Genomic DNA, 57,671 nt, shown 5'->3' with positions numbered 1-57,671 from the left:
CAAGAAACAGCAGCTACCGCAGTATTACTTGTCAATTACAAATCGATAGGAGCATTAAGAATTCTTAAAGCCATTCACAAGGCGAGTCCTAATGCACACAGCATCCTATCCGAAGCACATCTTTTACAAGGGATTAAATCATCCCGAATACCCACCATTTATAGTGTAGAAGATACAAATGATATGTACTACCTAGTTGAGGAATTTATTGAAGGAATTTCCCTCCGGGAGTATCTGTTACAAACTAAGTTATCTAAAGAAGAGTTATATAGATTGGCCATAGAAGTATGCCATATCTTTGAAGCGTTGCATTCTGCAGAGCCAGAGCCTGTGCTTTACAGGGATTTAAAGCCAGAGCATCTAATTTTGCAGGGTGATAAACTACGCCTTATTGACTTTGGTATTGCTATAAAAAAGTCTCAGTCGGCTACGGCTATGCCCTTAGGCACAAAAAATTGGTCCGCACCTGAACAGTTAAAAGGCCAAAAGCTTGATGAGCGTTGTGATATATACAGCGTTGGAAAGATAATTGAGTTTTTGCAGATTAATAGTTATGCAAAAGATGATTTCAGGTTAAGAAAACTAGTAGATAAAGCTACTGCTGCAAGTCCATCTGATCGATACAACTCTGTCAATGAACTATTGTCACAGTTGCTTAAGCTACAGGGAGTTAGAGCTAATGAAAATACGGAATCAGGCATTCGCCATAGACAAATAGCCGTGATTGGTGCCGATTGTGGAGTCGGGACCACTCATATCGCTATCAATCTATGTCGCTATCTAAATAGCAAACATATAGATACATACTACAAAGATTTTGAAAAAAACACTGTTCATCATCTTTGGGAGCATTTTAAAGACAGCCACGTTAGGTCAGGTGTTTTATACCACAAAAACTTTAGAGGCATTTTAAATTATGGTGATGCCGTAGAAAGTTACGCACCTCCAACAGGTCTTTATGTCCTAGATTGTGGAACTAATGATAAATACATTTCAGATGCCCAAATTATATTTTATATAGTAAGTGCATCTCCTTGGAAAACTATAAATTATCCATACTGGATTAAGGATAAAACTGTTTATGTTATTTCTAATTTCTCTAACAAACTTTTTTCCTTAAAGCTAGCAAAGGATTTGCAAAAAAGAGTTTTCATGTATCCATCAAATAAATGGTCTTTGAATATTTCTAAAGAAGAAGAAAGATTTTTTTCTATGGTTTTGAAAAATGAAAAGGATTTTACTGTTTAAGCACTGGCTTAATAAGTCAACAAAAAATAAATTCGAAAAAAATAAAAAGATATCTGTTACAGCGGTTTCTCATAAGCTTGGTGTCACTCACTTGTGTCTTTGCTTAGCAAATTTTTTAAGCTCTGGGCTTAAAAAGCCTGTTCTTTATATTGAGCTTTCTGATGATAGCCAACTATTGGGATTTGTTGGAGAACATCAAGTGAAATATAAAGACATCACTTGCTACAAATACATGGATGTTGTTTACGCTTTGGGATGTAACACATCCACTGCAAGCTTTCTCGTTAACGAATGGGATGGATATGTGATAGTGGATTTCGACAAGCTTACTCCAGAAAACGCTTCTATTTACAACCAGTGTGACAAACAATTTTTGATAGGTTCTATTATGCCTTGGTGTAAACGAGACGTTTACAAATTTATAAATAATATGAAAGGAGTAATAGATATGAAAAGCATTAGGTTTTTAACCAAATCAAATGAAGTTAATGATAAAGCGTTATTAAATATAAAGAAATATGATTCAATTCAAGGCCTACCTATCATAAATAATCCTTTTCGTTTGAAAGAAGCTGACTTTGAAGCATTGTTTCGACTAATAGAGTAGCTGCGGGGAATGAGTTATGTATGTGTTACTCTAATTATGGACTCCAATATCGTCAAACTGAGTTCATTATGAAAAAGACAAATAAATACGGAATTAAAATTAAAATAAAAGAGAGTACAAAAATAGAGGGCGAAATATCGCCCTCTTATTTTATTCATCGTGATTTGAATACTGGCTTCTATCGCGGTTTGCGAATCTTGTGTATTCTGGGAGCCATGTAAGCTCAATAGTTCCGATAGGACCGTTACGTTGTTTAGCAACGATGATTTCTGAAACGTTTTTCAATTCTGTATCGTGGTTATAGTAATCATCACGGTAAATGAACATAACCACGTCGGCATCCTGCTCGATGGCTCCGGATTCACGCAAATCTGACATCATAGGTCTGTGATCAGGACGCTGCTCAACCGCACGGGAAAGCTGTGATAGTGCTATAACTGGAACATTTAGTTCACGGGCAAGTCCCTTAAGTGATCGTGAAATTTCCGAAATTTCCTGCTGTCTACTTTCTGATTTTCCATTACCTGACATCAACTGTAAGTAGTCGATGATGATAATAGACAAACCAAATTCCATTTTGAATTTTCTACATTTGCTTCGAAGCTCACCAATTGAAATACCAGGTGTATCATCAATAATAAGCTTTGAGTTACCGATTTTACCAGCACCTTCAATAAGGTTTTCCCAATCTGCCTCTTGAAGATTACCTGTTCTAAGCTTTTGTGCATCTACTCGTGACTCCAGAGCAAAAAGACGGTTAACTAATTGCTCCTTTGACATTTCCAGTGAGAATATAGCTGCACAAAGATGCTCATGAATAGTGATGTGCTGTGCCAAGTTAAGAACGAAGGCTGTTTTACCCATTGAAGGACGGGCTGCAATAAGGATAAGATCCGATGGCTGAAGTCCAGCTGTCTGTCTATCCAAATCAATAAATCCTGTTGGGATACCTGTAACTACACCCTTCTGCTTTGAAGCCTGCTCAATCTTTGCGATTGCATTCATAACAACCTGACGAATTGGAACATAATCTGTATTTCCTCTGTTCTGAACCAACGAGAATATATCTCTTTCAGTCTGGTTCAAAATAGTATCAACATCTTCTGTACCTTCAAAGCACATGTTTTCAATATTTTGATTTACTTTAATTACGTTTCTAAGTATAGCCTTATCTTTTACGATGTTAGCGTAGCTTTTTGCATTGACTGTGGTTGGTACTCCAAGTACAAGCTCCTGGATAAATTCCAGCGAAGCAAATTCTGGTGGAACTCCTTTTTCTTTAAGCTTGTTTTGAAGAGTAACCTCATCAACCGGCTCGCCAGCATTAAAAAGCTCTACGATTGCTTCAAAAAGCATTCCGTACTGCTGATGATAAAAATCGTCTTTAATGAGGATTTCTGAACATTCAACAATAACATCTCTATCAACAATCATTGAACCGATTACTGACTGCTCCGCCTCCAAAGAGTTGGGCATTTGTCTGCGAATTACATCTTCCATTATGTATTCTTTCCTTTATTTATTGTTCTGAAACATGCACACGAAGTGTTGCTGTAACCTTTGGATGAAGCTTTACCTTTACCTCGTATGTGCCAAGTGCTCTGATTGGATCATCAAGAACAATTTTCTTTTTGTCGATTTCCTTGCCGTACTGCTTCTTAGCAGCCTCAGCAATTTCTTTTGTTGAAACAGATCCGAAGGTTCTTCCGCCCTCACCTGTTTTAATCTTTGTTTCTACTTTCCACTCTGCAATTTCTTTTTCAAATGCAAGTGCTGCCTCATAATTTTCCTGAGCAACTTTTTCATCGTGTTTATTCTGAAGCTTAAGGTCGTTCAGAGCTGCGTTTGTTGCCTCTACTCCAAGCTTTTTCTTGAAGAGCATATTTCTTGCGTAGCCTTCGCTAACCTCTACAACCTCGCCTTTTTTACCAAGTGACTTAACGTCTGAAAGAAGTATTACTTTCATAGCCTAATTTCTCCTTCTTCTAGCATTTTATCTATTGTTGCTTCAAGGTCCTCACGAACCTCATCAAGTGTACGATTTTGAATCTGGGCTCCTGCAATATTTACATGTCCGCCACCACCCAATCGGGCCATAATACTTTGAACATCGATTTCATCGATTGAACGAGAACTTATGTAAATCTTGTCCATGTATTTTGTCAAAACAAATGATGCTTTGATACCTACGATATTAAGAAGCTCATTCGCAGCCTGGGCACCAACTACTGTTGGACTTTCAAGATTTCCATCTGGCTCGCATTCTGCAATGGCAAATGCATCGCGGTATACTGCTGCATTTCTAACAATTTCAGCACGTGCCTTGTATGTCTCCATGTTTTCACGAAGCATCTTTCTAACTCTAGTAACTTCTGCTCCATTTCTACGAAGGAAGGCAGCTGCCTCAAATGTACGAACACCAGTCTTTGTCATAAAGTTGTTTGTATCAATTAAGATACCTGCATAAATACAATCAGCCTCTGTTGGGTTGATATTGATTTTCTCTGCGAAATACTGAAGCACCTCGGCAATCATCTCACTTGCTGATGATGCATATGGCTCGATGTAAGAGAGAATTGGATTTTCAATAATCTCCTCCACCTGTCTGTGGTGATCGATTACAACGATATTTTTGTTTTTATATAGAAGTCCTGGACATTCTACATAGCTTGGTCTATTTGTGTCAACAACCATAATAAGGGTGTTGTCATTGCAAAGATTGAGTGCCTGCTCACTTGTGATGAACATGTCATCTGGGTACTCGCCCTTTTCTGTAAAGCTCTCTACTACTGGTCGCATTGAGCTTGTGATTGTATCAATAACGATATTTACAGGCTTGCCGATTTCTCTACCTGCGCAGAACACACCAACTGATGCGCCCAAACAGTCTGCATCAGAAAGATTGTGTCCCATAACAATGATTCTTTCTCTTGTTTCCATAAGCTCGCGAAGGGCCTGTGCCTTAACTCTGGCCTTTACACGAGTTGAACGCTCAACTTCCTTACCATGAGTACCATAATAAGAAACGTCCTGTCCGTTCTTAACAACTACCTGGCATCCGCCACGGGCAAGTGCAAGGTCGATTGCAACATGTGCGTACTGTGCCTTTTGGTTGTAGTTGTCGCTTCCAAGTCCGATACCAATACTAACTGTGATATCTTTATCATTTCCCATCTTTATTCCAGTGATATCTTCTACTATAGAGAATTTATCATCCTCGAAGTTCTTGAGATATTTGTGCTGGAACATGATGAGGTATTTATCTTTTTCAAGACGGCTGACGATTGCATCAGCCTCACCAAAGTATTTGTTAATCTTTCTATCAAGAAGTGCTAAAAGCATTGAACGCTTTGCATTCTCTACCTGGTCAAATACTTCATCATAATTATCTACATATAGAAGGGCCATTACCATTCCCTGGTCATTTATCTTGGCCTTTGTAGCTTGAATATCTGTCTCATCAAACAAGATGATTGCAACCAAACCATCTGTGGCCTCATCCATGTTGGCTACAAGATTGCTGCCCTGAAGTGGCTCGGTCATATCAAGTCGCTGAAGACATGCTAAATACTTTCTTTCATTATATTCAATATGAATATCGAAGTTGTCGTCCTTAGCATGATCGATTCCTTCACGTGTGATTTCTGAGAAGATGCTAGTGATTGATTTGTTGTATGTTTTGTTTTTATCTACAAGCTGGCAAAACTCCTCATTCATCCACATTATTCTTCCTGTGGAATCCAACAATACATATGGCAATCTAAAGTTCTTTAAAAGTTCCTTTTGAACTGTTCCATAATGAACTGCATATTCAATTATAGTGTTTTTAAAGGATTTAAGATTTGCTTTGTAGTATGCAAAACAAGCTAAACCATAAAGCAAGACAAAGGCCAACATTATACCTGCTGACTTTGGGTTTACAAAGCTTAGAATGATACAACCTATTAAAAAAATAATAAGCATGTACAGAGGGAATCTTAGATATCTTTTCAGACGATTCCTATACTTTAATGCTTCCATAATATTCTCCCAATCAGTTAATTCTCTACTATCATCAGATAGTTACCTCAATTCTACCTTTGGCATGTATTATATCATATCACATCCAGTTTTATATAATTTATTATCCAAGTATGGAATATATGCTCAATTCATATAAGGACATTTTGTATATATTTCACAGCCCGTTGTTAAAATAACGAAACGTTTTTGTATTTTTTGGTTATTCTAACATTGTTCACAGTTTCACCATTTTTTATAATTTTAGATAGTTAAGGGGGGAACCCTAAATTTTCAAAGAGAGGATATTTTATTATGGCAGACATTTCATTAAAAAACATTAATAAGGTTTATCCAAATGGCTTCCAGGCTGTTAAGGATTTCAACCTTGAGATTAAGGATCAGGAATTCATCATTTTCGTAGGACCTTCTGGTTGTGGTAAGTCTACAACACTTCGTATGATTGCAGGTCTTGAAGAGATTTCTTCAGGTGAGCTTCTCATCGACGGAAAGCTTATGAACGACGTAGAGCCAAAGGACAGAGATATCGCAATGGTATTCCAGAACTACGCTCTTTATCCACATATGACAGTTTACGATAACATGGCATTTGGTCTTAAGCTTCGTAAAGTACCAAAGGACGAAATCGATAAGAAGGTACGTGAGGCTGCTAAGATCCTTGACCTTGAGAAGCTTCTTGACAGAAAGCCAAAGGCTCTTTCAGGTGGTCAGAGACAGCGTGTTGCTATGGGTCGTGCAATCGTTCGTAACCCTAAGGTATTCCTTATGGATGAGCCTCTTTCAAACCTTGATGCAAAGCTTCGTGTTCAGATGAGAACAGAGATTTCTAAGCTTCATGATTCACTTGGAGCAACAATGATCTACGTTACACATGATCAGACAGAGGCTATGACACTTGGTACAAGAATCGTAGTTATGAAGGACGGTGTTGTTCAGCAGATCGATACACCAGCAAACCTTTACCAGAAGCCTTGCAACCTCTTCGTTGCTGGATTCATCGGTTCACCACAGATGAACTTCCTCAATGGTACACTTAATGCTGATTGCTCAGCTATCCAGGTTAACGGTGCTACAATCCAGATTCCACCAGCAAAGACAAAGGCTCTTTCAGAGAAGAACTACGGTGGTAAGGAAGTAATCCTTGGTATCCGTCCAGAGGATATTCACGATTCTCAGATTTACGTTGATACACAGTCTGCTTCAGTTATCGAAGCTAAGATTTCTGTATACGAGCTTCTTGGTGCAGAGGTTTACTTATACTTCGATTATGCTGGAACTCAGGTTACAGCTAGAGTTGACCCACGTACAACAGCAAGAGGTGGCGACACAGTTAAATTTGCTCTTGATATGGAGAAGGCTCACTTCTTCGATAAGGATACAGAGCTTACAATTGCAAACTAAATCGATAATTAATTGATAAGTCAAAGTTGTTGATTTAAAATGGAGGTATCTTTTTGAAAGGTACCTCTTTTTTTATGAATTTTGATGATAAAAAGGAAAAATTACTAGAACAATTATCAAAGGCTACTGGCATTAATTTTCAAATTACTGATTCAGAACTATCAGATGAGGAAACCGTCAACAAATTAAAAGAAATGGTTGTCCGCTTTAATGTGCTGGACTCAAAGAGCTCTTTCTATAGGGCCTACTTAACCAGAGAGCTTTCCTACTCTGATGCAGCCGCTTATATTCATCGCTTTCATATTGATGAAAACGCAATCCGTATGCTTTTTTATTTGGAAAGTCAGGTGGATTATCCGAAGGAAGCTGTGTCATTGCTAAAAAGCTTGCTCCCTGATTCCCAGGATGCTTTAGTTCAAATAGATTCAAAACACATTGCAATTATCGTTCATTTTGATTCCATTCCAACTGATGAAGATATCATTCAGTACTGCAATGAATTTTTGGATATGCTGGAGTCAGAGGCTTTCCTTAGCTTTAAGGTTTCATATGATTTGCCGATAAGCAAATTCACTGAGCTTCCTAACTCTTATAAAGATATTGTTTTGGCTATGCATATTGGAAATATATTTAGAAGTTCCGACCATGTATATTCATATAGCACTATGGGACTTGGTCGATTGCTTTACAATATTCCTGAAGAAGAAGTTGAAACATATCTAAACAATCACATAAATATCGACATTTTAGCGCAGCTTGACGTGGAAACTTTGAACCTTTTAGAGGCATTTTTTGATAACGATTTGTCACTTGCTGAGACTTCACGCAAAATGTTCATTCATCGAAATACTTTGATTTATCGTCTGGATAAATTCGCCGATCTAACAGGATATGACGTGAGAAAATTTTCGGATGCAATTACAGTGAAGCTATCATTGATGCTTTACAATTACATTCGCAGTAGATAAATAAGAATTATCATTTAAGTTAATACAGAACTTAAAAATAGCCAATTAGTAGGCTTGTAGCCGTAACTAATTGGCTTTTAGTTTTTTGATATGAAATTATACAAATGCTTTAATCTGCTTGTAGATACCCTCAGCATCTAATTCGTATTTAGCGAGAAGCTTAACAGCTGGGCCTGACTCTCCGAATGTATCCTTTACACCGATGCGAAGCATCTTTGTAGGGCACTTCTCTGAAAGAACTTCTGCAACAGCTCCACCAAGACCACCGATAATTGAATGCTCTTCTACTGTTACAACCTTGCCTGTCTTAGATGCACTCTTTACGATAAGATCAGCATCGATAGGCTTGATTGTGTGGATGTTGATAACCTCAGCATCAATTCCATCCTCTGCAAGCTTCTTTGCAGCTTCAAGTGATTCGTTAACCTCGAGACCTGTAGCAATGATTGTAAGATCCTTGCCCTCTTTAAGAACAACACCCTTACCAATTTCAAACTTGTAATCTGGTCTATCGTTGATTACAGGTACTGCAAGACGTCCAAAACGAAGGTAAACTGGACCATCCATCTTGTAAGCAGCCTCAACAGCAGCCTTTGCTTCAACATCATCAGAAGGATTGATGATTGTCATTCCTGGGATTGTACGCATAAGCGCGATATCCTCGTTACACTGATGTGTAGCGCCATCCTCACCTACTGAAATACCTGCGTGAGTTGCACCAATCTTTACATTAAGGTGTGGGTAACCAACTGAGTTACGTACCTGTTCGAAAGCACGTCCTGCTGCAAACATTGCAAATGATGAGCAGAATGGAACCTTTCCTGTGCTAGCAAGACCTGCTGCAATACCAACCATGTTTGACTCTGCAATACCACAGTCAATATGACGCTCAGGAAATGCCTTCTTAAAAATACCTGTCTTTGTAGCCGCTGCAAGGTCAGCATCAAGAACTACTAAATTGTCATATTTCTCACCTAAAGCAACGAGAGCGTTACCGTAGCTCTCACGAGTTGCGATTTTCTTAACATCTGCCATTACTCTTCACCTGCTTTCTTTAATTCTTCCATAGCGATAGCATACTCCTCGTCGTTAGGAGCTTTTCCGTGCCATCCTACCTGGTTCTCCATAAATGAAACGCCCTTGCCCTTTACAGTCTTCATAATGATAGCTGTAGGCTGTCCTTTTGTTTCTCTTGCTTCTTTGAAAGCAGCGCGAAGCTGATCAAAATCATTGCCATCTGCAACTTCTACTACATGGAAGTTAAATGCTCTGAATTTATCTGGGATTGGATATGGGCTGTTTACATCCTCGATACGTCCATCAATCTGAAGACCATTGTTGTCTACGATTACGCAAAGGTTATCGAGCTTCTTTGCTGCTGCGAACATTGCAGCTTCCCATACCTGTCCTTCCTGGATTTCACCATCTCCAAGAAGTGTATAAACTCTATAAGATTCATTAGAGAGTTTTGCTGAAAGAGCCATACCTGTTGCTACAGAAATTCCCTGGCCAAGTGAACCTGATGATGCATCAATACCTGGTGTATGCTGCACACATGGATGTCCCTGTAAGTGACTACCAATGCTACGAAGGCCCTTTAAATCCTCAACTGGGAAGAAGCCTCTCTGTGCAAGTGTGGCATAAAGACCTGGTGCTGTGTGTCCCTTTGAAAGCACGAATCTATCTCTGTCTGCCTTCTTTGGATTCTTTGGATCGATATTCATCTCCTCAAAGTAGAGGTATGTAAACACCTCTGTTGCTGAAAGAGATCCGCCTGGATGTCCAGCTTTTGCAGCGTGAACACCTTCAATGATTCCCTTGCGGACTTCAATAGCAGTTTTTACTAGCTCTTGATTTGTCATTTTTCTCCTCCTAAAATCATTGGGTAAAACCTATAATTATCTCATTTCATCCAAGGTAATCAACATAATGTTTTTGATTGCTGATGAAATGGTGATAGCATTTTCATGGAAGCCTGCATTAGAAAATACAAGATAAAATGCATCTCCCTGTCTATGAAGCTGTTTTGTCTTTTCAATTAACGACTTTAACTGCGCAACTTCTATTGGCTCATGGATGTAGTAGCACTGTGCGAAAATTGTAGCAGATTTGCCATCGCATTTACCAAGTGATACCAAATCAAAGCCATCTGTGGTTCCTGCTTCATCGTCATTAACCCACCAGTTTCCAATCTCTTCGATTGTAAATGGAAGAAGGTTATTATCGCTTCTGTCTCGCAAGTATTCTGCACATATTTTGATGAATACTTCCTTCATATAGTCATCAATGTCTGCTTTGATTGTGTTCCAAAGCTCATCCACCTGACCTGAAATATATAAATTGTAGTTTGCCACAATGTGCTTGTACCAGAATAATGTGCTGGTATTAACAATTGAATAACGTGTTTTCTTTCTATTTGTAATTTCTGTGATTGCGGTATCCTTTGTACAAACGCCAATAGACATAAGCGAATTTAAGTAAGGAACTACAACATCCTTTGGCTTTTCAACCTCTGCTGAAATCTGATTAACTCTGTTTAATCCCTTGGCAAGTGTAGCTAACATATAGTTGTAATATGATAGCTCGCGAAGCTCTGTAGCCATTACCACCTCTGGATTCAAACCGAGATTGCAATTCTTATCTAGAAATAGTTTACATGCAACTTCTTTTATTTTATCCTCGCCCTGTATAGGACTGATGCCATATATATCATATCCATCTATTCCTAAAAGTGCTGCTACACGTATCAAGTTGTATGGAATACCACCTGTTATACCGTATAAAAATGCAGCTTCCTTTGGGCTAGCATCAGCGAAAAACTCGCATGAGTCGTAGAATCCTAGTGGCTGAACCACCAAATCAAGTGTTATATCGTTTTTCCAAAGGGCCTTTTTGCCCTTTATGTATTTATCAACTAGCATAAACGCATCGGAACATAGAATTAGTTTTACTGGTAATTTCTTCCATTCTCCGACGATATATTCATGAAGTTTTTTATCAAAATCTGGATTTGATTTAACAATATGAGGGTATTGGTCAATGATGATAAGCTGCTTAGTTTTTGCAGCCCTCTTAGAAATTTCTTGGCAAAATGTCTCCCCATCAAGAACAGTTGACGAACCTATAGTTTTGCTAATTTGCTCAAACTGATGCTTCGCAGTAGTCTCGTAAGCCTCGAAAAAAATGGTTTCTTTGTCCTTTGCAAACTCTCTTAACAGAGCTGTCTTTCCAACCCCCAATTGGCCAGAAACAACTGCAACGGATGCTTCTTCTCCCTCATAAAATCCATTTAGTTTTTCAATTTCTGATTTGCGTCCTTTAAACATAACACCTCTCCTTTACACACTAACCAGCGTGCAAATCCATGGTATCACGTTTCAACTATGGATGCAATATTCTGAAAATAATAAGATTTAATTTTTATTATTCTAAACTATTTTAGATTATTCTTTAATAACCTTTCTTTACTTTAGCATTATCTCTTATTTTTATCAACTATGCATTCTCTTTTTTTACCATATAATGGCTAAAAAAAGACCTGACGGCTCTTCACCGTCAGGTCAAAAACATCTTTATTAATTAACTTTATATGCATATCCTTTTTCTTTAGCATTTGCATAGTTAATGTAACCTTTTTGTCTATAAGGATGCTCTTCCCAAAGCTTATCGGCTGTTGGCTTCCAATTAGCTGCATATTCCGCACACTTATCGCATAAATGCTCAACAGGTTCTTCCTGCTCAACGTCTGTTGAATGAGCGCCAGAACGCTTAACCATCTCTTTAAGTAATTCTGGATTTTCCAACATTGGACAAGGTCTTAGCATATTGTCATTAAATGGTTGTCCTTTTCTGTACTCCATAAATAATGGCTGCTTGAGGCACTCAATAAGAGTTTTTTCACGTATATTTGCACCAGAATAATGAATAAATACACATGGTTCTACATCACCCTTTGGATTGATATGGCAATAGTTTCTTCCTCCGGCAATGCATCCACCTACAAACTCTCCATCGTTCTGGAAGTCCATAACATAGATTTCCTTACCACCTTCACGGCCACGAACTTCACGAAGTCTATGATAAATGTACTCTCTTTGTTCTGGAGAAGGCATTAATTCTGGAGAAGCCTTCATTCCAACTGGCATAAGATGGAAATACCAAGCAAATCTTGATCCATGCTCAATCAACAAATCAAAGAATTCATCAGATGTTACTGAATCCATATTCTTTGATGTGTAGCAAACTGAATTACCGAAAATCAAACCATTTTCATGAAGTAAATCCATGGCATGAATAACCTTTGCAAATACACCTTCGCCACGTCGGAAGTCATTTGCATCTTCAAAGCCTTCAAGAGAGATTGAAAGTGAAAGATTTCCAACTCTCTTCATCTCATCACAGAATGCCTGATCTACAAGTGTACCATTAGTATAGCTATGGAATGCACAATCGTTATGTTTCTCGCAAAGCTTGATAATATCAGCCTTTCTAACAAGTGGTTCGCCACCAGTTAACATATAGAAGTAAATTCCAAGTTCCTTACCCTGTGTTACAATGCTATCTAACTCCTCAAAAGAAAGATTAAGCTTATGGCCGTACTCAGCTGCCCAACAACCAGTGCAACGAAGATTGCATGCACTTGTTGGATCCATGAGGATAAGCCATGGTATATTACAACCAAATTTTTCTCTATTCTCCCTAATCATCTTGGTACCCTTAAAGGCTGCCTGATAGCCAAGATTTAAAGCTGTCATTTTAGCAACATGTGGATCTGTTTCTGTTAATAATCTAGTCACATAATTCATCCACTTTGAGTCCTTTTGATTGATAAGATCTCTAGCACCTGCAAAAGCAGCTGTACGGAATCCTTTACTTGTTCCACCCATCATTTTCTCTGTCATATCAACAATCTTTAATAGGCTTTTCTGTGGATTCTTTTTTACATTCTTCAGAACTTCGTCTATTGCCGCACTAAATGCAGCTCTTTCAACATTATCTTTTACTCCCATCGTTGTTCCTCCGTTTCCATTAACCTAACTTTAGTATAGTTGCCAGCATTATTTATTCTATATACAAAATTTTTTCTTTGTTTCTGCATTTATACAATTTTTTCTTTATGTATAGCTATGCTATATAATCTTAATTCACAGTATTTTAGCAATATGTGCCACTATATGTGGTATCATGGTTCTATACTAAGTAATCGTTTTATTATTGCTTTAGTATAAAGGTAATCTTGCTTAGTAAATTTGGGGTAAATTGATTTATTGTATTGGGAGAATATATGCCAGGTTTTATTACTCATTTGACTTTCGGAGAACAATCTATATCTTTCATTCAGTCTGACGATACTAAGAATCTGCTTGAAAAACATCAGACATGTTTTGGATTGGGCCTTCAAGGACCTGATATCTTTTTCTATCACATCCCTGCATACATCTTTTATAAGAAAAATATTGGAAATGTAATGCATAGAGAACGGGTTATGCTGTTTTTTGATTATCTATTTGATGCAAGAAATAGCTTTGAAGATGCTCACGATAGACGTATTTGTGATGCTTATATAATGGGATTTATAGGACATTATTCTTTAGATGTAATTTGCCATCCTTATATCTATTTTAAAAGTGATCATTTTAATAATCTAAAGAAAAGCGGAAAATATGATTTCGGAAGACATGTATCCCTAGAAACAGATATTGATCATTTAGTACTAGAGCATTTTAAGCATGTACTTCCTAGTCAATTCGACTACGCAGCGGCTGTATCTCCATCTGACAATGAGAAACGTGTTATTTCAGAGTTACTTTATATCAGTATTAATCGAGCTTTCCCTGAATATCATATACGATTTGGAACTATTAAGAATGCTATAAAATCATTTATCAAATTGAACCGACTAATGAACGATCCTTCAGGGAAAAAGAAAAAACGCATTCAAAGAATAGAGCATCTATTCTTTAAATGCGATGTTATTTCATCAATGATTCCAAGTGATACTATTATAAAATACAACGACCCTTGCAATTCTTTTAATGCCAATTGGCACAATCCTTGGAATCCAACAATTAATAGAAACGAAAGTATTTTTGAATTATTCAATGAAGCTATGCCCGAATTCATAGAACGAATATGCCTTTATATGAAATCATGCGGTAATACTTCGTTCTTTGATTCAGATATAGATACTGTCACTGAAACTAATATGTATCTCCATTATAGAAACAAATTGTTAGAAAGTCTCAGTGACAATAGTTATTTATCAGGTCTACCACTTGATTAATTAAAGAAGTCCTTTACCTGATTGTATATTATTTTCATTAAACGTTGTCTAGCTTCTACAGCTGCCCATGCAATATGTGGTGTAATGATAAGCTTGTTGCTATCTTTAATATTGCGTAATGGGTTTTCTGGAGACATAGGTTCAATATCAAGTACGTCTAAGCCAGCTCCTGCGATTTGTCCACTTTCAAGGGCTTCTGCCAGATCTTTTTCCACAACAATTGGGCCTCTACCAACATTGATAAGAATGGCACTGTTTTTCATTTTTTCAAATGCCTTCTTGTCCATTAAATGTAATGTATTTTCATCCAATGGAGCGTGGATTGAAATAACATCTGATGTGGATAACAATGTATCAAAATCAACCTCTTTGTAGATATCACTATGATTCTTTCCACTAGTAGAATAATAAACTACATTTGCACCAAGACATGTAGCTATTTCAGCCACTCTTTTTCCTATGGCACCTAAGCCAATAATACCCCAGGTCTTATTAGCAATTTCATTAAAATGCATCTCAAAGTGTGTAAATAACTTATCATTTACATACTTTTCGCTTTTTACATAATCATCATAATAACTTAAATGCTCATATAAATAGAATAATAATGCCAATGTATGCTGAGCAACTGCTTCAGTTGAATATCCAGCTACATTTCTCCATTCAATATTTCTCTCAGCTAAATAGTCTTTATCTAGATTATTAGTTCCTGTAGCTGTAACACATACAAGCTTAAGATTATTAGCATTACCAATTGTTCTTTCATTGATTGGTACTTTGTTTATTATAACCACATCAGCATCTACTGTTCTTTCAGCAGCTTCTTCTGGAGTTGAATAATCATAAATAACAACTTCCCCAAATTCATTAAAACAAGTTAAATCTATATCTTCACCAATAGATTTTCTATCTAAAAATACTATTTTCATATTGCCTCCTTTAAATACAAAAAAACCTTCAAGCATTATATCTTGAAGGTTTGTAAAAAACAAGTGCCCAGAGTCGGAATCGAACCAACGACACGAGGATTTTCAGTCCTCTGCTCTACCAACTGAGCTATCTGGGCACGTAGTTGCGGGAGATGGATTTGAACCACCGACCTCCGGGTTATGAGCCCGGCGAGCTTCCAGACTGCTCCATCCCGCGATATTAAAAAAGATGGGCGGTGGTGGATTCGAACCACCGAAGCAATTTGCAGCAGATTTACAGTCTGTCCCCTTTGGCCACTCGGGAAACCGCCCATAGTAAAATATTTAATTAAGTGGGACCTACAGGGCTCGAACCTGTGACCCCCTGCTTGTAAGGCAGATGCTCTCCCAGCTGAGCTAAGATCCCACATTATTAAAACGACCCCAGAGGGACTTGAACCCTCGACCTCCGCCGTGACAGGGCGGCGCTCTAACCAACTGAGCCATGAGGCCATTTAAGGTTTATAACAACCTCAAAACTTCACACAGTAAAACTTAGTGTCCGAAAATTCGCTACACATCTTCCTTTTAGAATAAACCTTCGATCTATTAGTATTCATCAGCTGAATGCGTTACCGCACTTACACCTTGAACCTATCTACCTTATCGTCTATAAGGGATCTTATTTCCTTGAAGGAATGGGATATCTCATCTTGAGGGGGGCTTCACGCTTAGATGCCTTCAGCGTTTATCCCGTCCAGACTTGGCTACTCAGCTATGCCGTTGGTCGACAGCTGATACACCAGTGGTCCGTCCACCCCGGTCCTCTCGTACTAGGGGCAGCTCCTCTCAAATATCCTACGCCCGCGCCGGATAGGGACCGAACTGTCTCACGACGTTCTGAACCCAGCTCGCGTACCGCTTTAATGGGCGAACAGCCCAACCCTTGGGACCTGCTACAGCCCCAGGATGCGATGAGCCGACATCGAGGTGCCAAACCACTCCGTCGATGTGAACTCTTGGGAGTGATAAGCCTGTTATCCCCAGGGTAGCTTTTATCCGTTGAGCGATGGCAATCCCACTTTATACCACCGGATCACTAAGTCCTACTTTCGTACCTGCTCCACCCGTCGGTGTCGCAGTCAAGCTCCCTTCTGCCTTTGCACTCTTCAAATGGTTTCCGACCATTCTGAGGGAACCTTTGAGCGCCTCCGATACCCTTTCGGAGGCGACCGCCCCAGTCAAACTCCCCGCCTGGCATTGTCCCACCACCGGTTCACGGCGGCTGGTTAGAAATCCAATACTACAAGGGTGGTATCCCAACAGTGACTCATATGAAACTGGCGTCCCATAATCTTAGTCTCCCACCTATCCTGTACATGCAGTACCGAATCCCAGTACCAAACTGGAGTAAAGCTCCATGGGGTCTTTCCGTCCTGGCGCGGGTAACCAGCATCTTCACTGGTACTTCAATTTCACCGGATGCATTGTCGAGACAGTGCTCAAATCATTACGCCTTTCGTGCGGGTCGGAACTTACCCGACAAGGAATTTCGCTACCTTAGGACCGTTATAGTTACGGCCGCCGTTTACTGGGGCTTAAATTCAAAGCTTCGCTTGCGCTAACCTCTCCTCTTAACCTTCCAGCACCGGGCAGGCGTCAGCCCATATACATCACCTTACGGTTTCGCATAGACCTGTGTTTTTGCTAAACAGTTGCTTGAGCCTATTCTCTGCGGCCTACATAAGTAGGCACCCCTTCTCCCGAAGTTACGGGGTCATTTTGCCGAATTCCTTAACAATGCTTCTTCCGTCGGCCTTAGGATTCTCTCCTCATCCACCTGTGTCGGTTTACGGTACGGGTACAATAAATACAATAGCGGCTTTTCTCGGCACAGACTCTACTTACTTCTCTACTTTAATTTCGATACGCATCACGCTTTTGTGTTGATAGGCGGATTTGCCAACCTATCCACTCTTTCGCTTGCACCAGTCTTTCCATTCCTGGCTTAAGTTTTATCCATGCGTCCCCACAGTTCTGATTTATTGCAGTACAGGAATCTCAACCTGTTATCCATCGACTACGTCTTTCGACCTCGCCTTAGGCCCCGACTTACCCAGAGCAGATCAGCTTTACTCTGGAAACCTTAGATATTCGGCCTGAAGGATTCTCACCTTCATCTCGCTACTCATTCCGGCATTCTCTCTTCTTGTTCCTCCACTGCTCTTTACAGTACAGCTTCGTCGTACGCAAGAATGCTCCTCTACCAATTAACTGAAGTTAATTCCTAAGCTTCGGTGTTGTGTTTTAGCCCCGGACATTTTCGGCGCAGGACCTCTCGACTAGTGAGCTGTTACGCACTCTTTGAATGTATGGCTGCTTCTGAGCCAACATCCTAGTTGTCTATGAAATCCCACATCCTTTACCACTTAACACACACTTTGGGACCTTAGCTGTAGGTCTGGGCTGTTTCCCTTTTGACTATCCAACTTATCTCGTATAGTCTGACTCCCGTACATCGGCTATCTGGCATTCGGAGTTTGATATCTCTTGGTAAGCTTTGACGCCCCCTTAAGAATTCAGTGCTCTACCTCCAGTAGTCTAATACGAGGCTAGCCCTAAAGCTATTTCGAGGAGAACCAGCTATCTCCGGGTTCGATTGGAATTTCTCCGCTATCCACACCTCATGCCCACCCTTTTCAACGGATGTGGCTTCGGCCCTCCATTTCCTTTTACGGAAACTTCAGCCTGGACATGGATAGGTCACCCGGTTTCGGGTCTACAACCACTGACTAATCGCCCTTTTCAGACTTGGTATCCCTTCGGCTCCACACCTTTGGTGCTTAACCTTGCCAGTAATCGTAACTCGCCGGACCGTTCTACAAAAAGTACGCCGTTCCTCATATAAAGAGGTTCGGCAGCTTGTAAACACAGGGTTTCAGGTTCTCTTTCACTCCCCTCCCGGGGTTCTTTTCACCTTTCCTTCACAGTACTATGCGCTATCGGTCACTAAGAAGTATTTAGGGTTACGGGGTGGTCCCCGCGCCTTCAGACAAGGTTTCTCGTGTCTCGTCCTACTCTGGATACTACCATGTCACTTTCGTTTTCGCTTACGAGGCTTTCACTCTCTTTGGCTGGCTTTCCCAAAACCATTCTGCTAACAATCGTGAATCAATTATGTAGTCCGAACCCCGAAATGCACGCATCTCGGTTTGCCCTCTTTCCATTTCGCTCGCCGCTACTTTGGAAATCGATTTTTCTTTCTCTTCCTCCGGCTACTTAGATGTTTCAGTTCACCGGGTTCCCGGCCTAACGTTATGTGTTGGCGTTAGGTCAACTGGAGTCTTTCCAGTTAGGTTTCCCCATTCAGATATCTCTGGATCATTGCTTATTTGCAGCTCCCCAAAGCTTTTCGCAGCTTATCACGTCTTTCATCGGCTCTTAGTGCCAAGGCATCCACCCTGCGCTCTTGATTGTTTAATCTCTCAAAATATGTAGCTTGATATTTTTTTCAAAATCGTTCAATAAGAACTTGTTTGGTTTGTTAATTCTCGGATGTCTTGATATTTAAGATTATCTTAAAATCATTTATCTCTACTGTATGAAGTTTTCAAGTTGCTATTTTGATCAAAAGCTTTCGCTTTCAACCATTTGAAAGTTTAACTTTGTTAAGCTCTCAAATGATCGCCGCTTTTAGCGGTGATTTTTATATATGAAAGCAAGTTTCCTTGCTGTTTTAGCAAACCCGGCAGCCACCTGCTTTCCCATGCCGTCTCCAGCATAGTATCATCGGCCGATTAGGTCTTAACCATCGTGTTCGGGATGTTAACGGGTGTTACCCCTAACCGCATCGCCACCGGAAATCATTATTTATCAGGTTGATACCTGAACAGTGAAACAAATCTCTACTTTTTCCTTAGAAAGGAGGTGATCCAGCCGCACCTTCCGATACGGCTACCTTGTTACGACTTCACCCCAGTTATCGAGCCTGCCTTCGGCTGCTCCCTCCTTACGGTTGGGTCACAGACTTCGGGCATTCCCAACTCCCATGGTGTGACGGGCGGTGTGTACAAGACCCGGGAACGTATTCACCGCGACATTCTGATTCGCGATTACTAGCGATTCCAGCTTCATGTAGTCGAGTTGCAGACTACAATCCGAACTGAGACGTTATTTTTGAGATTTGCTCATGGTCACCCAATTGCTTCCCTTTGTTTACGCCATTGTAGCACGTGTGTAGCCCAAATCATAAGGGGCATGATGATTTGACGTCATCCCCACCTTCCTCCCGGTTCACCCGGGCAGTCTCTCTAGAGTGCCCATCCTAAATGCTGGCTACTAAAGATAAGGGTTGCGCTCGTTGCGGGACTTAACCCAACATCTCACGACACGAGCTGACGACAACCATGCACCACCTGTCACCGATGCTCCGAAGAGAGAGCACATTACATGCTTTGTCATCGGGATGTCAAGATTTGGTAAGGTTCTTCGCGTTGCTTCGAATTAAACCACATGCTCCACCGCTTGTGCGGGTCCCCGTCAATTCCTTTGAGTTTCATTCTTGCGAACGTACTCCCCAGGTGGAATACTTATTGCGTTAGCTGCGGCACCGACTCCCTATGGAAGCCAACACCTAGTATTCATCGTTTACGGCGTGGACTACCAGGGTATCTAATCCTGTTTGCTCCCCACGCTTTCGAGCCTCAGCGTCAGTAATCGTCCAGTAAGCCGCCTTCGCCACTGGTGTTCCTCCTAATATCTACGCATTTCACCGCTACACTAGGAATTCCACTTACCCCTCCGACACTCTAGTTCTACAGTTTCCAATGCAATACCGGAGTTGAGCCCCGGGCTTTCACATCAGACTTGTAAAACCGCCTACGCTCCCTTTACACCCAGTAAATCCGGATAACGCTTGCACCATACGTATTACCGCGGCTGCTGGCACGTATTTAGCCGGTGCTTCTTAGTCAGGTACCGTCATTATCTTCCCTGCTGATAGAGCTTTACATACCGAAATACTTCTTCGCTCACGCGGCGTCGCTGCATCAGGCTTTCGCCCATTGTGCAATATTCCCCACTGCTGCCTCCCGTAGGAGTTTGGGCCGTGTCTCAGTCCCAATGTGGCCGGTCACCCTCTCAGGTCGGCTACTGATCGTCGCCTTGGTGGGCCGTTACCTCACCAACTAGCTAATCAGACGCGGGTCCATCTTATACCGAAAAACTTTTCACACCACTTCATGCGAAGCTGTGCGCTTATGCGGTATTAGCAGTCGTTTCCAACTGTTATCCCCCTGTACAAGGTAGGTTACCCACGCGTTACTCACCCGTCCGCCACTCAGTCAACAAATCGTCACCCCGAAGGGATCGTAATAAGCTGCTTCGTTCGACTTGCATGTGTTAAGCACGCCGCCAGCGTTCATCCTGAGCCAGGATCAAACTCTCATGTTAGACGCATAGTTCCATCGAAGATGGGACTGTGCTAGTAGCAAGCTTGCTTGTTACATTTAAAAAGTTTAATTCCGAATCAGTATAAAACTGACTTGTTTACTAATAAAGGTTTTTGTTTCGTCTTAGAAACTAAATGAATTTCAAGGATACATGTTTAAAAAACTTGTATTAATTCAAGGTTTGTTTCACTGTTCAGTTATCAATCTTCGCTTTGTTGTTGCCCTCAGCAGCAACTCGTTTATATTATCACGATGCTGTGTTTTTGTCAACAACTTTTTGATTTATTTTTTAAATCATTTCTTTTAGAAAACTCAGTGTTTTCTAAGTGTGCCGCTCTCAGCGGAACGAATAGTATAATAGCAAAGGATTTCACTAAAGTCAACACGTTTTTACAAAAAAATTATTGTCTTTATTTTCCGATAATTTTAGCAATTATATTGTTCTCATAGACGAAATACAATAGCTGGTCTTTTTCGGCGTTTTCTATTACAAACTGCCCTACGGCAGAGGCAGGAAAACAGCTAGCAATATACATCAGTAACCATATTGCCAACATACCCTCTAGTAGGCCTGCAACTACACCAAGGAGGCGATTCACATCTCTTATTCCTGGAACTAAGCCTATGCCCTTGATGATCTTATCTATTATATATATAACAAGTATGCCTATAAGCACTGCGATTATTGTGGCTATACCATTTATGGCAGCATCGGTAAGTTCTTCAGCTATAAATCTAATGGTGGCGTCTATTGAATTCTGTACACTCTCTGTTATTTCATCTTTAATTGAAGATGGCACCATAGACATGACTGCCTCTTCACCTGTGCCTGCTTCCTGCTCTTCTGAGGCCGTATATCGCTCTGTAAGATGGGATACAATACCTTCTTGGATTGTATATGGCACCTGAGTAGATGTAGATATATAATTATCAATAAAATTGCTGCCGTAGTTTACAAAGCATATCAAGAACACCCATGCTATGATTCCGAATATGATTCTCAGCATGCCTCTTCTTGCTCCACGTATAATGCAGAACAATAATATTAAAGCCGTGATAATTAATAAATAGTTTATTTCCATTTAGCTTCCTACTTGATATATATTTCTTCTGTTTTACTATCCTCTATTAAATAGTATCTCTTAGATGTAGTTCCTGGAATAACACCATAGACTTTATCTTCAAATGTACAATTGAACTTTTTGAAGCCCTGTAGGTTATATATACTAATCTCGTTTTCATTACTTATATAGATTTCATTATTATCTAAAATAGTAATATTATCGTAGCTACTTTCTATTTCTTTTGAAATAAGTCTAAATCCATACAAATTATATACGTTCAGTTCGTTTTCAATTTCGCCATTATCTGTTGCTGTCTCGCAAATATATCCAAAATGACTATCATTATAGAAAACACTCTTCATCTGCTGGTCAACTGTAATTTCTTTTGCAACAGTGGCACGAAGATTATTGTTGAAAATGATTATCTTTGAATCACCAAAGGCAATAGCCTTATCATTTTTCATATACTCTACTTTTGGAATCAACGCGCCAATATAGTTGTATGAAGCAACTATATTATCCTCTTCTTCTTTACCTGCGCTAGTAAAATCATAGAATACTAACTCAGTGTCTAATTCACCATTATTTACATTTATGATAGAAAGCAAAAGCCTTGTAGCATCTGAAGAAAGAGCCATAGACACCGGATAGCCTCTGTTTTCAGGATGAATTTCACCTGACACAAGGACCGAACCATCCCTATCATACATTTGTATATAGCTGGTAGTTCCTTCTTGAAGCAATATTGCTACCGTTCCTTTATCTGCCACTCTTGCTTCTATAACAGGCGTAGTTGTCGAAATAGTATTGATATACCCTTTTGACGAGAATACATCTACTTCTGTTCCTTTTTTATCAAATACGACAATATAATCCCCGCAAAAATCAATGTTGGGGTTTGTCATATCGTATGTGTAGTTCCAGATTAATGTACCGTCAAAGGTGGTATAGAATATGCCATCAGCACTGTACTTAATTAAATTATTATTAAAGCTGCGATAATTGCTCTCGCTAGAATCTTGTCTCTCCCAGGTCTTTTCAACTTCATAATCATCATATGTGGTGATGATTCGTATAACAAATATGGATATAACAATAAATATCAGTAATAAGATGATAAACAAATAGCGTTTTTTAGGAGGCCTATAGTCATCATCTACACGTCTTGCTACAACAGGCTCCTTTTCATCTGTTTCCTCTTCATTGTTTTTTTCTGGTAACTTTATAATCTTAAATTCTTCCATATTTCTCGCTTCTTACTATTTTTTAAAAAGAAAAGGGCTGCATAAACAGCCCAACTTTCTTTAATAAACAAATATTGCTATCTGATATGGCGCCATTGAAAATCCTATTGAGTACTCTCTACCATCACATTCTTCATGAATTGGTGTGCAAGTCTCAGGAATTATTCCGCCTTCGCCTCCAAATTCCTTGTTTTCACTATCAAGCAATAACTTACATCGTTTATTTTCCGGAACACCTACTCGATAATCTTCGTATTTCATAGGTGTCATATTAATTACAAACAACAGATTATTCTTTCCGTTCTTTGCCTTACGAATAAAGCTAAAGATACTGCGATAGCTATCGTTGGCATTTATCCATTCAAAACCAGCCCACGAAACGTCCTGCTCATACATCGCAGGGTATTGTCTGTATATATGTAGCAGTTCTTTGAACATGCGGGCTACATGTCTGTGATTTGGATTATCTAATACATACCAATCAAGCTCTCTGGCCTCACTCCATTCTGTTCCCTGAGCGAATTCCTGACCCATAAATAAAAGCTTTTTGCCTGGATGTCCCATCATGAAGGCGTATCCTGCCATCAAGTTTTTATATTTATCAACCTCTAATCCAGGCATCTTTGCAAGCATAGAGCCCTTCAAATGAACAACCTCATCATGGCTAAGCACAAGAATGTATCTTTCTGCTTCATTGTAGCTCATCGCAAAGGTCATTTTGTTGTGATTATCTTTTCTGAAATAAGGATCCAACTTCATGTAATCGATGAAATCATGCATCCATCCCATATTCCATTTGTAGGAGAAATTTAAACCTCCGTTTTCAACATCTCCTGTAATCTTTGGCCAAGCTGTAGATTCCTCAGCAATCATAATAGCACCAGGGTTTCTGCCCCTTATCAAAGTGTTGATATGCTTAAAGAACTCTATTGCCTCGAGGTTTTCATTTCCACCATGCTCATTAGGAATCCACTGACCTGGCTTCTTGCCATAATCAAGATACAGCATTGATGCAACGGCATCTACTCTAAGACCGTCTATATGATAATGTTCAACCCACTGTAGAGCACTACCAATTAGGAAGTTTTTAACCTCTGGTTTTCCATAATTGAAAATTTTTGTTCCCCAATCCGGATGTTCTCCTTTTTTAGGGTCTGGATATTCATATAAAGGTCTTCCATCGAAATCAGCAAGACCATGAGCATCTTTTGGGAAATGGGCTGGAACCCAATCCAAAATTACACCTATTCCGTTTTTGTGCAAATAATTGATAAGGTACATGAAATCGTCAGGTGTTCCATAACGTGATGTAGGCGCATAGTAGCCTGTTACCTGATATCCCCATGAACCATCAAATGGATATTCTGCAATACCCATTAATTCAACATGAGTGTATCCCATGTCGAGAACATATTCTGTAAGACTATGAGCAAATTCTTTGTAGCTATAAAAGCCATCGTTTTCTGGTCTTGGATGGCGCTTCCATGAGCCCGGATGAACTTCATAGATTGCAAGTGGCTGTTCCCAAAAATTCTTGGCTGCCTTACGTTGTTTCATCCAAGCATTATCAGTCCATTTGAACTTTGTGTTGTCGTATATTCGAGATGCTGTGCCAGGGCGTACTTCAGCGTATGTAGCATATGGATCCGCCTTATAAAGCTTTGTTCCATCCTCTGTATAAATAAGATATTTGTACAGTTGCCCTTCCTTTACATTTGGAATAAATGTCTCGAATATTCCTTGACTTTCTGGCTCAACTCGCTGCATATAATTGCGAGTCTCATCCCAATCGTTAAACTCTCCAATAACCGCTACTCTACTGGCGTGTGGTGCCCACACGTCAAAGTAGTATCCAGACTCTTTGCCTTGCTTTCCCCTGTGTGCTCCGAGCTTTTTGTAAATGTCATAATGTGTGCCTTGCCCGAATAAATAGGCATCCAAATCTGTAAAATTGCTCATAAACTATCCCCTTTGTTAATTATTTATTTGTCGAAATCCTTCTCTTTTAAGATGATATTACCGTTCTTATCGTACTTAGGCTTATTGAAGAATCCACCTTTTGTAGATTTTTCAATTGCATCATCCATTATTTCAGCAACTTCTTTGATAGTTGTTACATGATCATAACGTCCGATAAGATTGATTCTATTGTAAAGTGCAAGAATTCCCATATCATCTATAGTGCATTCTGCTTCAAGAGCGTATGTCTTTGCAAATGATACCAATTCATCTATTGAGAATACAGGAATAACAATCTTTTCTGTAAATCTCTTGGCAAATGAACTGTCCTTGATAAGAGCTTTATCAATACCCTTTTTGCTATCTTCGATAATAATGATTGTTCCTGATTTATCGTTTTGCATAAGAAGAGACAATGTAACTGCTGTCTCCTTTGAGATTCCACCAGCTGACTCAATAATTAAACATCCGCCTTGGATTTTGCTATAAAGCTTTTGAATATCTTTTTCGTTAAGCTTTTCTCCTGAAATCTTTCCGATTCCACCCTTTGGATATCCAGTCTTTTTCTGTAAAACCTTGATGATGCTAGTTGCCATCTGTGTTTTACCTGAGCCTGGCTCACCAACGATAACAATACTTCCGCCATTTGCGTTTGGCTTATCAAGATATGATGCTGCCCCCTCGATTACACGAGTGATATTGGCCTTCATTCCATTGATTGGGAGGAAGTATGAGAAGATATCAAGATCTTCATCGTCAACCTTAATAGATGACTGCTGCTTTGGCTCTGCAACTGGAGGATTAACTTCAGCTACAGGAATTTCAGCTTCTTGAATCTGTACCTTTTCAATCTGTACGGGCTCTGGCTGTATTAATTCTGGCTGTATCTGATCAACCTCTTCAAACTGTGATTCTGTAGCAACTGGCTCTTCAGCAAATAAATCTTCTGGAAGAATAATAGGAGGTAGATCAATATCATCGATATTGATAGTTGGTTCCTCTATTGTTTCTTCTGTAATATCCTCTTCAGGTTGTTCTACTGTCTCTTCAATTGGAGTTTCTACCTCTGCATCTTCTACAGGCTCCTGGATAAATTCATCGCCAAGCCCCTCTATTATTTCTGCAACGGGCTCCATATCAGGCATAACTATAGCTGGTTCCTCTGTGACCTTTGCTACAGGTTCTTCCTTATAAGTCTCTGCTGGAGCTGGGATTTGTGTATCCACTCCACTAAGTCTATCTATTTCTTTTTGTAAAAGGCTATTTACATCAGCAATCATCTGGGATGCTTCTTTGAAATCCACGTCTTCTGTCTCCTCAGTGTCATTTTCATTTAGCGTTGGAGGCTGCCAACTTGGTGTTGCCTCCTTTAACTCCCCTGCTGCATGCATAATAGCACTTGGTACTGCAGCTGCTGCTCCTGCAAGTGCCGCTTCCTCAGCCGATACAACCGGAATATCAATCATGCCTGTTTGTAATCCATCTGTAGAAAGCATTGGGATGGTAAATCCCGCGTGTGTTTCTGTATATTTTGGCTGCTGATCTTGCCCAGTGTCGTCAGGAACAGATTCCCCTTCTTCTAGCTGAACCTCTTTTTCTTCTGTAGGTTCTGCGGCGCCTAGGTATTCCTCCTTGAGAAGCTCCTGAGAAGACATGCCAGCATCAAGCTTTGACATAACTCCTTCTAATCGGTTCAAGACGTTGTTTGCCTCGCGAAGGGCTTTCGCTCTAGCACTTTCAAGCTCCTTGCTCTTGGCATCTTCCATAGCCGCCTCTGCTGCACGCTTTGTCTTTTCCCACTCTGCAAGGACATCCTCTATGGTCATCTGACCTTCGATTTGTTCCTCAGATTCAGTGCTCTCATCCGCAAGCTTTAGGCTCATTTGGCCATCAAAGCCTTCCTCTAGGTACTGCTGGAATGTGTCGTTTATTGAGAAATCCTCTGGTTCTTCTACAACTTCTTCCTCTGTAACTTGAAGATAAGGTATTTCTTCAACGAGATTCTTGATAGCACCGATGTTTTCTGAAACCTCGCCAGTATCAGTCGCTTTCATGATTTCGTCTATATTCTTTTTAATTTCCGCCTGAAGGTTGATTGTATCAAAACGCTCTGGCCCTTCTGGAAGCTGAATATTTTTGATATTTGGAACAATACTGCTTGAATCAGCAACTGTCTGTGGAGTAATTTCTGTGATGCCGTCTTTCTTCTGCTGCAAGCTACGATATTTATCCTCTTGGGACTTATCAAGAGGCTGATAAAGCATTTTTAATTCCAACGCTCTTTCAACTACTGGACCATCACCAAACCAAAGAATGATTTCGTCACAAAGTGCTATACATTTATCACCCTGATTTGTCTTGTGATAAAGATAGGCAAGCTCGTATGCCCACTCCTCTATAAAATCATTTTCCTTGAGCTGCTCAAGAATCTTGATAAGAGTGGCATTATCTGCTCCCTTTGCAACACTAATATTGTACTTGAGGATATATTTTAGACTATCGTGTGGAGCTATCTGTACAAATTCGTTGTAGTATTCCTGGGCTACATCTATCTCTTTAAGTTTAAGAGAAATCATGCAAAGCTTGTACAGAATCATCCTTCCGATAGGAGAACGCTCATGTGCAACTAATAATAAATCCCTTGCTTCTTCGATTCTACCAGCCGCTTCGTAGGATTCACTTCCTGAAATCAGATCATTGATATTGTGAACCTTTCGCCAATTGATAGTATCTGCAACGGACATTGCATCTGTAAATTTGTTTTTTTCGATGAGATTTTTCATCTCTTCAATTCGAGTACGATATTCCATTTTTTCCACAGAATTATTCTCCAAATTACATACTTATAGTTATTAAAATATTATCATAGCTTGTCATTAAAATCAAAAAACCAGGACTAAAAATCCTGGTTTTTCTAAATTCATTATTTCTTTTTGTTTTTCCCGAAAATAGGAGATTTCTTTTCTTCTTTAACCTCTTTTTCAGCATGCTGTAGAAGAATATTTTTTTCTAAATCGATATATTCCATCTTTTCGTATTCGATTGTTTGCTCCGGTAGATTCCTTCTTTTTACAAGGTAACTTGCTACTCGTCCAATTATGTAGTAAATAATTGCCACAATTGGTACAGCTACAATCATTCCTCCAAAGCCAAAGAAGCCTGCACCTACAACTACTGCAAATACTACCCAGAATGAAGATATACCTGTTGAATCTCCAAGGATCTTTGGCCCAATAAGGTTTCCATCAACCTGCTGCAAAATCAAGATGAAGATGAGGAAGTATATTCCCTTCATTGGCTCCGTAAGGAAGATGATGATGACTGTAGGAACAGCACCGATGTATGGACCAAAAACTGGAACAATATTTGTAACACCAACAATTACAGATACTAATACAGGATATGGCATCTTCATAATTAAGCATGCAATATAGCAGATCACACCAATGATTATTGAATCAATAATTTTACCAATAATAAATCCGTAAAAGATATCTGCTGATTTACGTGTTATTTCAAGGGTGATATTTGCATACTTTGGAGACATTAATCCACATATAAGTTTCTTTGCCTGCGCTTTAAATGTTTCCTTTGAGAGCAATACATACACTGAAACAAACATTCCAATGATTATGTTTACTATAAACTTTCCAACTGTAAGAACACTACTGGTTATAAGAGACATCATATCTGTCTCATCATAATCAATGTACTGATCTACAAAAGACAAACCCTGGTTTACCAAATCGCCAATATTGTTATCCTTGGCCTTCATAAGAGTTTCTTCGTACTGGCCTTTTGTAATTACATTGCACCAGTCCAAAACGCCTGCAATCTGCTCTTCAATATGCTTTGCAAGATAGATGATTGTGCTAATTAGGTTTGGCACTATGGCGTTTATAATAAAGATTACTACTCCAGCCAATACTACTAAAGAGAGTATTGATGACAAAGTTCTATTTGCTTTCCTTGCCCCCAGCTCTGTTTTACAAAACCTATTGAACAACCTGCTAAAGCGCTTTTCGAAGAACTCCATTATTGGATTCATCAAAAAAGCCATTATAAAGCCGATTAAAATAGGTTGAATAACAGTATTCACATGATTAATAGCTGCAGACACACTACGGCTATTTCTCAGCAAAAAGTAGAAGATTATTACAATGAAAGCTGCAATAACATAGCTAAATAGCCTTTTTCTGAGAGCCTTTTGTTCGATTTTTGCCTCTTCGTCTGTCATAAACACCCTCCCTAAGAGCTTATTCTTACTGTCTATTGTAATTGATCAAGCATCCTTTAAGAATAATTTCTCTTTCATCGTCTGTAAGTTCTCCAAGAGTAAGATCAAATTCTTTTAATCCTTCCTCTTTTACAACATACGCCTTAATTGTTTCAGCTTTGTTAACGACTGCATCTTTAATTCCTGGAATAAAGAGATAATCCAAATTCTTAAATGGTAACTCGCCTTCCTTGATTACAAATGGAAGCATTCCCCAGTTGATAAGATTTGAACGGTAGCGCTTTGTTGCATATTCATTTGCAATATTTGCCCAGCCGCCAAGAACCTTCTGGCAAGATGCTGCCTGCTCTCTTGCAGAGCCATCACCAGGCTTTACAGCAAAAATTGTGCTACCTACGCCAAAGTTGCTGTGGTTAACATCTGGATATGATTCTTTTACTTTATGTACGATTGTCTTTAACTCTGGAACAGCTTCCCCTGCACACTCTCCAGCTTCAAGAGCCTTCTGAGCTTTCTGGATATTTTTAGCTCTTCCTACGTACTCAGGGTCCTTTCTAGAGAGAGTAAATTCTGCCAATCCAAGAGGATTAGAGCGGTAAGAAGATGTCTCTCCAGATGGAATTAATTCATCTGTAGTGGTAACAGGGTCATGAATCTCTGATACAACCTGTAAGAATAGATTCTCAGGAAGTGGACTCATCTTTGGCCAATCCTTGATGTTTGGTCCAAAGTGGATTTCTGTATCTGGCTCTGCTACGCCCTTAGAATCGAATACGCGGTTTGCATAAATTCTGCCATCGAAATGATATTTTGGCTTTGTAAAGTCTACATCAATATCTGTTGCTGCTGTAAGATATCCCTTATTAGCTGCTGTTGCTGCAATAGAGCGAGCATCCATAAGAGCAACTGATGCAATTTGACCATTCTGAAGCTTTGAACCCTCACGGTTAGGGAAGTTTCTAGTAGAATGACGAATTGAGAAGCCATTGTTAGATGGTGTATCTCCCGCACCAAAGCATGGTCCGCAGAATGCTGTCTTAACGATAGCACCTGTGCTCATAAGATCTGCTACAGCGCCATTCTTAACAAGCTCCATGTATATAGGTGTAGATGCTGGGTAAACAGATAATGTGAACTCATCTGGTCCAATGCTTGTACCACGTAGGATATCTGCTGCGTCGCAAATATTTTCGAATCCGCCACCAGCACATCCTGCAATGATACCCTGATCTACATATAATTTTCCGTTTCGAACTTTATCTTTAAGAGAAAACTCAACCTGACCATCAAGAGATACCTTTGCACGCTTCTCGCAATCATCAAGGATATCCATAAGGTTTGCATTTAATTCTTCGATTGTGTATGTGTTGCTTGGATGGAATGGCATAGCAATCATTGGCTTGATTTCATCAAGATTGATTTCAATCATTCCATCGTAATATGCTACCTGGCCAGGATTAAGTTCCTTGAACTCCTCCTTACGACCATGAATTTCATAGAACTCCTCTGTAGCTTTATCTGTTGTCCAGATAGAGCTAAGACAAGTTGTTTCTGTAGTCATAACGTCTACGCCAATTCTGAAGTCCATAGAAAGATTTGCAACGCCTGGGCCTACAAACTCCATAACTTTATTCTTAACGTAGCCTTTATCGAACACTTCACCGATGATAGCAAGAGCAACGTCCTGTGGACCAACGCCCTTTCGTGGTGTTCCTGTCATGTATACACCAATAACGCCTGGCATAGCGATGTCATATGTCTGATTAAGAAGCTGTTTTACAAGCTCTGGACCACCTTCACCCATTGCCATAGTTCCAAGTGCTCCGTATCTTGTGTGGGAATCTGAACCAAGAAGCATCTTTCCGCCTCCTGCCATCATCTCACGAGCGAACTGGTGAATAACAGCCTGATGTGGTGGAACGTAGATTCCGCCGTATTTTTTTGCACATGTGAGACCAAACATGTGGTCATCTTCGTTGATAGTACCACCTACTGCGCATAGTGAATTGTGGCAGTTTGTAAGGCAGTATGGGATTGGGAATTTTTCAAGGCCTGAAGCCCTTGCAGTCTGAATAATACCTACATATGTGATGTCGTGACTGATTAACTTATCAAACTTAATCTGTAGGTGCTGCATGTTTCCAGAAGTATTATGGCTGGACAAAATACCATATGCCATTGTTTCCTGGTGTGCCTGGTCTTTAGTTACATCCTTACCTGTTGCGGCTTTGATTGCGCTGAGAGCCTCTGGGCTATCCTCTACAATTTGGTTGCCGTTTACAAGGTAAACTCCATTGTTGTAAAGCTTCATCCTTTATTCTCCTTCTAGTGCTTTAATCCAAAAAGGCCTCCGAGACCTTTCTTACCAGGTTTCTTCTCTCCTTCGGACTCTTCTTCCTGCCACTTGAAGTACTCTGCATCTAAGTCCTCTGAGGAGATTCCATTTTCCTCTGCATCTGCTGGTGCATCTAAATCATCGTCGATTTCGAGACCTGCCTTTGCGAAGTATTCTTTATCTATTCTAATTTCAGGAGCTGCATATTTAGGAGCGCTATCATACTCCTCGTCAGTTCCTTCCTCTTTTTCACGGCGAATTCGCATATTTTCTTCATCGATAAGACGAAGGTATTTTTGTGTATCAATTAAATCGTTGAGGTGACTCTTAAGCTCTAACTGATTAGACTTAACAAGTCTTGTTTCCTCTTTGATTTTTTTATTTGCTTCTTCGTATATCTTTGCAATAGATTCTTGGGATTCTTTGATAATTGACTGGATGGAATCCATAGCATTATCTGTATACATTAATGATGCGGCATAGATGTCCTCTGCTTTACGAGTTGCTTCGAAGACAATATCATCCCCTTGCTTTTGCATCTCACGATTTGCTTTGTCACGGCTCTTAACAGTAAGCTCGTGCTCTTCCATCATATCGTACATGCACTCATTAAGCTCCTTGAGAAGATCCATCATTGCATTTTTATCTACAATGACATTTCTTGCGCTGCCTTCGTAAGGCTGAGCCTTTGAAAACAATACATGCATATCTCTAAGTACTTTTTCTGTTCTATCCTGTGCACCCATAATTAATCCACCTTGATATAAAAATACCGAGTTAACTACATCGGTATCATTTGGTAGCCGCCCTAGGAGAACTCCCTCCAGGCGACCCCTCGTCAGATGAACGGTCCTACTTAGTGCTGCTGCATTCCTGCCCTGACACGATTCGCAGGTGCCCATTACGAGGGACCCAAAGATCAACATCCTCTCAGGACGACCGCCAAATGATACCTTATGTCATTACTCGGAGACCTTATTGTATGAAAAAAGGCCCTATTTGTCAATAAAACTACGCGTTACATTAACTGATTTTTCTGTTCTCTTAACTCTTCAAAAAACTTTGTCATCATTTCTGTACATCTTTCACCTAAGATTCCTGTCTCAAGCTCACACTGATGATTAAATTTATCTATTTGTAAAATGTTGATTACTGAGCCAGCACATCCTGCCTTAGGATTCATCGCTCCAACTACAACCTTTGGAATACGAGCCTGAACTATTGCTCCTGCACACATCTGGCATGGTTCCAATGTTACATATAATGTGCAATCCTCTAATCTCCAATCACCTGTTTTTCTGCAGGCTTCCTGAATGGCTGCTATTTCCGCATGTGCCAAAACGCTCTTATCTGTATTTCTGCGATTGTACCCTCTGGCAATGATTTTGTCATCCTGAACAATTACGCATCCAATAGGAACCTCATTGATGTCGTAGGCCTTCTTTGCTTCTTTGATGGCTTGTTCCATATATTTTTCATATACTTTGAGAGTCTTTTTCTCCTCTTTTTCTGCCTGTTTTGCGATGCGCTTCTCTTGACGCTCTTCTTTCGACATCATGGATTTTCCCCTCCTAGTTTGCTATACTTTTTATAATATCTACAGAATAAATTTTAACAGAAAAGACTTTGCAAGCAATCATTTTCTTAAGAAAAATTGCCTGTTTTAGCTTTTAAATAGGAATTATTACTATGCTTATTTTGGGAATGCAAAAAACTACATTATTGGACTATCCAGGAAAGGTTGCTACCACACTTTTTACCGGTGGCTGTAACTTCAGATGTCCATACTGTCATAATAGGGATTTGGTTATGCCTCCTGCAGATGTTTTTGCCTACTCAATGGAGGAAATCTTTGAACATCTCAATAAGAAAAAAAAGATTTTAGATGGAGTCTGCATCACTGGTGGAGAGCCTACTCTGCACAAGGATTTGCCTGAATTTATTAAGCAGATTAAGGATTTGGGTTTATTGGTAAAGCTTGATTCTAACGGAACAAATCCTTCGATGCTTAAGTCTTTAATTGATAATAGCCTTATTGATTACGTTGCTATGGATATTAAACATTCAAAGGAAAAATACAACACTATTGCTTGTATGAAAACCTTTGATATAGAGCCTATTCAAGAATCTATCAATATTTTGATGGAAGGAAAGATAGATTACGAATTCAGAACAACTATTATGAAAGAATGCCATGATAGCCAGGATATGGAAGCTATCGGCAGGTGGCTAAAAGGTGCTAAAGCATACTATTTGCAAAGCTATAAGGAGTCTGAGCAGGTTATCAATCCTATCTTTTCACCTCACTCACTGGAGACTTTAGAATCATTTGTTGATATTTTGAAGCCTTATATTCCTAACACTAGTTTAAGAGGAGTAGATTAATCTATTATTCAGGGGAGGATTATATGCAATTCGAAATTAACACTGAACGTCTTACATTAAAGGTTTTAGGAAAAGAATCAGCACCTCTTGTACTTGATTTTTATTCTAGAAATAGAGACATTTTTGAAAAATACGAACCTATCATTGGAGATGATTTCTACACTTTGAATCATCAAAGAAAAATCCTAGAATTTGAGCATAACAACATTCTTAAGCTGATTATGGTTCGCTACTGGGTTTTTGAGAAGGATAATCCCAACAAAATTATTGGAACCGTTAGCTATCGAAATATTGTAAAGCCTATCTATCAAAGCTGTACCATCGGCTATAAAATGGACAGAGATTACATGAACAGAGGTTATTGTAGCGAAGCTATTGCAAACACTATTCCCGTAATTGCACGTGACTTAGGTATTCATCGTTTCGAAGCTCTAATCTTGCCTAATAATGACCCTTCTATACACATGGTCAAGAAATTAGGCTTCCAATTTGAAGGCGTCCTCCGAGATAAAATCATTATCAACGGGCAACGCCTTGACCACTGCATGTATGCATATCTTGCAAACAATTAATTATTTTAAAATCTTGCTACCATGAGGCTCCAGCACAAAATCATAGTGCTGACCTCGATAGTCAAAGACTATTTGCTTTTCTTCGGCTGTGTTATTTAATGCCACAATCACGTATTCATCATTCCACACCCTTGCAAATACCAAAGTTTCATTCTTTACCTGAACTTCCTCATAAACTCCCTGTTTTAAAGGATTAGAGCTTTTTCTAATCTCCGCCAAGGTCTTTATATGATCAATCAAATCTGGATTGCTCATTTTACTTGGATCTATTTCAGGACGAAGGGCATAGTCTCCATCTCCAGATTTTTTATCACCTTCAATTGCCCACTCGCTACCATAATAGATTGATGGGATACCGGGCATTGTGAATAAAAGAGTGTAAACAGGATAGATATTGGCCTTATCAGTCAACAGATTATATATCCTGTTAACATCATGATTGTCTACAAAGTTGTATAAATATTTGCCAACATAGAGGCCACCCTGGCCCCACTGACGCTTCATAGCATAGTTTATTTCGAAATAATTATGATCGTTGTGGCTTGAATATATTCCCTTCCAACATTCATAATTTGTCACTGCATCTAGCATGTTTTCGTTAACATAAATATTATAGTCTCCATGGATTATCTCGCCCATGAGCCAGAAATTCGATGCCCTCTCTTCAGTGAAGTTCTTAAGCCTATTAAAAAAGCTTCTCTCTATGCAGTCTGCTGCATCAAGTCGCAAGCCATCTATCTTGAAATCATCTATCCACATGCCTACGGCATTTAAAATGTGGTTATCCACATCGTTGCACCAATGATTCAACTTTACCAACTCTTCTGCACCTGACCAGCATTCATAGGACAAACCGTCTCCATGCCAGTTATTTCCAGACAGATTTAAACCAGCAATCCAGTCTTTGTAGGTTGAATTTTCTCTCTTTTCTAATACATCCTTGAATGCAATATGTCCCCTACCAACATGATTGAAGACACCATCGAGAACCACCTTAATATCATTGTCGTGACAAGCTTTAACAACTCTTTTAAAATCATCATTTGTTCCCAATCGGCTGTCGATTTTATAGTAATCCCAGGTATCATACCCGTGGGTCCCTGATTCCATAATAGGCCCTAGATACAAAGCATTAACGCCGATTTCTTTTAAATGAGGTATCCAATCAATTAGCTGTAAAATGCGATGTCCTGCAGTTTCTTCTCCCTTATTCTCTCTGGGACAGCCAAAAGCCCCCAATGGATAAATATGATAAAAAACCGAATCTTTAACCCATCCAATATCTCTCATGCAAACCTCCTTTAAAAACAAAAGGGCAGGATTATCCTGCCCTCATTTTATATTAATATACCTGATTTTTCTTTACTTTTCTCAATTTTTTCATTTAATATTTTAAATGGATGATAAAGTGTAACACCTATAAATACCGCAATTAATCCATAGATGATAAGCGTTAACATGCAGTTTCTATATGTATGTTTATAGAATCCTGCGATGCACTCTCTAAGTGCATTCATTGAATAGTTAAATGGCATAAACTTGTAAAGCACCTGGAAAACCTTTGGAAGTACTTCGATTGGGAATGTTCCGCCGGCACCGGCAACCTGTATAACCATTAATACTACTGATAACGCTTCACCTACATTTCCAAATGAATATGCAAATGAATATAACAACAATGAATAAATCAATGATGTCCATGCGCATGCCAGCCAGAAATAGAATGGATGCTCACATTGTATTCCAACAAACAAAAACGCACCAAGAACTGTAATGATTGTTTGTATCTGTCCAATCACAAATGTTGTAAAAAATCTGCCTAGGAAACATTGCCAGTTTTTAATATTGTTCATTCCTGTTGTGTCCTTTACAGTTGTCTTTAGGATGGTAGACATAATAAGTGCACCAACCCAAATAGAAAGGACAATGTAAAATGGCGCTGTCATTGAACCATTATTTTCCACTGGGTAAATATACTCATCAGAAATATCTACCGGACTGCTAATAAAATCAGACAGCAAATCTGGGTCTGACTGAAGTAATTCCATTACCTTTTGGTATGCTTCGTTTTGGCCAATTGCTTTTATCTCAGCTATCAGTGCTGCTAGCTGGCTTTCCATTTCCACAGCTTCATCTCTTGATTTTACAAGAGAATCCTTAGACTGCTCCATAATCACAGCATAATTATCTAAGTTATCAGCTACCAAATCGATACTTGTTGCATTGTAATTAATAAGCTTTTCTACTTCTTCAACTGCCTTTGATCCTGCATCGATAGCTTCCTGGCCCACAGATGACAATGAACTGTACTGACCTCTAATATTTTTGGTACAAGCAAGTATTCCCGCCACATTATTTACTAATGTGTTTTTAGCTGCATTGAAATCTTCTTCGCCCTTTGTAGTGGCTGATTGTATATTTGCCACATCTTCATCTAGTCCTGCAATTAAATCATTTAATACATTAGCATATTCTGTAATTGCTTCTTTAGCTAAGGCTCCCTCTTCCGTATCAGGAGCATCAACAGTTAACAGCAACTGATATAAACCATCTTCCTCAGTTCCCCACATTTCCTGAATCTTTTCTACAGATTGCTGCATCTGCTCATAGTCAACATTTACATCCAGGCTTAATCCTGCTACTTTTTCATTTAAGGTATTTACATCTGAATCTACTGAGCTTAATTTTTCATTCAGATTCTCTACTTTTCGATCTACTTTTTTCTTCCCTTGTTCAACATCATCTTTGACACCGGCTGCTTTGCCTTGTGATTCCTCAGCCATTGTGCCTGCCAGTTCTGTGATGGTATCGGCGCTATCTGTGATTGCTTCTCCAGCCTCTGATATACTTTCAGTTGAATCCATAAGTGCAATATATGAATCCAAAATAGTAATCATTCCATTTAAGTCTGAATCAAGTTGCTCAAGCTTATTAATACCTGCACCGGTAATGTTTCCCTCTTCATCCAATGTTGCAAAATATTCGCCACCCTTTAAGAGTGATTCTGCCACAGTACTTACAAAAGCATGGTCAACCTCTCGCTCAATAGTGGTCTTTACCTTTGCTGTGATTTTTGGTGCAATGGCATTTTTCTTTTCGTTTTCATAATAAGTAATTATTGGATTTTCAATATCTCCACTTAAGAAACTTATCATGTTGGAACTGAACTCTTCGTCAATGACAAGAGCCGCATAGTAATCACCTGAATAAACTCCATTAACGGCATCTTGAGCGGTATCTGTGAATACCCAGCCAATAGTTGTATTTTCTTTTAGATTACTTATGATAATGTCTCCAACATTTAATTCCACACTACCAATCATGATTCCTTCATCAGAAGAAGCAACCGCTACTTGTAGATTTGTGGTAGCGCTTTCCCCATAAGGATCCCAATTGGACAATATATTAAACCAAGCATAAAGGCATGGTATTACTGTAAGTCCTATGATAACAACCATAGCGACTACGTTTGTGGATAATCTTTTTATGTCTGAAACGATAATCTTAATAACGTTTTTCATCTTTTCAGCTTGTCTCCCATTGATTGAATATCAGTTTTAATCTCTTTTCTTAAATCCTTAATATCCTTTACCATTTCGTTTTTAGCATTGTTGATTTCATCAATGCTTTGAATAACTTCCTCACCTATAAGAACCTGAGCTTCAGCTTCTTTTTCCATAATTCCAAGTTCTTTTAACTGTTCTTGGAGTTCAAAATCCATGTATTCTACATAAAGCAGATAGAAGGCTATTCCAAATAACGAAACAATCCAAAGTACTAAGAATACTAGCTTTGATCTATCTGAGATAAAGCTTATTACTAAGAAAACAAGGGGTAATAAAATATTTACTTTTAATCCAACTTTAATCTTTTTCTGATTCCGTTGATGAACCTGCTGCTGCAAATCCATGAACTTCTCATAAACGATTTCTTTTTCTTTTCCCAAAACTGCCTCCTACATCATTTCGGTATCTTCCATTCGCTCCTCCATATAGTGATTGAGCTTTTCAAATGGAATTCGTACCAAAAGACCTATTACAAGGGATACTCCCATAAATATAACCAATGTGCCTAAATATTTTAGATAGTCACACTCATATGTTCCACACAAGCATTCTCTAATTGAATTGATTGCATATGGGAATGGGAAGAATATATAAACCTTTCTAAAGAACTCTGGTAAAAGTTCAATAGGATATGTTCCCGAGCTTCCTGCAATCTGAATAACTACAAGTACTACTGCAAGTGCTTTTCCTGCATCACCCCAAGTTGTAACAAGTGAATAGATAAGGATGGTAAATGTGGTGGCAATTACAGATCCGGCTAATAAGAATAGCCATGGATGTAAGCACTGCACATGCAATAGGAATATGTCTCCTAATACAATAATCACCGACTGAATCTGTCCAAGCACCCAGTATAAGACATATCTTCCGAAATATAGTTGTCTTTCAGACGCCTCTGGATATCTATTCTTATCTGGCTTAATCTTAATAATAGCTGTTAGAATTAAGGCGCCTACCCAGAATGCCAATGTTGAATAGAATGGAGCTACTGCCGAACCATAATTCTCGATAGGGTATACAGCTTCTGTTTTCATTTCCACTGGTGTTGAGAAGAACTTTCCATATACTTCCGGGTCACCAGATAATGCATTTACCAAAACCTGAATCTTATCTGCCGATCCAGCTTCTTCAATCTCAGCTATTGCATCGATTAGTCTTCCGTTTACATAAACAATAGCTTCACTTGTTTTTTGTAAGCTTGTATCTGCACAATCTACTGTGTTTCCAATTGCATCAAACATTACAACCAAGTTTCCAAATGTTTCACCAACTGTATTGAGTATTGCACTTGAATCATAGAGCATTCCCTCAAGAGACGATAAACCTTCATCAACCTTTTCTCTAAGTGGGCCTGATATTGTTTTGTTTAGCTCTTCACCTTTTGTTCTTGCGTTAGTAGCTGCTGACTTAAGATTCTCTGTACCAGCTGATACTAATTCTTCTTCATTAACATTATTTAATGCATCTATTGCTTCTTTGATAGCTTTGTCAGCTGCTGCTACCTGATTTTGGTATTCTGTTGAAGATGGATCAATCGAATTTATAGCAGTCTGGACTGACTGTATCTTTGCTACCATATCTTTCAAATTCGCTGGTATCATCTGCTCAGGAATACCATTTGTCAATTCGTTATAGGCGTCTAGTATTCCATTAACAGCATTATTGAATTCTTCTTTTGCTGTATTTACTTCTGTATCGTTCAGTTTACCTGGAAGATATATAGCTACGTCAGCCATCTCTAAAGTGTCAAGCATAGCCCCTTTAAGGCTTCTTGCTACTTCTGTTGCATCATTGCTTAGCTTTGCTGTATCAAGTTTTTCATTCATAGAAGCCGCTTTAACTTCTATCTGTGTCAGTGCTCTTTCTACAGTTTGTGAATAAGAATTAATTGTTGTATCAGTCTTGTCTGTGATATTACCAGCTGTTTCAAGAGACTTAGCACTCTGCTCTGCCTGATTCTTGACGTTTGTTGCATCCTGCTCTGCCGCCTCTAAGGAAGCCTTCAACTGCGCATCATTTTCTATGATTGTTGTCATAGCATTTTGATATGTGGTTAAATCTGCGCTAAGGCTTTCAAGCTTGTTTACGATTTCGTCTACTCCGCCCTTTTCCTGCAAATCTTCTGACACATCTGAAGCACTAGAAAATACCTTGCTTACAACAACTTCTGTAAATGCCACATTAATGTTGTTCTGCAAGGACTGGGCTACTGTATCTGAAATTTTTGTCGCTACGGGATTCTTCTTTTGATTCTCATAGAAATGTAGAACCGGTCTTTTGACGTCGTCTGTAAGAACGTTGTACATGTTGTATGTGAAATCTTCATCTACAACAATTGCTGCATAATACTCCCCGCTATAAACTCCATTTACAGCATCCTCCTCTGAATCGACAAACTGCCAATCCACAGAGGTATTTTCATGGAGATTTTCAATTATGGTATCACCTTGATTGTGATACTCACCTTCTTCATCTGTGTATCCTTTGTCCAAAGATATAGCTGCGAACTTTAGCGCTCCTGTGTTGCCATATGGGTCCCAGTTAGAATAGATATTGAACCATGCATACAGCGCCGGCAAGAAACATATTCCTACCACAATAACAAGAGCGAAAAAATTCTTCACTAGACTGATAACATCATCAAAAAAAATCTTTTTAATGGTTTTCATTTTTATTCATCCTTTAGTTCTACTAAGTCTGTCGCATCGCAGATTTTAATTGCATTTCTGCTTTGCTGCTTAACCTCGTATAACATTTTATCTGCGCCCTGAAGATAACCAAACATGCTTGCATCTCTTTCGGGTATTCCATAACAGATACCTTGAGAAATGGTAACAATGTTGTCTGTAAGAGAAAATTTATGCTCCCACTTTTGCTGGTATATTCGATCTCTTAATTCATTTGCTTTGGCCTCCACCATTTCTTTGGAAAGACCTTCATAGATAACTACGAACTCATCTCCACCATATCTTGCTGTGAAAATGCCATCCTCTTTTGCCATTTCTATTAAGGTATTGGCAATGAACTTGATACAATTATCACCTTCCTGGTGTCCATAGTTATCGTTGTACTGCTTAAAGAAATCTATATCAAGGATTTCAACTGCTATACTAGATCTATTAATAAGGGCCTTTTCAAAGGCTTCCTCACTATACTCATTAAGCTTCAGTCTATTATACATTCCTGTTAATGGGTCTGTCTCTGAACGTTTCTGTAAGAATGTATTCTTCTCTTCGACTTTCTTATTGATTTGTGTAAGCTCCATATACGAATTACGCATAACGATCATGTTGCTGACCATTAAGCGATTTTCTCGTTCCATGAATTCTGATAACTCGAAATACAAAACTGAAGCGATTTTATATTCTTCTATTTGGCCTACCCTTCTGTAGTAACGAATCTTTAATGTAAGAAGCTTTCTTTCTAAGTTTTTGATAGATGTATGTTTTGTCAAATCATCAAGAACTGTATATGCTTTGAAGAAATCATCATATTTTTCGATTTTAAGAAGCATGTGTAGATAATCATAAAAATCATCAAACACATCCAAAATAGGCATGCTTGTGCTGGCATGCTTATTTACCATCTCAATCCAATAGTCCCTTGCTTCTTCCTCACCTATTGCCTGATGAACTCGTGCAAAATAGCAATAGATGACTATTCTGTCCATCTCCATCAAATATGGAAGACAATCTGTCCTAAGCTTCTTCTCGATTTCAAGACATCTATCCTCTCTATCAAGATTCAAATAAGCTCGGCCCATGCCAAGTAGGATGGCTGTATAACTTTCAGTAAAACCATCCAAGCTCTTGTGATCTAGAAGATATCTATATGCAATTTCAGTGTGAGAAATGGATTTCTGATATTCTTCGATATTTAAATACAGAGAACCAAGATTCATGTGAATCATCCACTCAATATCTGGAAGTGAATAATCCTCACAAATGCTGATTGCTTTAATGAAATAATCTAGGGCGAATGGAGCATTACCGCGATTTAGAGAAACAATACCTAGCATATTATTTGCCATGGCAACGTATCCCCATTCCTTTACGTGCTCCATAGGTCCCATGCAAGAAAGCATCTGAGAATAGAAGTTAGATGCGTCGTTTAGAAGATAGTATGTTTCGCCCTTTGAAAAATAAGCATAACCAATAAGGGCATCGTCCTTCATGCCCTTACCGTAAGCTAAAAGCTTATCGCAAGCTGATAAAACTGTTCCTGAGTCCTTGCCTCTATTTTTTTGTATTTCACCTATGAGAATTTGTACTTCTCTGCTGTAGCTACGGACATCCATTAATTAAGCTCTCCCTACTAGTCGTTAATCTCCTAAGCCTGCTTTAATACATTTGTTAATTTGGCAAAATCTTCAAGCGATAGCGCCTCTCCTCGTACAGTTGGTACGAAACCACACTGTTCTATAGCATCAGCAATTTGCTCCTTTGAAAAATGAAGCCCATTGCTAAGACCGTTCAATAAAGTTTTTCTACGCTGATTAAACGAAGCTCTAATAATCTGGAATAAAAGCTTCTCGTCACAATCAACTGGCGGATTGTTGTGACATCTCAGCGATATTACTGTGCTTGATACCTTTGGCTGTGGCATAAAGCAACTTGGTGGAACCTCACATATTATCTCTGGATTTGAATAATACTGAACTGCCAAAGACAAAGCTCCGTATTCCTTGGAACCAGGTCCTGTTTTCATTCTGTCGGCCACTTCTTTTTGTATCATGATTGTAATTGACTCAAGTGGTACATGACTTTCAAATAACCCCATGATAATTGGAGTTGTAATATAGTATGGCAAATTAGCCACTACTTTTATCGGCTTCCCACCGTTTTTCTCAAGGGCCAATTTGTTAATATCAACCTTTAAAATATCTTGATTGATAACTGTCCAATTCTTGTATGTAGATAGTGTATCATCCAAAATTGGGATGAGTGTTTTATCGATTTCCACTGCCACAACTTCCCTTGCTTCCTCGCAAAGACGCTGTGTCATTGTTCCTATACCAGGGCCGATTTCTAGAACAAAATCGTCCTTTGTAATGCCTGCTGCATCAATGATATTATCAAGGACATTGCCATCAATAAGAAAGTTCTGTCCATATTTCTTTTGAAATGAGAATCCATGAGCTTCCAAAACAGCTCGCGTATATGTTGGATTACTTAAATATGCCATGTTTATTTCCTTTTACTTTTAGTATACACCCTAAGGGCGTTTTCATAGGTAGTATCTTCTACTTCTTTTACAGTAAGTCCCTTTATCTCTGCAACCTTTTCTGCCACATGGCTAAGATAGATTGAACTGTTACGCTCACCTCTATGTGGAACTGGTGCCATGTAAGGACAATCTGTCTCAAGAACTATGTTTTCGATTGGAATAGCCTCCACTGTCTCTACAAGCTTTCTTCCGTTTTTGAAAGTGACTACTCCTCCAACACCAATATACCATCCCATTTTCACATATTCCATGGCTATTTCCTTGGAATATGAATAACAATGAACAATACCTTTTAGTCCTTGTGTATTATACCTAATAATTGTGTTTAAAGTGTCTTCTGCCGCATCTCTAGAGTGAATAATTACTGGTAAATTTAACTCTAAAGCCAAATCCATTTGTCTATCGAACCAAAGACGCTGTTTTGCTCTTTGCTCTGGCTCCTTCACCCAGTAATAATCAAGGCCGATTTCACCTATTGCAACAACCTTTGGATTTGATGAATTTTCCCTGATCCAATTGATGACATCTTCGTTTATTTCATCTATTTCCTCTGGATGTATTCCTATAGCTGCGTATACATTATCATACTCCTCAGCCAGTTTTATACTGTCCTTACAACCTCTAAAGGTTGCACCTACATTTACAATATTACCGATATTGTTTTCCCTCAATAAATGAGAAAGAAGTTCGACTCTATCCTCGTCGAACTTCTCATCATCATAATGAGCATGTGTCTCAAAAATCATATTAACAAATCTCCGCACCTGATGGCATTGACTTCTCTGGTGTCATAAGTGAAAGGTTGCCTTCAGCATCCTCTGCGCAAAGAAGCATTCCTTCTGAAAGAACACCTGCAAGCTTAGCTGGCTTAAGGTTTACAAGAACCATAACCTTCTTTCCAACCATCTCCTCTGGAGAGTAGTGCTTGCTGATACCAGAAACAATCTGCTTTGTCTGTGAACCAATCTTAACCTGTGAGCAAAGAAGCTTTTTAGAGCCCTTAACTGCTTCACAAGAAACAATCTTACCAACCTGGAACTGAAGCTTCATAAAATCATCAAATGTGATTTCAGGCTTTGCTTCGATATCGATTCCTTCCTCATCATCAGCATCTGCTTCCTCTGGCTGTGCAGGATGAAGCTCTGCAACCTTTGCCATAACCTCATCAAGGTCAAGACGAGCAAAGAGAATCTCTGGAGCATCTGTAACCTTATTTCCGTTTACATAGTGACCGAAAGTAGAAAGCTCATCGTAAGGGATTTCCTTTGCACCAAGCTGAGCTAATACCTTTTCTGATGTCTCAGGCATAAAAGCCTTGAGAAGTGTAGCACCAATTGAGATGCCCTCAACCAAGTTGTAAAGAACAGTAGCAAGTCTATCCTGCTTTGTCTCGTCCTTTGCAAGTGCCCAAGGCATTGTCTCGTCGATATATTTGTTACATCTCTTGAAGAGATTGAATACTTCTGTAATAGCATCTGCAACACGAAGTTCAGCCATCTTTGACTCAACTGCTGCAACTGTACCTGTAACTACAGCCTTAAGATCTGCATCAACTTCCTCTGTAACACCCTTATCCTCAACAACTCCACCGAAGTACTTGTTGCTCATTGAGATTGTACGGTTTACAAGGTTTCCAAGTGTGTTTGCAAGATCTGAGTTAACACGCTCAACCATAAGTGGCCATGAAATAGCACCATCATTCTCGAATGGCATTTCGTGAAGAACGAAATATCTAACTGCATCTACACCGAAGAAATCAACTAATTCATCTGCATAGATAACATTTCCCTTTGACTTTGACATCTTGTCATCGCCACCATCAGCTGACTTTGTAAGAAGCCATGGATGTCCAAATACCTGCTTTGGAAGTGGAAGATCAAGTGCCATAAGGAAAATAGGCCAATAAATTGTATGGAAACGGATGATATCCTTTCCGATGAGGTGAAGGTCAGCTGGCCATAAAGCCTTGAACTGATCAGATGACTCACCATCACAATCATAACCAATACCTGTGATATAGTTTGTAAGAGCATCAAGCCATACATAAACAACGTGCTTTGGATCAAAATCTACTGGAATACCCCATGTAAATGATGTGCGGCTAACACAAAGATCCTGTAATCCTGGAAGAAGGAAGTTATTCATCATCTCGTTTTTACGAGAAACTGGCTGAATAAACTCAGGATGTGTGTTGATATAATCAATAAGCTTGTCAGCGTATTTGCTCATCTTGAAGAAGTAAGCCTCTTCCTTTGCTGGCTGAACCTCGCGACCGCAGTCAGGGCACTTGCCATCAACAAGCTGTGACTCTGTCCAGAAAGACTCACATGGTGTACAGTAAAGTCCTTCGTATGAGCTCTTGTAAATATCGCCCTTATCGTATAGCTTCTTGAAAATCTTCTTAACCTGCTTCTCATGATCCTCATCGGTTGTACGGATGAACTTGTCATAAGATGTGTTCATTAAATCCCAAATATTTCTAACCTGACCTGAAACATTGTCAACAAACTCCTTTGGAGTGATGCCTGCTTCAGCGGCCTTTAACTCGATTTTCTGACCGTGCTCATCTGTTCCTGTCTGGAAGAAAACATTGTATCCTTCCTGTCGACGGAAACGAGCGATTGAATCTGCAAGCACGATTTCGTATGTGTTTCCAATATGTGGCTTACCTGATGTGTAAGCAATTGCTGTGGTGATGTAATAATTGCCTTTGTTACCCATTCTTAACTCCTACTCTTCAAAAATATCCTCTATTTTTTCTCCACATGCACTACAGTACATGGAGCCATTTTTGACTAATGCGCCACACTTAGGGCAGGCTACACCGCCTTTAAGTGCCATGATATCATCTGATATCTCTTTGATTCGAAGAGTCACAGCGGTGATTCGTTTGATATCTTCGCTGTCCTCATCTTTATGCTCTTGATAATACTTTTTTCCAAGCTTTTCATAAAGCTTGATAAGTTCGCCTTCTTTGACCTTTTTGTCATACTGCAATTTGGTCATATCTGTAGCGTTTTGAGCTTTTTTGCTAAGGTCTTGGGTGGTACTTCTAATGCTATCTGAAAGATTGTCTAAAAGACCCATAAAATTACCTCCTTATTCAACCCTTTAAACTTTATGATTTTACCATAACACTGTACTTTTTACCACATTTAATCTATGCTACACCGCCATCTCTTACGATGATATAAGCAAGATATGCCACATAAAGTAGCAACATGATGATTCCATTAACTCTATTAAGATTCTTTTTCTTTAAACACATGAGCCATACAACAGCTGAAAAAGCCACAAGAATCAATGTATCAATAGCGTTTACTGTAAGGTAAGTCATAGGTGAAATTGCACCTGCCACGCCAAGAATCAAAAGTATATTAAATATATTAGAACCAACTACATTTCCAATTGCCATATCAAGCTCATTTTTCTTAGCAGCAACAATTGATGTTACAAGCTCAGGAAGTGATGTTCCAAGTGCTACGATTGTTAGACCAACAAGAGTTTCTGACATACCAAACTTAAGAGCAAGTGTTGTACATGAATCAACTACCCAATCACCGCCAAACTTGATAGCAACAGCGCCGCCAATGATATAGATGATACAAAGCCAGGTTGGAATATCTACAATTTCATTTTCTACATCCTCTTCAGCAAGCTCTGCTTCATGTGCTCTGTGATTTTTTGCGGTCATTAGCATTGAACCAAGGAAGATAGCAAAAGCTACAAGAAGAATTGCTCCATCTAAATGTCCTACTGAGCTACCAATCAGTCCCATAATCATGAGAGCAACTGCACATGCTACTGAAAAAGGAAAATCCTTTTTAATAGTGTCATCAGCTACTTCAAGTGCTGAAAACAATGCACAGCTACCTAAAACCACCATCAAATTAAAGATATTTGAGCCAATTACATTTCCAATTGCAAGCTGATTACTGTCTGCTAAAGAAGCTGTAACAGATACTGAAAGCTCTGGAAGTGATGTTCCCATTGCCACGATTGTCATACCAATTACAAGTGCTGGCACATGAAGCTTTTTTGCTACAGCAGATGCGCCTTCAACAAAGAAATCTGCTCCCTTAATCAAAAATACAAATCCAACTACCAAGAGAATCAAAGCTCCTGGTATTGTGCTAAAAAATGTCATTTTATTCTCCTCCTTTAAAACCCAAATGATATTCCATATAAATGCTCAAGCAAGATTTTCACGCCCAGGAAAATCAGGATAAATCCGCCTAATAACTGGGCCTTTGCCTTGAACTTATTACCAAAAATATTTCCCACATAAACACCACCTGCTGAAATAGCAAATGTTGTTAAACCAATAATTAAGATTGCACGAAGTATGTTAAATCCTTCGTAGAATGAAAAAGTAACTCCACATGCTAATGCATCGATACTTGTTGCAATTGCAAGAAGTGTAAGCTCCTTGTAATCAAGTGGTGGGTCCATTATCTCAACCTTATCCTCATCCTTCCATTCACGGATGGCGTCAATAATCATTTTGCCACCTACATATAACAGAAGTACGAAGGCAATCCAATGATCATAAGCTGAAATCATATCAGCAAAAGCACTTCCCAAGATGAAGCCAATCAACGGCATCAACGCCTGAAAACCGCCAAAGAATAGGGCTATCATAAGCATTTGCTTTTTGTTTACCTGCTTCATTGCCAGTCCCTTGCAGATAGCAACAGCAAATGCGTCCATAGATAGACCTACTCCAAATAAAAATATGTCTACTACACTCATATTAAACTCCTTTTTTGTGAGGGCTAATATAACAAAAAAGACCCACGTGTAACCAAATCTATGGCTACACGTGAGTCTCACTATTTAATGTTTGCCAGGGTAAATCCCGAGTCTGTTGACAAACAACGCATTCTTTTTTAGCGCTAGCTACTCCCTCACGAGATGTATACAATATACTAAACAATCTCGCATAATGTCAACACTAGGATTTTATAGCACCGTCTACGAGGCCGCCCATAATCTGCTTTTGTGCAAATAAAAACAGGATTATCATTGGGATAATTGCAAGGAATGCTGCTGTCAAAATCAAATCCCACTGTTTTACATATGAGCCGATGAATGCTTGTACTGCAACCGGAAGTGTTTTCACCTTTCCGTTATGACCAAGCATAAGTGATGGTAGCAAATAATCGTTCCAAATCCACATTCCATTAAGGATTGTAACCGTCACAATTGGTGGTTTTAGAAGAGGGAAGATAACTCTAAAATAAATACCTTCTGGAGAACAGCCGTCAATTGATGCAGCTTCCTCAAGCTCGTATGGTATGGTCTTTATAAATCCATTTAAGATAAACACTGTCATTGCACCACCAAATCCTAGGTAAGCAAAAATGATACCAGGGAATGATTGAAGCATTGTGATTCCAAGGAATTTACCCACATCTCTAAAGGTTGATATAAGTGGAAGCATAACTACCTGAAATGGGATTATCATTGATGCGATAAATACCATGTATATAAATGCTGACCATTTCGTTTTATTTCTGCATATTACCCATGCTGCCATTCCACCAAATAATGCAAGTAATACCAGCGAAAATACGGTTACTATTGCAGATGTGGCGAAGGCAGACCAAAAACTAAAGTTAGTATTATTTATAACTGATGTCAGGTTATTCATCAGCTTTTCAATTGACATTCCAGCCACACTTACTGGATTACTAACTATATCATTTGCATTTCTAAATACATTTATAACAATCAGAAAAAATGGAAATAGCACTAACATCGCAATGATAATAACTAAAACCCTGATAATAAAATCTAGTACTGTAAATTTCTTTACCATTACATCTCCACCTCCCTCTTGTTAGATACACGAACCTGAATGATAGATACGATTGAAAGGATGATGAAGAACAACACTGCCTTTGCCTGGCCTAGTGCGTAATTATTCTTTGTGATTGCTGTATTATAAATATTCAAAGCCAACATCTGCGTGCCGTTTGTAAGGTACTGTCCCATAAAGTTTACTGAACCAGTTCCATTTGTTAATGCCATATTTACATCGAACTGCTTGAAGGCAGACTGTAATGTAAGGAACGTGCATATTGTAATTGTTGATGCAATCATAGGAAGCTTGATTTTAAAGAAGGTCTGCACAGCAGTTGCTCCGTCGATTGAAGCTGCCTCTATTACATCTGTTGGAACAGTTGTTAATCCAGTAATATAAATCATCATGATATATCCTGCATACTGCCAGATATATACTAAAACAATTGCAAAAAATGCTGTGTTATATTTTGAAAGCATTGAGCTATTGTAGTCAAATAGTTTTAATGTCCAGTTCAATACAACATTGTTAAAAACGAACTGCCAAAGATAACCAAGTACGATACCACCAATTAGATTTGGTATAAAATAAGCTGCTCTAAAGAATCCTACAGCTCTTATTTTGCTTGTGCATAAAACTGCCAAGGCTAGACCTATAACATTTACCGCAATCATATTTATGATTACAAATAAAACCGTTATTATCAGCGACCATAGGAAACTTATTTCAGTAAACATTGCTTTGTAATTACTAAGTCCAACAAAGCCTGTCATTCTAATTCCATTCCAATCAGTTGTCGAATAGAACAAGCCAAGTCCAAAAGGAATTATTACTGTTACGACGAAACAAAACAGTAATGGAAACAGAAATATAATATTTATAATTGCTTTATGATGTTTTTCCGTAGGGTAGAAGTATAAACCACCCAAAAAAGCTATCGCTCCAATTATTAGTAAGGCACCTCGAAATGCAAAATCACTTCCTGTAATGTCCAATGCTAAAGCTGAAATGATTCCAAAGCAGCCTGCCGCTAATAATACTAATGACAAGGATTTTTTACTATCTATATTCATGCCACTATCCCCCTGCAAAATTCAATATGAGATGGAAAGCCTTGAAACTTCCCATCTCATAGATTTTAATTACTGTGCATATGCGTTTTCCGTTACCTGCTTGAATGTTGAAATAAATTCATCCTTGCTAAGAGTTCCTGATGCAAAGTCAGCAAATACCTGGCCTGTGTAGTTCTGTGAGTATCCATCTGTCATTTCAAGCCAATGCCATGCTGATGTCTTACCTGCTGCAGTATATTCAGAGATTGTCTCTGCAAATGGGTCATTTGCTACATATGTGCAAGACTTATATGGGCTGATAAATCCAGCTTCCATAACTAGAACTTCCTGTGCCTCGTCTCCTGCCATCCACTGTAAGAATGCTTCTGCTTCTGTTACATTTCCACCGTTATATACTGCCCACCATGATGGAGAGTTTGTGAGGATTGTGTCGATTCCTTCTTCAAAGGCATATGGAATCATTCCACATTCAAAGTTGCCTGCTTCTTTATATGCATCAGCGTCATCACCTGTCATTGTTGCGCCAATCCAAGAGCCCTGTGTAACAAAGGCATATTTGCCTGATGCAAAGTTAAGAATCTGCTGATCATATGTGCCTGATACTAAAAGTGACTGGTCTGCGTATTCATTGAAGAGCTCAACCATATCTGCAAAATCAGCAAATCTTGCATCATCAAGCTTTCCGCCATCACTTAACATATCAATGTATGTTCTATCATCTCTATCTAGACCCGCATCAAGGTAATTTCCAAAAAGATGATTTCCTGTTGACCAATATAGGTTAACTGGCTCTGCATAGTAACCAATTACTGCTGTAAGTCCAAGCTCATCCTTCTTTGAATCAATAGTTTCAAATGCCTTTCTCATTGATTCTGGACCAGTGATTGATGCTGGATCAACGCCTGCTGCACTTAAAATGTCAGCATTGTAAGCAAGTCCAACTGCTTCTGTTGTGTATGGGAATCCGACCACCCCATCATCACTTGTGTATGCTGCATCTGTATCACTTACCCATGCCTGGTCGCTCATATCCTGCAGCAATCCATCCCAGTTATCGAAGTCTGCTGCCCCACCGCAAACAAAGATATCTGGCATATTATCTGACTGGTAGTAAGCCTTGAGCTCACCCTGGATATCGATACCACCACCCATTGATTCGATTTCCACATGTACGCCTGTCTCTTTTTCATACATCTCAGCAAGCTTCTTCAATTGTGAATCTACTTCGATTTTTCCGTTTACTAATCGAATAGATTTACCTGAATCTCCGCTGCTTGCGCTTCCACTGCCAGTGTCGCCGCATGCAACGATGCTTGCTCCCATAAGTCCTACCAATAGTAATGATAATAACTTCTTTTTCATACCAATACCTCTCCTTCTTTATTATTTTTAGAGCTTTTGCTCATTGGTACCTGATTAAATCTCCCAAACTCCTGCAAACCATGCTGGGACTCTCATCTCTTTTTCCAAATTCAAATTATCGTAATTACGAATTAAGCATGCCTTTTCTTCCACCTCAAAATCCAGCTTGTATTGCACCTCATTGGCACTTACATTACATACAACAAGAATTTTTCTTTCCCCCAATTGTCTTGTGTATGCAAATATATTTTCATCTTCCTTGTCCAAAAGATTGTATGTGCCATATACGATGATATCTGACCACTGGCTATTTCTTCTTAGCTGGATAAGCTTTTGATAGTAATAAAATACTGAGTTCTTATCTTCCAGTTCAGCTTTTGCATTGATTGTCTTGTGATTTGGATTAACTCCTATCCAAGGCTTTCCTGTTGTAAATCCTGCCTCCTTAGTATCGTCCCACTGCATTGGAGTTCTTGCATTATCACGGCCTTTTGCTCGAATGCCGTCCATTAAATCCTCCTCTGACATTCGGCCTCCGCCAACCAATTCCTTGTGAGCATTTAGTATTTCAATGTCTCTGCATTCATCAATTGATTTGAAAGGATAATTTGTCATTCCAAGTTCTTCGCCTTGATATATATAAGGCGTACCCTTCATCATGTGAAGAACTGTGGCGATACATTTTGCTGATAATGGCGAGTCGTCTCCAAGTCTTGATACGATTCTTGGTTGATCGTGATTATCCCAATACAAGGAATTCCAAGCCTGGCCCTCAAGTTCATTCTGCCATTTACTCAAGTTTTCTTTTAAATCTGGTAAATAGAATCTTTTGGTTGTCCATTTTCCTCGTTCGTCGTAATCCAGTCCTGTGTGTTCAAATTGGAAAACCATATTCAGCTCAGAATTATCTAAATTTGCATATTTCTTTGCTTCCTCTATAGTTACGCCTGCGCACTCCCCAACTGTGATCAAGTCGTATTTTGAAAGCACTCGCTTTCTCATTTCCTGTAAATACTCATGAACTCTTGGGCCGTTTGTTGTATTAGATAAGTCCCCATATAAAGCCCCCTCGCCTTTGTTTCCATCTGGTAATCCTGGTACTTTGGAAATCATTGATATTACATCCATTCTGAATCCATCAATGCCCTTTTCACACCACCAAGTCATCATGTTGAATACTTCATCTCTGACTTTTTCATTGTCCCAGTTTAAATCCGGCTGCTTTTTTGAAAAGCAATGTAGATAATACATGCCTGTCTTTTCATCATATTCCCATGCCGACCCTGAAAAACATGATCCCCAGTTGTTTGGTTCTTTGCCATCTTTCGGCTCACGCCAGATATAATAATCTCTCTTGGGATTATCCTTTGATGATCTACTTTCGATGAACCACTTATGCTCATCGGATGTGTGATTAACTACCAAATCCATTACGATTTTGATTCCATGCTCATGTGCCTCTTTAAGCAAAGCATCGAAATCGTCCATTGTTCCAAAATCATCCATTATATCCTGATAATCAGATATATCATAACCATTGTCGTCGTTAGGCGATTTATATATTGGACTAAGCCAAATAACGTTGATTCCAAGCTTTTGTAAGTAATCTAATTTACTTCGTATACCATTTAAATCACCAATGCCATCACCATTAGAATCACAAAAAGATCTTGGATAAATCTGGTATATGACACTTTCTTTCCACCATGCCTTTTCCATTCTGTCCTCCTTTAGTTATACGAATAACCTTGTAACTAAAAATTAACCCAAGACTAATCTTGGGTCAAAGGTTATGCACATAACTATTACTATGTGACATATTTAGTTTTTTATTTTTATTACTTTTTTACAACTGTCTACATGACTCTCTAACAATCAACTCAACAGGGAGTTTTATGTTATGCTCCACTGGCTTATTCTTAATCATTTTCATCATGCTATCTACTGCAGATTCTGCTTTTTGCTGCACATTTTGCCTTATTGTGGTGAGCTCCGGCGTAGATAATTTTGAAAACAATATATCATCATAACCTGCTATTGAAATATCCTCAGGTACTGTTTTTCCATGCTCATTTAAATACTTTATTACTCTTAAAGCGTAAAAATCTGAAATACAAAATACAGCAGATTTTTCTATCAATGCAGGATAAATTCTATCTAATCCTTCCTGCAAATCCTCAGTTTTCATATCGATAATAAAGTGTGAGCTTTCATCGATTTCTATACCGTTATCAATAAAGCTTTGCCTAAAACCTCGCCATCTGTGTCTGGTATCTTCCTCATCATTATCATCAAGCATGGCCACATTTGTATGACCTATTGATGCCAAATAGTTACCAATTTTGTATCCACCATCATAATCATCTATGAATACCTGCACCAGCTTATCGTACTCGTAAACAAAGGCTGCATCTATGGTAACAATTGGTTTTACAAACTCCTGGCTGATTGCAATCATGGCTTCCTTGGTGTAGTTGCTAAGGATAAGCCCATCTAAATTCCATCGCAACGCATCCTTTACAACACGTTCAGGAGACTGGTCCAGGATAATCAAAATATATTTATCTCTTTTTCTAAATTCCTTTTCAAGATATGAGAAGAGAATACTGAAATATGGGTCACCCATAATATCCTTTTTATCGCTAGAATCCATAACCGCTACGCCAATAAGGCCTGAGCATCTGCTTACCAGATTGATTGCAGATTGATTTGTGATATAGCCGCTTTCCGCTATTTCAGCTTCGATTCTTTCTCTTACTTCCTTTGAGACCTTTTCATACTTTCCATGCAGCACATACGATACAGTGGCTGTACTTACGCCACATGTTTTTGCAATGTCTTTGATTCTTACCATAGCATTCTCCTCCTTGTTTTTAGTTATACGCATAACCTATTTACCTGTCAATATTTTTATGTTAGCGTTTACTTAGATTAATCTAAGGAGTGGCTTTTACATGGAAAAAAAATGGTGGCACAACAAGGTAGCTTATCAAATCTACCCAAAGAGTTTTTACGATACCAATGGGGATGGTATTGGAGATATAAACGGAGTTATTGAAAAACTAGATTATTTGCGGGATCTTGGAATAGATATTATTTGGCTTTCACCAATTTATTGTTCGCCTCTTGCTGATCAGGGATATGATATTTCTGATTACTACGATATCGACCCTCGCTTTGGCACCCTTTCTGATTTGGACCGTCTAATTGAAGAAGGGAAGAAGAGGGGTATAGGCATTGTAATGGACTTGGTGGTAAACCATTGTTCCGATGAACATGAATGGTTTAAAAAGGCCTGCGAAGACCCTGACGGAGAGTACGGCAAATTCTTTTACATTGAAGACCACAAGGATGGTGATCCTTTGCCTTGCAATTGGCGTAGCTATTTTGGAGGCAGTGTATGGGAAAAGTTACCGGGACATGATGACAAAATCTATCTTCATGTGTTCCACAAGAAGCAGCCAGATTTGAACTGGGAAAATCCTAAGCTTCGTAAAGAAGTTTACAAAATGATTAACTGGTGGCTAGATAAGGGTATTGCCGGATTTAGAATCGACGCCATTATCAACATTAAAAAGAAGCTTCCATTTTCTGATTATCCTGTGGATGGCGATGATGGACTTTCCTCAATCGACAATATGCTAAAAGAGGCAACTGGGGTAGGAGAGTTCCTTAATGAATTAGCTGATGAGACATTCAGAAAGCATGATGCTTTTACTGTAGGTGAAGTCTTTAATGAAAAGGATGATGAATTGCCTTTATTCATCGGCTCCCATGGATACTTTTCTACCATGTTTGATTTTTCTGCTGAATCAACAAAAGAAGATATTTCTCCTGAGAACTATAAAAACGCGATTTTTAAGGCTCATGAAAGAGTTGATGGCATAGGTTTTCTTTCTAACATCATCGAAAACCATGACGAACCTAGAGGCGTTTCAAGGTTCATACCAAAAGAAGATTTAGATGACACCAGCAAAAAGATGCTGGCAGGTATATACTTTCTTCTTCCTGGACTTCCTTTTATTTACCAGGGGCAGGAGATAGGTATGGAAAACCTGGATAAAGTAAACGATATTAACGATTTGGATGACTGTGCAAATGCAAATATTTTTGAAACATCATTACATGAAGGCAAAACACATGCTGAGGCCCTTGCACATCTTATAAATGTGACAAGAGATAATGCTCGTACCCCTTTCCAGTGGGATGATTCTGAGAATGCAGGATTCACCGATGGTAGCTCATGGCTTATGGTTAATCCTAAATATAAGCATATAAATCTTGCTTCACAGATTAATGATTCAGATTCAGTTTTTAACTTTTATAAGTCACTCATTTCTCTTAGAAAGAATCCTGAGTATGTGTCCACATTTGTTTATGGCAAATTTGCTCCATACAAGCAGTCGCAGAAAAACCTTCTTGCCTACAGTAGGGTAGGAGAGAAGAGTGTAATGGTTATTGCTAATTATCAGAAGGATGCCCAGACACTTAGTCTTCCTTCAAAAATAAAAAAGGTTTTGCTTTCCAATACAAGCAAAACCTTAGACAATTCTTCATTTAACAGCACAGAAATTGTGCTCTCTCCTTATGAATTGTTAGTTGTTGAAATGGTTTAGACACGGGCATCATCTAGACCATTTCTATTGAATTTTTTATAAATGAAATTCACAATGAAAAAGCTTGTGATTCCACCACAGATTCCAATTAGGGAACCAGCTAGCACATCTGTAGGCCAGTGTACAAACACATACAAACGGCTTATGGCGATTAAAGCTGCTAGTACAAGTGCTGGGATTCCAAGCTTTTTATTTCTCGTAAAAATAGCTGTGGCTACAGCAAAGCTAGCATTTGAATGACCTGATGGGAACGAGAAATCCTTTGGAATATTTACAAGCATCTGCACATCAGGCTCAAGCCAACAAGGACGACATCTCATGATAGTTGGTTTTAAAATCAAGTTGCAGATTATAAATGTCATTGCAAGAGATATTGCCGCCTGCACACCCATCTTTCTATTAAATGGCAAAATCAAGAGTAGGAGAGTAGCAACTATCCAAAACCATCCGCCATTTCCCAAAAAAGTAATCTTTGGAACTATCCAGTCTAAAAATCCATTGTGTATACTCTGAAACCAGTGAAGTAAATCCAATTCCCATTGAAAGTAAAAGACATTACCCATTATTTATATTCTCCTTTATACAAAAAAGTGCCAAGGTATCTTGGCACTTTTATTATATCATTTTTATATTTTATGCTTCAATCTTGCAGAAAGATTTCTTGCCTTTCTTAAGAAGGAATTCCTCTGCAAATGCATCCTTTTCGTATGATGTGAATGGATCAGCAACCTTGTCTCCGTTAACTGAAACACCACCCTGCTGAACAGCACGACGAGCCTCAGCACGGCTAGCTGTAAGACCAGCAGAAACAAGAATCTGAAGGATATCTACCTTACCGTCCTTGAAGTCCTCATCTGAAAGCTTGTGGCATGGTACGTTTTCTGAGTTTGCTCCACCTGCGAAAAGTGCCTTAGAAGCCTCGCGAGCCTTATCAGCCTCTTCTGTACCGTGAACCATCTGTGTAAGCTCATAAGCAAGGATATCCTTTGCTTCATTAAGCTGTGCACCTTCCCAGCTGTCCATCTTTTCAATCTCCTCGATTGGAAGGAATGTAAGCATACGGATGCACTTAAGAACATCTGCATCACCAACATTTCTCCAGTACTGGTAGAACTCAAATGGTGAAGTCTTGTTAGGATCAAGCCATACTGCGTTACCAGCTGTCTTACCCATTTTCTTGCCCTGTGAATCAGTGAGAAGAGTAATAGTCATAGCGTGAGCATCCTTACCAAGCTTACGTCTGATAAGCTCTGTACCACCAAGCATATTTGACCACTGATCATCTCCACCAAACTCAAGGTTGCAATCATAGTGCTGGAACATGTAATAGAAGTCGTATGA

42 protein-coding genes, 5 tRNA genes, 3 rRNA genes and 1 other RNA gene (2 of these 51 running past the window's edge) are annotated in these 57,671 nt (G+C 39.0%); 8 read left to right on the top strand and 43 right to left on the bottom strand.

All coding sequences use genetic code 11. The features are described from left to right. Both BO15_RS0103955 and BO15_RS0103950 read left to right on the top strand, forming a co-directional pair. On the top strand, positions 1–1,248 hold the 3' portion of the coding sequence (locus tag BO15_RS0103955; RefSeq protein WP_033152611.1) for a serine/threonine protein kinase. 48 nt of this gene lie to the left of the window's left edge; 1,248 of the gene's 1,296 nt are visible here — the last part of the coding sequence; its start codon lies off the left edge, out of view; its stop codon occupies positions 1,246–1,248. Next, entirely contained in the window at positions 1,226–1,855 is a 630-nt protein-coding gene (locus BO15_RS0103950; protein WP_033152609.1) for a hypothetical protein, read from the top strand. The genes BO15_RS0103955 and BO15_RS0103950 overlap by 23 nt, the downstream gene beginning before the upstream one ends. A gap of 150 nt (positions 1,856–2,005) precedes the next feature. On the opposite strand, the gene dnaB is transcribed toward BO15_RS0103950, so the two are convergent. From dnaB to BO15_RS0103935, 3 genes are read right to left on the bottom strand one after another with little or no spacing between them, the layout of a single operon-like run. Next, positions 2,006–3,358 (bottom strand): replicative DNA helicase, encoded by a 1,353-nt coding sequence (gene dnaB / locus BO15_RS0103945; RefSeq protein ID WP_033152607.1) that lies wholly within the window; start codon positions 3,356–3,358, stop codon positions 2,006–2,008. A gap of 16 nt (positions 3,359–3,374) precedes the next feature. Continuing rightward, positions 3,375–3,821: a 50S ribosomal protein L9 gene (gene rplI, locus BO15_RS0103940; protein WP_033152605.1), complete on the bottom strand. Its 447-nt coding sequence runs from the start codon at positions 3,819–3,821 to the stop codon at positions 3,375–3,377. After that, complete coding sequence (locus tag BO15_RS0103935; RefSeq protein ID WP_033152603.1) at positions 3,818–5,875, bottom strand: DHH family phosphoesterase; 2,058 nt, start codon at positions 5,873–5,875, stop codon at positions 3,818–3,820. The genes rplI and BO15_RS0103935 overlap by 4 nt, the downstream gene beginning before the upstream one ends. 294 nt (positions 5,876–6,169) lie before the next feature. Here BO15_RS0103935 and BO15_RS0103930 point away from each other — a divergent pair, with 294 nt between their 5' ends. Further along, positions 6,170–7,276 carry an ABC transporter ATP-binding protein gene (locus tag BO15_RS0103930; RefSeq protein ID WP_033152601.1) on the top strand — a complete coding sequence of 369 codons (1,107 nt, stop codon included), beginning with the start codon at positions 6,170–6,172 and terminating at the stop codon, positions 7,274–7,276. A gap of 74 nt (positions 7,277–7,350) precedes the next feature. Continuing rightward, positions 7,351–8,244: a PucR family transcriptional regulator gene (locus BO15_RS0103925; RefSeq protein WP_033152599.1), complete on the top strand. Its 894-nt coding sequence runs from the start codon at positions 7,351–7,353 to the stop codon at positions 8,242–8,244. A 96-nt stretch (positions 8,245–8,340) separates the two neighbouring features. Here the strand turns inward: BO15_RS0103925 and BO15_RS0103920 are convergent, their stop codons facing one another. From BO15_RS0103920 to BO15_RS0103905, 4 genes are all read right to left on the bottom strand, one after another. Further along, on the bottom strand, positions 8,341–9,279 hold the full coding sequence (locus tag BO15_RS0103920) for a transketolase family protein (protein ID WP_033152597.1): 939 nt from the start codon (positions 9,277–9,279) through the stop codon (positions 8,341–8,343). Further along, positions 9,279–10,106, bottom strand: a complete 828-nt coding sequence (locus BO15_RS0103915; protein ID WP_033152596.1) for a transketolase — start codon at positions 10,104–10,106, stop codon at positions 9,279–9,281. Before BO15_RS0103915 ends, BO15_RS0103920 begins: the two co-directional genes overlap by 1 nt. A gap of 36 nt (positions 10,107–10,142) precedes the next feature. Next, on the bottom strand, positions 10,143–11,570 hold the full coding sequence (locus BO15_RS0103910; RefSeq protein ID WP_033152595.1) for an ATP-binding protein: 1,428 nt from the start codon (positions 11,568–11,570) through the stop codon (positions 10,143–10,145). A gap of 249 nt (positions 11,571–11,819) precedes the next feature. Next, positions 11,820–13,253 carry a radical SAM protein gene (locus BO15_RS0103905; RefSeq protein ID WP_033152593.1) on the bottom strand — a complete coding sequence of 478 codons (1,434 nt, stop codon included), beginning with the start codon at positions 13,251–13,253 and terminating at the stop codon, positions 11,820–11,822. Positions 13,254–13,549: 296 nt separating this feature from the next. Here BO15_RS0103905 and BO15_RS0103900 point away from each other — a divergent pair, with 296 nt between their 5' ends. Beyond that, positions 13,550–14,527 carry a zinc dependent phospholipase C family protein gene (locus BO15_RS0103900; RefSeq protein WP_167541204.1) on the top strand — a complete coding sequence of 326 codons (978 nt, stop codon included), beginning with the start codon at positions 13,550–13,552 and terminating at the stop codon, positions 14,525–14,527. Here BO15_RS0103900 and BO15_RS0103895 read toward each other — a convergent pair. The 18 genes from BO15_RS0103895 to tadA all read right to left on the bottom strand — a co-directional run bounded on the left by BO15_RS0103895 (position 14,524) and on the right by tadA (position 33,192). Beyond that, positions 14,524–15,456, bottom strand: a complete 933-nt coding sequence (locus BO15_RS0103895) for a D-2-hydroxyacid dehydrogenase (protein WP_033152589.1) — start codon at positions 15,454–15,456, stop codon at positions 14,524–14,526. The genes BO15_RS0103900 and BO15_RS0103895 overlap by 4 nt on opposite strands. A gap of 64 nt (positions 15,457–15,520) precedes the next feature. Further along, positions 15,521–15,593: transfer RNA gene (locus BO15_RS0103890), tRNA-Phe, on the bottom strand. A gap of 6 nt (positions 15,594–15,599) precedes the next feature. After that, positions 15,600–15,673, bottom strand: a tRNA-Met gene (locus BO15_RS0103885). A gap of 13 nt (positions 15,674–15,686) precedes the next feature. Beyond that, positions 15,687–15,768, bottom strand: a tRNA-Tyr gene (locus BO15_RS0103880). 21 nt (positions 15,769–15,789) lie between these two features. Further along, a tRNA-Val gene (locus tag BO15_RS0103875) sits at positions 15,790–15,862 on the bottom strand. 12 nt (positions 15,863–15,874) lie between these two features. Beyond that, positions 15,875–15,948 (bottom strand) — tRNA-Asp (locus BO15_RS0103870). A gap of 76 nt (positions 15,949–16,024) precedes the next feature. Continuing rightward, positions 16,025–18,918, bottom strand: a 23S ribosomal RNA gene (locus BO15_RS0103865). A 260-nt stretch (positions 18,919–19,178) separates the two neighbouring features. Further along, positions 19,179–19,296 (bottom strand): 5S ribosomal RNA (gene rrf / locus BO15_RS0103860). A gap of 59 nt (positions 19,297–19,355) precedes the next feature. Continuing rightward, positions 19,356–20,886 (bottom strand): 16S ribosomal RNA (locus tag BO15_RS0103855). The 16S, 23S and 5S rRNA genes sit together here with 5 tRNA genes alongside, the layout of an rRNA operon. 409 nt (positions 20,887–21,295) lie before the next feature. Next, positions 21,296–21,967 carry a CvpA family protein gene (locus BO15_RS0103850; protein ID WP_033152587.1) on the bottom strand — a complete coding sequence of 224 codons (672 nt, stop codon included), beginning with the start codon at positions 21,965–21,967 and terminating at the stop codon, positions 21,296–21,298. A gap of 8 nt (positions 21,968–21,975) precedes the next feature. Next, positions 21,976–23,193: a DUF5711 family protein gene (locus tag BO15_RS0103845; protein ID WP_033152585.1), complete on the bottom strand. Its 1,218-nt coding sequence runs from the start codon at positions 23,191–23,193 to the stop codon at positions 21,976–21,978. A gap of 60 nt (positions 23,194–23,253) precedes the next feature. Further along, a complete protein-coding gene (gene glgB, locus BO15_RS0103840) occupies positions 23,254–25,152 on the bottom strand; it encodes a 1,4-alpha-glucan branching protein GlgB (RefSeq protein ID WP_033152583.1) in 1,899 nt (632 codons plus the stop codon). Between the two features lie 23 nt (positions 25,153–25,175). Continuing rightward, positions 25,176–27,971, bottom strand: coding sequence for a tetratricopeptide repeat protein (locus BO15_RS0103835; protein WP_033152581.1), 2,796 nt, complete (start codon positions 27,969–27,971; stop codon positions 25,176–25,178). A 104-nt stretch (positions 27,972–28,075) separates the two neighbouring features. Then, complete coding sequence (locus BO15_RS0103830; protein WP_052169756.1) at positions 28,076–29,389, bottom strand: AI-2E family transporter; 1,314 nt, start codon at positions 29,387–29,389, stop codon at positions 28,076–28,078. A gap of 25 nt (positions 29,390–29,414) precedes the next feature. Then, positions 29,415–31,700 carry a hydratase gene (locus BO15_RS0103825; RefSeq protein ID WP_033152579.1) on the bottom strand — a complete coding sequence of 762 codons (2,286 nt, stop codon included), beginning with the start codon at positions 31,698–31,700 and terminating at the stop codon, positions 29,415–29,417. A gap of 14 nt (positions 31,701–31,714) precedes the next feature. After that, a complete protein-coding gene (locus tag BO15_RS0103820) occupies positions 31,715–32,470 on the bottom strand; it encodes a hypothetical protein (RefSeq protein WP_033152577.1) in 756 nt (251 codons plus the stop codon). Positions 32,471–32,496: 26 nt separating this feature from the next. Then, positions 32,497–32,694: signal recognition particle sRNA large type (gene ffs, locus BO15_RS13475), an RNA gene on the bottom strand. Between the two features lie 48 nt (positions 32,695–32,742). Beyond that, positions 32,743–33,192, bottom strand: coding sequence for a tRNA adenosine(34) deaminase TadA (gene tadA / locus BO15_RS0103815; RefSeq protein WP_033154669.1), 450 nt, complete (start codon positions 33,190–33,192; stop codon positions 32,743–32,745). A 221-nt stretch (positions 33,193–33,413) separates the two neighbouring features. On the opposite strand from tadA, the gene BO15_RS0103810 reads away from it, so the two are divergent. After that, a complete protein-coding gene (locus BO15_RS0103810; RefSeq protein WP_033152575.1) occupies positions 33,414–34,109 on the top strand; it encodes an anaerobic ribonucleoside-triphosphate reductase activating protein in 696 nt (231 codons plus the stop codon). 23 nt (positions 34,110–34,132) lie between these two features. Beyond that, positions 34,133–34,681, top strand: coding sequence for a GNAT family N-acetyltransferase (locus BO15_RS0103805; protein ID WP_033152574.1), 549 nt, complete (start codon positions 34,133–34,135; stop codon positions 34,679–34,681). Here BO15_RS0103805 and BO15_RS0103800 read toward each other — a convergent pair whose 3' ends face one another. The 16 genes from BO15_RS0103800 to BO15_RS0103725 form a co-directional block, all read right to left on the bottom strand. Continuing rightward, the gene (locus BO15_RS0103800; protein ID WP_052169755.1) at positions 34,682–35,971 is read right to left on the bottom strand and encodes an alpha-amylase family glycosyl hydrolase; all 1,290 of its coding nucleotides are present in this window, start codon (positions 35,969–35,971) and stop codon (positions 34,682–34,684) included. Positions 35,972–36,018: 47 nt separating this feature from the next. Continuing rightward, entirely contained in the window at positions 36,019–38,202 is a 2,184-nt protein-coding gene (locus BO15_RS0103795) for a YhgE/Pip domain-containing protein (RefSeq protein ID WP_033152572.1), read from the bottom strand. Then, positions 38,199–38,627, bottom strand: a complete 429-nt coding sequence (locus BO15_RS0103790; RefSeq protein ID WP_033152570.1) for a hypothetical protein — start codon at positions 38,625–38,627, stop codon at positions 38,199–38,201. The genes BO15_RS0103795 and BO15_RS0103790 overlap by 4 nt, the downstream gene beginning before the upstream one ends. Before the next feature lie 9 nt (positions 38,628–38,636). Beyond that, a complete protein-coding gene (locus tag BO15_RS0103785; protein ID WP_033152568.1) occupies positions 38,637–40,916 on the bottom strand; it encodes a YhgE/Pip domain-containing protein in 2,280 nt (759 codons plus the stop codon). 2 nt (positions 40,917–40,918) lie between these two features. Beyond that, the gene (locus BO15_RS13040; RefSeq protein WP_052169754.1) at positions 40,919–42,544 is read right to left on the bottom strand and encodes a GGDEF domain-containing protein; all 1,626 of its coding nucleotides are present in this window, start codon (positions 42,542–42,544) and stop codon (positions 40,919–40,921) included. 32 nt (positions 42,545–42,576) lie between these two features. Continuing rightward, a complete protein-coding gene (gene rsmA, locus BO15_RS0103775; protein WP_033152566.1) occupies positions 42,577–43,431 on the bottom strand; it encodes a 16S rRNA (adenine(1518)-N(6)/adenine(1519)-N(6))-dimethyltransferase RsmA in 855 nt (284 codons plus the stop codon). Between the two features lie 2 nt (positions 43,432–43,433). Then, on the bottom strand, positions 43,434–44,219 hold the full coding sequence (locus BO15_RS0103770; RefSeq protein WP_033152565.1) for a TatD family hydrolase: 786 nt from the start codon (positions 44,217–44,219) through the stop codon (positions 43,434–43,436). A gap of 1 nt (position 44,220) precedes the next feature. Next, entirely contained in the window at positions 44,221–46,194 is a 1,974-nt protein-coding gene (metG, locus tag BO15_RS0103765; protein ID WP_033152563.1) for a methionine--tRNA ligase, read from the bottom strand. A gap of 9 nt (positions 46,195–46,203) precedes the next feature. Next, a complete protein-coding gene (locus BO15_RS0103760) occupies positions 46,204–46,560 on the bottom strand; it encodes a zinc ribbon domain-containing protein (RefSeq protein WP_033152561.1) in 357 nt (118 codons plus the stop codon). A 73-nt stretch (positions 46,561–46,633) separates the two neighbouring features. Continuing rightward, complete coding sequence (locus tag BO15_RS0103755) at positions 46,634–47,620, bottom strand: calcium/sodium antiporter (protein WP_033152559.1); 987 nt, start codon at positions 47,618–47,620, stop codon at positions 46,634–46,636. Positions 47,621–47,634: 14 nt separating this feature from the next. Then, positions 47,635–48,225 carry a manganese efflux pump MntP family protein gene (locus BO15_RS0103750; RefSeq protein ID WP_033152558.1) on the bottom strand — a complete coding sequence of 197 codons (591 nt, stop codon included), beginning with the start codon at positions 48,223–48,225 and terminating at the stop codon, positions 47,635–47,637. 202 nt (positions 48,226–48,427) lie between these two features. Next, on the bottom strand, positions 48,428–49,294 hold the full coding sequence (locus tag BO15_RS0103745; RefSeq protein WP_033152556.1) for a carbohydrate ABC transporter permease: 867 nt from the start codon (positions 49,292–49,294) through the stop codon (positions 48,428–48,430). Continuing rightward, entirely contained in the window at positions 49,294–50,352 is a 1,059-nt protein-coding gene (locus BO15_RS0103740; RefSeq protein WP_033152554.1) for a carbohydrate ABC transporter permease, read from the bottom strand. The genes BO15_RS0103745 and BO15_RS0103740 overlap by 1 nt, the downstream gene beginning before the upstream one ends. Positions 50,353–50,421: 69 nt before the next feature. Further along, positions 50,422–51,714: an ABC transporter substrate-binding protein gene (locus BO15_RS0103735; protein WP_033152553.1), complete on the bottom strand. Its 1,293-nt coding sequence runs from the start codon at positions 51,712–51,714 to the stop codon at positions 50,422–50,424. 54 nt (positions 51,715–51,768) lie between these two features. After that, positions 51,769–53,433, bottom strand: coding sequence for a glycoside hydrolase family 13 protein (locus BO15_RS0103730; protein WP_033152551.1), 1,665 nt, complete (start codon positions 53,431–53,433; stop codon positions 51,769–51,771). Between the two features lie 127 nt (positions 53,434–53,560). Then, positions 53,561–54,568 (bottom strand): LacI family DNA-binding transcriptional regulator, encoded by a 1,008-nt coding sequence (locus BO15_RS0103725; protein ID WP_033152549.1) that lies wholly within the window; start codon positions 54,566–54,568, stop codon positions 53,561–53,563. A 100-nt stretch (positions 54,569–54,668) separates the two neighbouring features. On the opposite strand from BO15_RS0103725, the gene BO15_RS0103720 reads away from it, so the two are divergent. Further along, positions 54,669–56,330: an alpha-glucosidase gene (locus tag BO15_RS0103720; RefSeq protein WP_033152547.1), complete on the top strand. Its 1,662-nt coding sequence runs from the start codon at positions 54,669–54,671 to the stop codon at positions 56,328–56,330. On the opposite strand, the gene BO15_RS0103715 is transcribed toward BO15_RS0103720, so the two are convergent. Continuing rightward, positions 56,327–56,893 carry a phosphatase PAP2 family protein gene (locus BO15_RS0103715; RefSeq protein WP_033152545.1) on the bottom strand — a complete coding sequence of 189 codons (567 nt, stop codon included), beginning with the start codon at positions 56,891–56,893 and terminating at the stop codon, positions 56,327–56,329. The two genes, BO15_RS0103720 and BO15_RS0103715, sit on opposite strands and share 4 nt — an antisense overlap. Before the next feature lie 70 nt (positions 56,894–56,963). Continuing rightward, positions 56,964–57,671, bottom strand: the 3' portion of a protein-coding gene (tyrS, locus tag BO15_RS0103710) for a tyrosine--tRNA ligase (protein ID WP_033152543.1). It continues 513 nt past the right edge of the window; 708 of the gene's 1,221 nt are visible here — the last part of the coding sequence; its start codon lies off the right edge, out of view; it ends in the stop codon at positions 56,964–56,966.

Source organism: Pseudobutyrivibrio ruminis HUN009 (assembly GCF_000703005.1).
Taxonomy (GTDB): Bacteria; Bacillota; Clostridia; order Lachnospirales; family Lachnospiraceae; genus Pseudobutyrivibrio; species Pseudobutyrivibrio ruminis_A.
This window is presented reverse-complemented; position numbering and strand designations above follow the sequence as displayed.

Bases quoted from the DNA above. Each gene is read 5' to 3' on its own strand.
- BO15_RS0103950 (WP_033152609.1), top strand. From the start codon at position 1,226: ATGAAAAGGATTTTACTGTTTAAGCACTGGCTTAATAAGTCAACAAAA.
- rplI (WP_033152605.1), bottom strand. From the start codon at position 3,821: ATGAAAGTAATACTTCTTTCAGACGTTAAGTCACTTGGTAAAAAAGGC.
- BO15_RS0103935 (WP_033152603.1), bottom strand. From the start codon at position 5,875: ATGGAAGCATTAAAGTATAGGAATCGTCTGAAAAGATATCTAAGATTC.
- BO15_RS0103930 (WP_033152601.1), top strand. From the start codon at position 6,170: ATGGCAGACATTTCATTAAAAAACATTAATAAGGTTTATCCAAATGGC.
- BO15_RS0103925 (WP_033152599.1), top strand. From the start codon at position 7,351: ATGAATTTTGATGATAAAAAGGAAAAATTACTAGAACAATTATCAAAG.
- BO15_RS0103920 (WP_033152597.1), bottom strand. From the start codon at position 9,279: ATGGCAGATGTTAAGAAAATCGCAACTCGTGAGAGCTACGGTAACGCT.
- BO15_RS0103915 (WP_033152596.1), bottom strand. From the start codon at position 10,106: ATGACAAATCAAGAGCTAGTAAAAACTGCTATTGAAGTCCGCAAGGGA.
- BO15_RS0103910 (WP_033152595.1), bottom strand. From the start codon at position 11,570: ATGTTTAAAGGACGCAAATCAGAAATTGAAAAACTAAATGGATTTTAT.
- BO15_RS0103905 (WP_033152593.1), bottom strand. From the start codon at position 13,253: ATGGGAGTAAAAGATAATGTTGAAAGAGCTGCATTTAGTGCGGCAATA.
- BO15_RS0103895 (WP_033152589.1), bottom strand. From the start codon at position 15,456: ATGAAAATAGTATTTTTAGATAGAAAATCTATTGGTGAAGATATAGAT.
- BO15_RS0103850 (WP_033152587.1), bottom strand. From the start codon at position 21,967: ATGGAAATAAACTATTTATTAATTATCACGGCTTTAATATTATTGTTC.
- BO15_RS0103845 (WP_033152585.1), bottom strand. From the start codon at position 23,193: ATGGAAGAATTTAAGATTATAAAGTTACCAGAAAAAAACAATGAAGAG.
- glgB (WP_033152583.1), bottom strand. From the start codon at position 25,152: ATGAGCAATTTTACAGATTTGGATGCCTATTTATTCGGGCAAGGCACA.
- BO15_RS0103830 (WP_052169756.1), bottom strand. From the start codon at position 29,389: ATGACAGACGAAGAGGCAAAAATCGAACAAAAGGCTCTCAGAAAAAGG.
- BO15_RS0103825 (WP_033152579.1), bottom strand. From the start codon at position 31,700: ATGAAGCTTTACAACAATGGAGTTTACCTTGTAAACGGCAACCAAATT.
- BO15_RS0103820 (WP_033152577.1), bottom strand. From the start codon at position 32,470: ATGGGTGCACAGGATAGAACAGAAAAAGTACTTAGAGATATGCATGTA.
- tadA (WP_033154669.1), bottom strand. From the start codon at position 33,192: ATGGAACAAGCCATCAAAGAAGCAAAGAAGGCCTACGACATCAATGAG.
- BO15_RS0103810 (WP_033152575.1), top strand. From the start codon at position 33,414: ATGCTTATTTTGGGAATGCAAAAAACTACATTATTGGACTATCCAGGA.
- BO15_RS0103805 (WP_033152574.1), top strand. From the start codon at position 34,133: ATGCAATTCGAAATTAACACTGAACGTCTTACATTAAAGGTTTTAGGA.
- BO15_RS0103800 (WP_052169755.1), bottom strand. From the start codon at position 35,971: ATGAGAGATATTGGATGGGTTAAAGATTCGGTTTTTTATCATATTTAT.
- BO15_RS0103795 (WP_033152572.1), bottom strand. From the start codon at position 38,202: ATGAAAAACGTTATTAAGATTATCGTTTCAGACATAAAAAGATTATCC.
- BO15_RS0103785 (WP_033152568.1), bottom strand. From the start codon at position 40,916: ATGAAAACCATTAAAAAGATTTTTTTTGATGATGTTATCAGTCTAGTG.
- BO15_RS13040 (WP_052169754.1), bottom strand. From the start codon at position 42,544: ATGGATGTCCGTAGCTACAGCAGAGAAGTACAAATTCTCATAGGTGAA.
- rsmA (WP_033152566.1), bottom strand. From the start codon at position 43,431: ATGGCATATTTAAGTAATCCAACATATACGCGAGCTGTTTTGGAAGCT.
- BO15_RS0103770 (WP_033152565.1), bottom strand. From the start codon at position 44,219: ATGATTTTTGAGACACATGCTCATTATGATGATGAGAAGTTCGACGAG.
- metG (WP_033152563.1), bottom strand. From the start codon at position 46,194: ATGGGTAACAAAGGCAATTATTACATCACCACAGCAATTGCTTACACA.
- BO15_RS0103760 (WP_033152561.1), bottom strand. From the start codon at position 46,560: ATGGGTCTTTTAGACAATCTTTCAGATAGCATTAGAAGTACCACCCAA.
- BO15_RS0103755 (WP_033152559.1), bottom strand. From the start codon at position 47,620: ATGACATTTTTTAGCACAATACCAGGAGCTTTGATTCTCTTGGTAGTT.
- BO15_RS0103750 (WP_033152558.1), bottom strand. From the start codon at position 48,225: ATGAGTGTAGTAGACATATTTTTATTTGGAGTAGGTCTATCTATGGAC.
- BO15_RS0103745 (WP_033152556.1), bottom strand. From the start codon at position 49,294: ATGGTAAAGAAATTTACAGTACTAGATTTTATTATCAGGGTTTTAGTT.
- BO15_RS0103740 (WP_033152554.1), bottom strand. From the start codon at position 50,352: ATGAATATAGATAGTAAAAAATCCTTGTCATTAGTATTATTAGCGGCA.
- BO15_RS0103735 (WP_033152553.1), bottom strand. From the start codon at position 51,714: ATGAAAAAGAAGTTATTATCATTACTATTGGTAGGACTTATGGGAGCA.
- BO15_RS0103730 (WP_033152551.1), bottom strand. From the start codon at position 53,433: ATGGAAAAGGCATGGTGGAAAGAAAGTGTCATATACCAGATTTATCCA.
- BO15_RS0103725 (WP_033152549.1), bottom strand. From the start codon at position 54,568: ATGGTAAGAATCAAAGACATTGCAAAAACATGTGGCGTAAGTACAGCC.
- BO15_RS0103720 (WP_033152547.1), top strand. From the start codon at position 54,669: ATGGAAAAAAAATGGTGGCACAACAAGGTAGCTTATCAAATCTACCCA.
- BO15_RS0103715 (WP_033152545.1), bottom strand. From the start codon at position 56,893: ATGGGTAATGTCTTTTACTTTCAATGGGAATTGGATTTACTTCACTGG.